Annotated in this window: 39 protein-coding genes, 1 tRNA gene and 1 pseudogene (1 of these 41 running past the window's edge); 20 read left to right on the top strand and 21 right to left on the bottom strand. The window is 54.7% G+C overall.

All coding sequences use genetic code 11. The features are described 5' to 3' along the window. Positions 1-954 precede the first annotated feature (954 nt). Both HW561_RS24375 and HW561_RS11480 read right to left on the bottom strand, forming a co-directional pair. Positions 955-1,952: pseudogene (locus HW561_RS24375) on the bottom strand (IS30 family transposase); the annotation flags it as partial. 444 nt (positions 1,953-2,396) lie between these two features. Beyond that, positions 2,397-3,236, bottom strand: a complete 840-nt coding sequence (locus tag HW561_RS11480) for an EamA family transporter (protein ID WP_176864836.1) — start codon at positions 3,234-3,236, stop codon at positions 2,397-2,399. Between the two features lie 269 nt (positions 3,237-3,505). On the opposite strand from HW561_RS11480, the gene HW561_RS11475 reads away from it, so the two are divergent. After that, positions 3,506-4,384, top strand: a complete 879-nt coding sequence (locus HW561_RS11475; RefSeq protein WP_176864834.1) for a LysR substrate-binding domain-containing protein — start codon at positions 3,506-3,508, stop codon at positions 4,382-4,384. Positions 4,385-4,574: 190 nt separating this feature from the next. Here HW561_RS11475 and HW561_RS11470 read toward each other — a convergent pair. Continuing rightward, positions 4,575-4,659, bottom strand: a tRNA-Leu gene (locus tag HW561_RS11470). A 794-nt stretch (positions 4,660-5,453) separates the two neighbouring features. Between HW561_RS11470 and HW561_RS11465 the strand changes: the two genes are divergently transcribed. The 12 genes from HW561_RS11465 to HW561_RS11410 all read left to right on the top strand — a co-directional run bounded on the left by HW561_RS11465 (position 5,454) and on the right by HW561_RS11410 (position 21,267). Then, the gene (locus HW561_RS11465) at positions 5,454-5,876 is read left to right on the top strand and encodes a hypothetical protein (protein WP_176864831.1); all 423 of its coding nucleotides are present in this window, start codon (positions 5,454-5,456) and stop codon (positions 5,874-5,876) included. A gap of 3 nt (positions 5,877-5,879) precedes the next feature. Continuing rightward, positions 5,880-7,892, top strand: coding sequence for a dynamin family protein (locus HW561_RS11460; protein ID WP_176864829.1), 2,013 nt, complete (start codon positions 5,880-5,882; stop codon positions 7,890-7,892). An 8-nt stretch (positions 7,893-7,900) separates the two neighbouring features. Next, entirely contained in the window at positions 7,901-9,658 is a 1,758-nt protein-coding gene (locus HW561_RS11455; protein ID WP_176864827.1) for a dynamin family protein, read from the top strand. A gap of 52 nt (positions 9,659-9,710) precedes the next feature. Then, entirely contained in the window at positions 9,711-10,112 is a 402-nt protein-coding gene (locus HW561_RS11450; protein ID WP_176864825.1) for a hypothetical protein, read from the top strand. A 23-nt stretch (positions 10,113-10,135) separates the two neighbouring features. Beyond that, on the top strand, positions 10,136-11,008 hold the full coding sequence (locus tag HW561_RS11445) for a hypothetical protein (protein ID WP_176864823.1): 873 nt from the start codon (positions 10,136-10,138) through the stop codon (positions 11,006-11,008). A 67-nt stretch (positions 11,009-11,075) separates the two neighbouring features. After that, entirely contained in the window at positions 11,076-13,118 is a 2,043-nt protein-coding gene (locus HW561_RS11440) for a dynamin family protein (RefSeq protein WP_176864820.1), read from the top strand. Next, on the top strand, positions 13,115-14,401 hold the full coding sequence (locus HW561_RS11435) for a dynamin family protein (RefSeq protein ID WP_176864818.1): 1,287 nt from the start codon (positions 13,115-13,117) through the stop codon (positions 14,399-14,401). The genes HW561_RS11440 and HW561_RS11435 overlap by 4 nt, the downstream gene beginning before the upstream one ends. Before the next feature lie 340 nt (positions 14,402-14,741). Then, positions 14,742-16,850: a serine/threonine-protein kinase gene (locus HW561_RS11430; protein ID WP_176864816.1), complete on the top strand. Its 2,109-nt coding sequence runs from the start codon at positions 14,742-14,744 to the stop codon at positions 16,848-16,850. 151 nt (positions 16,851-17,001) lie between these two features. Beyond that, positions 17,002-18,042, top strand: coding sequence for an FHA domain-containing protein (locus HW561_RS11425; protein WP_235962868.1), 1,041 nt, complete (start codon positions 17,002-17,004; stop codon positions 18,040-18,042). Positions 18,043-18,045: 3 nt separating this feature from the next. Beyond that, on the top strand, positions 18,046-18,831 hold the full coding sequence (locus HW561_RS11420; RefSeq protein WP_176864814.1) for a PP2C family protein-serine/threonine phosphatase: 786 nt from the start codon (positions 18,046-18,048) through the stop codon (positions 18,829-18,831). Between the two features lie 22 nt (positions 18,832-18,853). Continuing rightward, positions 18,854-20,116 (top strand): transporter substrate-binding domain-containing protein, encoded by a 1,263-nt coding sequence (locus HW561_RS11415; protein WP_176864812.1) that lies wholly within the window; start codon positions 18,854-18,856, stop codon positions 20,114-20,116. Positions 20,117-20,160: 44 nt separating this feature from the next. Next, positions 20,161-21,267, top strand: coding sequence for a transporter substrate-binding domain-containing protein (locus HW561_RS11410; protein ID WP_176864810.1), 1,107 nt, complete (start codon positions 20,161-20,163; stop codon positions 21,265-21,267). A gap of 50 nt (positions 21,268-21,317) precedes the next feature. Here the strand turns inward: HW561_RS11410 and HW561_RS11405 are convergent, their stop codons facing one another. After that, on the bottom strand, positions 21,318-22,175 hold the full coding sequence (locus HW561_RS11405; protein WP_176864808.1) for a polysaccharide deacetylase family protein: 858 nt from the start codon (positions 22,173-22,175) through the stop codon (positions 21,318-21,320). 4 nt (positions 22,176-22,179) lie between these two features. Next, complete coding sequence (locus HW561_RS11400; protein ID WP_176864806.1) at positions 22,180-23,952, bottom strand: carbamoyltransferase family protein; 1,773 nt, start codon at positions 23,950-23,952, stop codon at positions 22,180-22,182. A gap of 545 nt (positions 23,953-24,497) precedes the next feature. Here HW561_RS11400 and HW561_RS11395 point away from each other — a divergent pair. The 3 genes from HW561_RS11395 to HW561_RS11385 all read left to right on the top strand — a co-directional run bounded on the left by HW561_RS11395 (position 24,498) and on the right by HW561_RS11385 (position 28,768). Beyond that, a complete protein-coding gene (locus HW561_RS11395; protein ID WP_176864804.1) occupies positions 24,498-26,069 on the top strand; it encodes a carbamoyltransferase C-terminal domain-containing protein in 1,572 nt (523 codons plus the stop codon). A 98-nt stretch (positions 26,070-26,167) separates the two neighbouring features. Continuing rightward, on the top strand, positions 26,168-27,700 hold the full coding sequence (locus tag HW561_RS11390) for a glycosyltransferase family 39 protein (protein WP_176864802.1): 1,533 nt from the start codon (positions 26,168-26,170) through the stop codon (positions 27,698-27,700). A 66-nt stretch (positions 27,701-27,766) separates the two neighbouring features. Further along, positions 27,767-28,768, top strand: a complete 1,002-nt coding sequence (locus HW561_RS11385; RefSeq protein WP_235962867.1) for a glycosyltransferase family 2 protein — start codon at positions 27,767-27,769, stop codon at positions 28,766-28,768. A gap of 19 nt (positions 28,769-28,787) precedes the next feature. Here HW561_RS11385 and HW561_RS11380 read toward each other — a convergent pair whose 3' ends face one another. Together HW561_RS11380 and HW561_RS11375 are read right to left on the bottom strand one after the other, a co-directional pair. Then, positions 28,788-29,948 (bottom strand): glycosyltransferase family 4 protein, encoded by a 1,161-nt coding sequence (locus tag HW561_RS11380; RefSeq protein WP_176864798.1) that lies wholly within the window; start codon positions 29,946-29,948, stop codon positions 28,788-28,790. Positions 29,949-30,024: 76 nt separating this feature from the next. Then, a complete protein-coding gene (locus HW561_RS11375) occupies positions 30,025-31,284 on the bottom strand; it encodes a lipopolysaccharide biosynthesis protein (RefSeq protein ID WP_268952741.1) in 1,260 nt (419 codons plus the stop codon). 395 nt (positions 31,285-31,679) lie between these two features. Between HW561_RS11375 and HW561_RS11370 the strand changes: the two genes are divergently transcribed. After that, on the top strand, positions 31,680-32,627 hold the full coding sequence (locus HW561_RS11370; RefSeq protein ID WP_176864794.1) for a sulfotransferase: 948 nt from the start codon (positions 31,680-31,682) through the stop codon (positions 32,625-32,627). A gap of 283 nt (positions 32,628-32,910) precedes the next feature. On the opposite strand, the gene HW561_RS11365 is transcribed toward HW561_RS11370, so the two are convergent. From HW561_RS11365 to HW561_RS11300, 14 genes are all read right to left on the bottom strand, one after another. Next, complete coding sequence (locus HW561_RS11365; protein WP_211198608.1) at positions 32,911-34,116, bottom strand: glycosyltransferase family 4 protein; 1,206 nt, start codon at positions 34,114-34,116, stop codon at positions 32,911-32,913. A gap of 19 nt (positions 34,117-34,135) precedes the next feature. Further along, positions 34,136-34,318, bottom strand: a complete 183-nt coding sequence (locus HW561_RS11360) for a hypothetical protein (protein ID WP_176864792.1) — start codon at positions 34,316-34,318, stop codon at positions 34,136-34,138. Between the two features lie 50 nt (positions 34,319-34,368). Further along, the gene (locus tag HW561_RS11355) at positions 34,369-35,427 is read right to left on the bottom strand and encodes a glycosyltransferase family 4 protein (protein ID WP_176864790.1); all 1,059 of its coding nucleotides are present in this window, start codon (positions 35,425-35,427) and stop codon (positions 34,369-34,371) included. A gap of 6 nt (positions 35,428-35,433) precedes the next feature. Further along, entirely contained in the window at positions 35,434-36,435 is a 1,002-nt protein-coding gene (locus HW561_RS11350) for a glycosyltransferase family 2 protein (protein ID WP_176864788.1), read from the bottom strand. Beyond that, positions 36,432-37,394, bottom strand: coding sequence for an NAD-dependent epimerase/dehydratase family protein (locus tag HW561_RS11345; RefSeq protein ID WP_176864786.1), 963 nt, complete (start codon positions 37,392-37,394; stop codon positions 36,432-36,434). The genes HW561_RS11350 and HW561_RS11345 overlap by 4 nt, the downstream gene beginning before the upstream one ends. A 117-nt stretch (positions 37,395-37,511) precedes the next feature. After that, complete coding sequence (locus HW561_RS11340; protein WP_176864783.1) at positions 37,512-38,408, bottom strand: class I SAM-dependent methyltransferase; 897 nt, start codon at positions 38,406-38,408, stop codon at positions 37,512-37,514. After that, positions 38,408-39,622: a DegT/DnrJ/EryC1/StrS family aminotransferase gene (locus HW561_RS11335; protein ID WP_176864781.1), complete on the bottom strand. Its 1,215-nt coding sequence runs from the start codon at positions 39,620-39,622 to the stop codon at positions 38,408-38,410. The genes HW561_RS11340 and HW561_RS11335 overlap by 1 nt, the downstream gene beginning before the upstream one ends. Positions 39,623-39,647: 25 nt before the next feature. Then, positions 39,648-40,775, bottom strand: a complete 1,128-nt coding sequence (gene rfbG / locus HW561_RS11330) for a CDP-glucose 4,6-dehydratase (RefSeq protein WP_211198607.1) — start codon at positions 40,773-40,775, stop codon at positions 39,648-39,650. A gap of 7 nt (positions 40,776-40,782) precedes the next feature. After that, a complete protein-coding gene (rfbF, locus tag HW561_RS11325) occupies positions 40,783-41,589 on the bottom strand; it encodes a glucose-1-phosphate cytidylyltransferase (protein ID WP_176864779.1) in 807 nt (268 codons plus the stop codon). 104 nt (positions 41,590-41,693) lie between these two features. Beyond that, on the bottom strand, positions 41,694-43,337 hold the full coding sequence (locus HW561_RS11320) for a hypothetical protein (RefSeq protein ID WP_176864777.1): 1,644 nt from the start codon (positions 43,335-43,337) through the stop codon (positions 41,694-41,696). Beyond that, positions 43,334-43,756 (bottom strand): GtrA family protein, encoded by a 423-nt coding sequence (locus HW561_RS11315; protein ID WP_176864775.1) that lies wholly within the window; start codon positions 43,754-43,756, stop codon positions 43,334-43,336. Before HW561_RS11315 ends, HW561_RS11320 begins: the two co-directional genes overlap by 4 nt. Positions 43,757-43,848: 92 nt before the next feature. Beyond that, positions 43,849-45,960 (bottom strand): polysaccharide biosynthesis protein, encoded by a 2,112-nt coding sequence (locus HW561_RS11310; protein WP_211198606.1) that lies wholly within the window; start codon positions 45,958-45,960, stop codon positions 43,849-43,851. A gap of 479 nt (positions 45,961-46,439) precedes the next feature. Next, positions 46,440-47,297 carry a sulfotransferase family protein gene (locus HW561_RS11305; protein WP_176864771.1) on the bottom strand — a complete coding sequence of 286 codons (858 nt, stop codon included), beginning with the start codon at positions 47,295-47,297 and terminating at the stop codon, positions 46,440-46,442. Between the two features lie 55 nt (positions 47,298-47,352). Further along, positions 47,353-48,519 (bottom strand): polysaccharide biosynthesis/export family protein, encoded by a 1,167-nt coding sequence (locus HW561_RS11300; RefSeq protein ID WP_176864769.1) that lies wholly within the window; start codon positions 48,517-48,519, stop codon positions 47,353-47,355. On the opposite strand from HW561_RS11300, the gene HW561_RS11295 reads away from it, so the two are divergent. From HW561_RS11295 to HW561_RS11285, 3 genes are all read left to right on the top strand, one after another. After that, on the top strand, positions 48,518-48,742 hold the full coding sequence (locus HW561_RS11295) for a hypothetical protein (RefSeq protein ID WP_176864767.1): 225 nt from the start codon (positions 48,518-48,520) through the stop codon (positions 48,740-48,742). The genes HW561_RS11300 and HW561_RS11295 overlap by 2 nt on opposite strands. A gap of 437 nt (positions 48,743-49,179) precedes the next feature. Next, positions 49,180-49,806: a sugar transferase gene (locus HW561_RS11290; protein ID WP_211198605.1), complete on the top strand. Its 627-nt coding sequence runs from the start codon at positions 49,180-49,182 to the stop codon at positions 49,804-49,806. After that, a protein-coding gene (locus HW561_RS11285) for a methionyl-tRNA formyltransferase (protein WP_176864765.1) crosses the window boundary here: on the top strand, positions 49,803-50,154 show its 5' end (the start). The gene runs 563 nt beyond the window's last position; 352 of the gene's 915 nt are visible here — the first part of the coding sequence; it begins with the start codon at positions 49,803-49,805; its stop codon lies beyond the right edge, outside the window. Before HW561_RS11290 ends, HW561_RS11285 begins: the two co-directional genes overlap by 4 nt.

Raw genomic sequence — 50,154 nt, 5'->3', positions numbered from 1 at the left:
AGGCATTCGCGCTCTGTTCAGACGAACCCTTTCTGCGTCAGCAACACGTTGCTTCTCAACAGAATCGGCGGAATGCGAACCTTAGAATGACTTAAGAGCATTGCGCGACAATTCAGGCTGACCCAGGCCCCTGTCCCTCGCCTAAATGAGCTCAGATTTGGGGCCGTACCTTTGTGTTGGAAGAGGACAGTAATATCATTGGTTTCATTGCCTTGATCGGAAACCAGATTGGCGACCTATTTCCGGGACCGCAAAGCCCGGAAAGAGTTAGGGCAGGGTTATGGTGGAATATGCAGTCGCTTTCAAAGGCCCTCTGAAATTTGAAGTATTCTGCGACAACGTCTTAGAGCGCCCATTCTGCAAATGATACGGTTTCGAGCTTGTCGAAGACGAAGTGTACGAACCGTCAACTCAGGTGAACCGCAAGATGGCCATGCCGGGTGCATAAGGCAGAATAGCGAAACCGCTCCTCGAAAGAGGGGCGGTCACAGGCAGGCAACAAAGCCTTCGCTCTGCGAACTTCCGTTTCATTAGCAGTGCGAGTTCCGTTAGTGCTTTGGGATTTTTTCAACGGGTGCGAGATCAGCCTCAGCATCAATAAGCGTGGCGGATACAATCTGAGTATCCGAGTCGAGGACATACGCTGGATGGAGACGCAAATGCCTCTGGACCTGCCTTTTCTAAAACTACTGGCGCTCGACTATAGGCTGAGATCAGCTTGTTAAGCCTAGATCAATATATTCTGTCAAGAAACGCAGAATCCTCAAGCCCTTGATTTCAAAGGGAGACGAGTCTCATTGATTACGTACTCCGACACTGTGTGTCGGATCACCCAATTAGTGAGACTGTGGTTGCAGAAAATTTAGTTACTTAGGGCTTTGAATTTCTGAGACTCAAGAATTTACGATTTTCTTGTCAAATTATCGGGACGCTGCCGTTCGTGTAACGCGCAGCGCGGCCGCAGATCACTTTCAATTCATGATCTGAGACCGCCGTGATGTCTCGCTTGCGTGGTAGCCAACGCCGAGCCCGGCGATAGGTGTTCTCGATCGTGCCATTTTGCCAAGGTGAAGAGGGATCACAGAACCAGGCTTGCGTTCCAATCTCGGCTTGTAGATGCGGCCAGCTCACGAATTCTGTGCCACGATCGAATGTGATGGACCTCCGCGCCAGGTGGGGCAGGTCGTGCACCGCTTTCATGATTTTGCCCATGACCGGTTTCGTGCGCTTGTTCGGATTCTTCGGCAACAGGGTGAACAGGCTAACACGCTCGACCAGCGATGTGACATTCGACTGCCCATGGCTCTGTTTGAACAGCATCAGATCACCTTCCCACTCTCGGCAGATTACTTCGCAATCGCCTGCCGTGCAGCGAGTGCCCGAACTGACGACGGTGCGCCACGTCGTCGGGCCGGAACAGAATGCTGACATCACGGTCGAACTTCGGGGCCTAGCGTTTTCTGGTACGGCGTGGCCGACGGTACTTTCTGTGCTCAGGCAGGTACCACCAAAGCTCGTCGGCCATGCCTTCTCTGGAATAGATGTAGTGATAGATCGTTTCCTGACAGACCCGTAGCCTGGCGCCTTCATAGATCATTCGATTGCCAATCTGTTCGGGCGTCCAGCCATTCTTCAGACGCTCGACCATACGCTTGCACAGATCCGGGTGGCGGATCAGATTCCGTTGCCGGGCACGCCGATCGACCGTCATCAGTTGCGCGGCCACACCGTAGTAGCCATCGCATTTTGGCAGGCAGGAATCCGAGAAAAATTTTCGTTTGATCTTTCGATGAATGGTGACTCTTGAGCGCTTCAGCATACGCGCCATTTCACGAACAGGGACCTTCGCGTGTCTCCAGCGTTCCGTCGACCGGCAGTTGTTTGCAAAGCAAACCATGAGAGGGAGTTTTGCGTCGTTCTGTGACACTCAGCTGGCTGTAAACGGCGCCCATATGATACCTCTTGTTAGATAAGTTACTGCTTTCTAACATGAGTCGCAGTTGAAGGTAGCGCGCGTGTGAAGTTCCTCAAATTTTGAGACTGGGACGCCAAAGAAATCAACGGGCCAGCGTTTGAATTGTTGAGACTGGGGCAGGGGATGCTGGCGCTTGTCCCGTGTGTCCGGTAGGGGATCGATCAGCGGACGATTTTTCGCTGATGTGCCCTTCCAATAGAACTGGCTCAATGAACGTCTCATATAGATGGCACGATAAAATTGCAATGAAGCGGCCTATTTGTACAGTGCGGCCACGAATACCACTCTTGTTGGATATGCCCGCTGCTCCACCGACGGCCAGGACCTCACCGCGCAAAAACACGCGTTGCAAAACTGGCAAAACGCGGGACAAGGCTGCCGTTCAGCCAATGGCCGCTTTCATGCAATTTGCGGCACTCAGTCAGAGCTTCATCAGCGCGACACCGATTGCGATAGCGATGGCCGATGCCCACCGCCAGCCGCTCACCGGTTCACGCAAAATCAATGCCGCGATGATGACTGCGAACAGGATGCTCGACTCTCGCAGGGCTGCAACCAGTGCAATGGGGGCCTGCGTGAATGCCCAGATTGCGATCCAGTAGGACCCCAGCGACATTGCCCCAGCTGCAATACCTGTTTTCCATGCGAGCAAAAGAGCTGGAAATGCAGACCGGCCCCGAGTCCAAGCCGCATATGCGACCATCCCAACAGCGTCGCCGAGGACCATCCACAGGATGAAACCAGAGGGTGTCTCCGCGATCCGCGCGCCGATCCCGTCAACAAGCGTGTAGCTCGCAGTAAAGCCCGCAGTTCCAAGCGCATAGAACAGTGCCTTCCCCTTCATGCGCCCATCGGCTGATCCCTTAACGGCCATCAGCAGAATACCTGCCGAGATGGATAAAATGGCCAACAGCGAAACGGGTTCAAAAGCAACACCGAGAGACGCGACCGAAACAGCCGTTATGATCAGCGGGGCCGTTCCACGCGCCAAGGGATAGGCTTGGCTCAGGTCGGCGTGCGCGTAGGCTTGAACGAGAAAGACCTTGTATCCCGTGTGAAGGATCGCAGCAGCCACGATCCACGACCATGAGGCCGGGACGGGCTGGGCCACAAATGGCAGGATTGGCAAGACAATCAGTGCTTGGACTAAAGCCAGCAACAGCACAGTGGACACACGATTTAGCCCGATTTTGACAACCAAATTCCAGCCTGCGTGAAGCAATGCTGCCGCAAGGACTGCCAGAAAGACGTGATTTTCCATGCGCTATCGCCAGAACGGTTTCATAATTTCCGTCGTCCGCTGGTCTTCGGTTAACGCCAAATCGTCCAGCACTTCAGGGGCAACGTGTAGTAAGGCTCGCCGTGTCGTCCAGTTGCGATACCAAAGGGACAGGTGATCGCGCGTAATGCTGTTCGGAACTGTCGTATCGACAAAGGGGTGTAGTGCTTCATGTGCCATAATGCTTTATTGCAGAGCAAGTAACCTCGGAAAAACGACTATATCTCGCAAAGCATGACAGTATTTCTCACATGAAACGTGGCACGCTCCCCTTGAATGCCCTGCGCGCCTTTGAGGCCACGGTGCGGCATGGCCAAATGAAGCTGGCGGCCGACGAACTGGGCGTGACCTATGGTGCGATCAGCCGACAGGTGCGCGGCCTGGAAGACGTTCTTGGAGTGCAACTGTTCGACGGCCCCCGAAACAAACTGGTGCCGACACAGGCTGCGCTCGATCTGCAACCGGCGCTTCAAACTGCATTTGACGGCATCGAGCAGGCGTTGGATCAGGTCGTCAATCCGGCTCGCCGGGTTCTCGATGTTTCGTGCCTCAGCACTTTTTCGATGCGCTGGCTGATCCCCCGCCTGTTCGATTTTCAGGAGCGACACCAAGACATCGAAGTTCGTTTGACTGCGGATGACGGACCTGTCGATTTCACCCGCCAGCGGCATGATCTTGCCATTCGCGTCGGGGCTGGCCCGTGGGACAACGCGCAGGCGATGACCCTGTTCGAAGACCGCGTGGGGCCAGTGCTTTCCCCGGACCTTATAAAAAGCGGCGCGATCAAATCATGGGAGGAATTATCGGACCTGCCGGTATTACACACCAAGACACGCCAAGCTGCCTGGCTCGACTGGTGCGCAGCTAATGATCATATGCTGCCAAGCAGAGGTCGGGAGTTCGAGCACTTCTATTTTCTGCTTGAAGCGGCAACAGCGGGCCTTGGGGTTGCCATCGCCCCAGAAGTGCTTGTCAGCGACGACCTAAGAGCAGGTAGGCTGATCGCTCCTTTCGGATTTCAACCTTCTGGTCAAGTCTACGTTTGCCTGCATCCGGACCAGCCTTCAAAGGACGTTATCATTTTCTTAGAGTGGCTATCTGATAGCGCAAAAGATCGGCTTAAAGTTTGAGCAAAGCCGCCGTTCGCTGCGATCTGACGAATGAGCACGATGGGCTCTCACGGCGCCTTCGCCGCGCACCGCATGAACGAAGCTTTGCCGAAACAGAGTCCCAGAATAGGAGTCTCATTTTTAACGGGTTTGTACAGCGCGCCCCTAGGATCAAAAACGCTCATAATAGCGATTATGTTAAATATATCCTTGGTGCGGGTGGAGGGACTTGAACCCCCACGCCTTGCGGCGCCAGAACCTAAATCTGGTGCGTCTACCAATTTCGCCACACCCGCGATCTGGCGCTGTTGCGCCGGATTGAGGCGCTCAATACCAAAGCTTGCAGCCGAGTGCGAGAGCTAAAATCGGACTGCAGGCAAGTTTGTTGAAATGCGATGCACAACATATCGGCAGCTCAGAAAACGCTAACCTTAGGCTGTGTGATATGTAAGTGCGGTGCGGTCGAAAACCGTCGACGTTGAGAAGCAACCGCGTTCTGCCGCGCATTTTGAACTGGATTCTCAAGATCAACCCGATCACAATTTTGTTCTACACAAAATCGCCTTGCCACAGTTGTTTTGAACTCTAACGAGTTCCAACAAAGATATCCTGCACGAGAAACGCGCTTACGTTGAGTGACGGCTATGAGATTTCATATGAGACTCGTTGTTCTGCGCTGCCGATGCCTTGCGTGTCATTGAGACTCCAGAACAATGTGCCGCAACAAACCTCTATCCAACACCTGGCAATTGAATTGCATAACTGTCGGTAATTGCTTCATAAAAAGTATCTTAATCAGTACTTCTTCTAAAGCAAAATTAGGCCACGGCGCTCTCTCCCTCTCAAAGACCATTGGATCGTTATGAGCCAACGAGATTCAGTTCAATTTGGAAGTCTCCCGCATGGGTTGAGGCATTCCTATGCGCACGACAACACATTCTCGCCACACTTCAAACGCCAAAAAATCTTATTCGCGTCAAAATAACACCGCCTTAAGGGTTCTTCTTGGGCACCAGGAGTTAATGAGTCTTTTTGCCACTTTGGCACCCGTACGAGTTTTCCGCTCAACTCCAGTACAAGGTTCTCTGCTGTGACCAATCTGAACAACTTCGCTGCTCCTGAGCAAGACGCCGTCTTCTTTGCTCGGGAAAGTTTTCTTGGTGAACTCAAAACCTTGAACCGAGACTATCCGCATACAGGTTTTGGCATCTCGCTTCGCACCCATTCGGGTGAGCACTATCTGCTGGCTAACGCGCGGATGCCCCTGCCTTCGACGAAATCCGACGGATTTCCAACTGGCCGCCGTGTCGCAAGCCTTGAGAATGGAGATCGTTTTAGCTCGATCGAGGTTCTGGCCGATTCCCGGGCTTACGAAACCATCTCACCTCGGGCCGAGGCCGAGATATTGGGGAATGCATTGGATTTGATTGCTCGTATCGACACATTGACCAGCATTCCTGCCGGGCGCGTCACCAATGAACCCCAGATTGCAGCAACAGGTACCGGAGGCTAAATAATGGCGCGCAACGACCACCTATTGTCAGTCGGCAACGAAGCGCTGGCGTCTATGACGTCGGCCATGACGTCGCTGACAACACAGATCGACCATTTGACAGAGGTGGCCGATGCGCGGTCCTCGGCGCGACTGGCGACGCTCAAGACGCGGATGGAAAACTTTACCGCCAGCGTCACGATGGTGGGTCAGGTCAAAGCCGGAAAATCCTCGATCGTGAACATACTTGCGGGCCGCCCTGCCCTGCTGCCGTCCGATGTGAACCCGTGGACATCAGTGGTGACAACCCTGAACATCAACACCCGTACACCCGGTGATACGAAATCTAAATTCACTTTCTTCGAGCAGGAAGAATGGGACAACCTGATGGTTGGCGGCGGTCGCTTGGGCGAATTGGCCAATCGGGCCGGTGCCGATGACGAGATGGACGATATTCGTCGCCAGATCGGAGAGATGAAGTCAAAATCCGAAGAGCGGTTGGGTAAGCACTTCGATCTGATTCTGGGCCAAAGCCATCAATACGACTATTTCGACGAAGAACTGATCCAGCGCTATGTCTGCCTGGGTGACGAAGACGATCCGGATATTGATCCCAAGACCGGACGATTTGCCGATGTGACCAAATCCGCGGAATTGTACATGGACATTCCGCAATATCCAATTTCGCTGAAGCTCTGCGATACGCCCGGCGTGAACGACACCTTCATGGTGCGAGAGCAGATCACCCTGCGCAGCCTGCGGGGCTCCGAGGTTTGTATCGTTGTGTTGGCGGCCAGCCAGGCCCTGACGACGATGGACATGGCGCTGATGCGGATCATCGCGCAATTCGAGAACCGGCAGATCATCCTGTTTGTAAATCGCATCGACGAATTGTCCGACCCCGTCAATCAGGTGCCGGAAATCCGTGACCGGATTCAAGGCACCCTTAAACAGAACAGCATTGACGCCAATACAAGCGTCGTGTTCGGCAGTGCCCTCTGGGCCGAGGCCGCGTTGACCGGCAATCCCGACATTCTGAACGAAGAGTCGCGCCAAGCCTTGAACACCTTTTATCTGGCCGCTGGTTTCGGCGATCAAGCGCCCTCGCTCGACAAAATCTGGGCACTATCCGGTCTACCCGATCTGTTGCTGGCGATGAACGAACGTATCGCTGAGGGTGCGGGCACTCGGCTACTTGACCGTGTCCGTCATCGTGCCCGCAACATTGCCAGCCAGATCCGGGCAACGGCTGTTGCCAAGAACCTGTCAAGCGGCGAAGGCGTGGTCCGTGATCTGGATGGTGTCTCACCGGAAGACGCGATTGCGACCGTGTCCGCCGAGTACGACAAGAAAGTTGCAGACCTGACCGTCGCTCTGCGTGACAAGGTATTGGAGCGGTTGAATTCGGCCGAGGCCAACTTCGTCAAACGCGCGACAGATTCGTTGATCTCGCATCTTGAGATGAACGGCGAGCAGGGCACTTGGCAATATGACCCTGCGGGGCTGCGTACGTTGCAAAAAGCCGCATACTTCAGCTTTGCCCGGTCCATGCGCAAAGACGCCGGAGCGCTGTATTCCGCTGCCGCTGCTGATGTTGAGGCACTGTACCACAAACTTCTTGGCAACCATTTGGGTGAATTCAGTATCGAAGCGCCGATCGTACCGCGCGTTCCGCCCCCCTTGGGGATCGGGCGCACCATCGCGCTGGATCTCCAGAGTACATGGTGGCGGCGTTGGTGGCAGCGGCGAAAAGGGTTCGAGGCATATGCCGCCGACTATACCCGCCTGATCACATCCGAAGCGAACTCAATCACCAAAGACATCGAGGAAAACCAGGTCGCAGCAGTGTTGGAAAACGTCCGCGCCGTCTTGACGGATTTCATGCGCGAGCAAAAGGAAACTCTGCTGAACATCTCGGCTTCGGCTGAAAAAGATGTCGGCCAGAACGCGGCATTGATGGCTGGTCTGCAACCTCAGAAATCGCGTGATGAGATCCTGGGCGATATCCTCAAAGACCTAAGCAACGAGGCAGCGTGAGTAGAGTAATGGCAAAAGATTCCCAAACCCGCTTCGTTTCACCAAAGGCATGGGAACGCATTGAGCAGTGGTCTCGTCGCAAACCCGTTTTCGCGCTTATGGGAGAGTTCAGTGCCGGAAAATCGACGCTGATCAATTTCCTGCTGCGTACACAAACGTTGCCCACACAAGTGACTGCAACGCAGCTGCCACCGGTTTGGTTCAGCTGGGGTAATCAGTCAGCTTATGTCAAACGGCATGACGGCAGCACCGAAGATATCGAGCTGGATCAGCTTGAAACGGTCGGCGTGAACGATGCCCAGTTCATCCGTATTTTCCTTGAGGCCGATATTCTTGAGGCGGTTGATTTGATCGACACGCCCGGAATCTCTGATCCCAAGATTTCCACGGATGTTTGGCAGCGTGCGGTTGGTCAGGCGAATGGCGTTCTGTGGTGTACCCACGCCACCCAGGCCTGGCGTGAAACCGAGCGCGCGACCTGGGTCTCGTTGCCGGAGCGGTTGCAACATAACTCGCTGTTGTTGGTCACGCGCGCAGATGCTTTAGGGGTAAAAGATCGCCAGAAAGTGCTGCGCCGGGTCAATCGCGAGGCTGGCCACCTGTTCAACCGTTCGATCCTGTTCTCGGCACGTGACGCGATTACAGCGCGTGACAAAACCGGTGATGCCGAGATGTGGTCGCGCAGTGGCGGCGCCAAGATGATTGACAGTTTTCTCGAGATCACCGAGCAGATCATGGACAACCGTGCCGATCAGCTGGCGCGGTACCAGATCGACAAGAGCTTGTCGGATGCGCCCAAGGTGGAACCGCTGCGCCCCTCGAAGAATGCTGATGTTCCAGTATCGGGACAAGATGCAGTGGGTGCGGAGCCCCTGAAACTGGTAAATCCGCTGGTTGAAGGTACTGTCGCCGATCCAAAAGAAACGGCCGTCGTAACCAGTTTTCCTGTGCGGCCGGCACGGGTCGAACGGCGTGCAGACGAAACTGAACGGGCGCGGATCGACGCGGAAGAGGCCGAACGCTTGCGGGCAGAAATGGTGCCTGCCGACGACATCGCACCAGAAGTATCGAACACCGATGACGACGATCTGCGCGCCTTTTTCCGGGATACATCAAGCGATCCGCTGGAGCTGACAAATATCGAAGGGTCGAAATCCGAATTTGAAGATATTGATCTGCTTGATGACGCGGATTTGGATGATGATCTGGAAGACACTCCCCTCCTCCTTGATGAGGACGAAGAGGGCGAGCCACAGGTTGAAGAAGTCGAAGGTGCCGAGAATCTTTTGGCATCTATCAGCACCACGCTGATGGAAGCTCCTGAACTCGAGGCAGACGAAGCTGATCCGGTCGTACAGCCAGACGAGCGTAGCATCGAAGTATCTGTGTCTTCGATCACGGCGCTGATGGCCGAGCAACCTGGCAACGCCGTTGAAGATTACGAACCCGAACCGGAAACCAATGGGCTTGTCGAAACCCGGGGCGCGAAACAATCTGAGGATACAAGCGAAACTCAGGGCGACGCGCTGGACGACCTGATGAAAGTGCCCGTCGGATCTCCGCTAAGCGCCTCAGCTATGTGGTTGGAAATCGCAAATGACGCAGATTTGCCCCAGGATCCCGAAGGCCTCAAGAACGTGTTCAAAGCCTTTCTGGCCGAATTTGACCAAATCGCCGTCGAACATAACGAACGCCAGACCAAGGACTCTTTGCGTTCGATCCCGAAAGCCAGTGAAAACAGTGGAGCGGAATGGCATGTATTGTAACAGGGGTCGAATCGGACTACAGGGCTATAATAAAGATAAAACAAGGGCTTAGATGTTTATTCAAGCTGCATTGACCACCGCGATGGATACCATACCCGACTGTATTGCAGCCGGGTATGTTGATATGGAAACGGGGATGTTGCTAGGGACAAGCATCGCCGATCCAGACAGCGCGGATGCCCTTGATGCGTTGGCAATTGCGGTCGCAAATTTGTTTCAGGGGCGCGGCGTTGGCGCCTTTGAGGCACTGCTGCGTCAGGCTGGTGCTGAAGAAACGGAGAACCCGGGATTTGGGGAAATCGCGGTGTTCTCCAAGGATCGATTGAACATCTTTTTGCGGACCCGGGACTATCCCGATCATGTGGTCTGCTACATCTGTCGCAACAGCGCGAATGTCGGGCTGGCGTTGACAAAAACACATCTCAGCCTGGGGCCGGTCGCGGCCGCAGTCTAAACGGGACCAGAGGGGGTCACGGCATGATGGATACAGACATAGTCGACATGCTCGAAGATATCGCGCGGTCGTCAGTCGCCCGGTTGTCTCCGGCTGTGTTGATCGCAGGCGATACCGCTCTGGCGCGTCGGGTTGATATATTGCGCGTCATCCGTGGCACCATTCTTCCGCGCCGATTGGAATTTATTGCCGTTAACGGAGAATGTCTGGCGATTGAGGTCAACAGCTCGCGGGTAACGGATGTCTTTCGTGTCCGGACCGGATCCGTGCCCGATTTCGAAACCGAACCACGTGATGCGCTGATCGAGAAATTGGCCCAGGTGATCTCGGATATCTCGATTGCCTCAGCCCCGTTGGAGTTGATCTCCCTGAAGCCGGACGCCTCTCTGGAAGCAGACGACGTGGGTATTACGCTCAGCGAAATTGAAGATGCCTGCGAGAAAATTGATCTACCTGGCGAGCCTATCGTGTCTGTGGTGTCTGGCACTGATGAAGTGACCCCGGAAGAGACCGCGACTGCGGAAGCCCCTGTACAGACCGAGACCTTGGCTCAATCATTCTTTGATGGGGCGGGTCGTTTCGCCACCGGACGCGTTCTGGCCCAAAGCTCAAATGGAACAGGGTTGCGGTTTGAAGGGGATTGCGCACCAGCGGGCAATATGAACCCCGATCAGGCCGTCTTGGCCCGGTTCGCCGCAGATCTTGCTGGCTGGGATAGTGATGCTGATGCTGTACTGGATCATCCACAGCTTATCGTTTTGCGGCCTTCGGGTGGAAAAGGCGCCGGTTTGGCCGTTGTGCACGACGGGGAACAATTCGCCATTACCGTGCACGAAACGCGCAAGCTGGGCGCTGTCGTCAATCTGTGGACTTCTCTTCTGGGAACGGTCGAATGATTGCGCCCATAACATTCAAGTTTTTGACTAATTCGATCCGTTGTTATGAGTTATCAGGGTATAGGTTATGAGTGAAACAAGTCGCCGCGAGTTAATTCGCATCGCCGAGAACATGAATGAAACGAGCAACGACGAAACCCGTCAGTTCATTTCACGTATCATCGGTGACCTGTCGGGTCTGAAACCTTCGATTGCCTTTGTGGGGCAAATCAAGGCAGGGAAATCCCGTTTGATCAATGGGTTCACCGGGCAGGCTGAGTATTTGCCTTCGGATGTGAACCCCTGGACCACTGTCATCACAGATATGCATTTCGGGCATCCTTCCGGCCGGACGGACGGGGCCGAGTTTCACTTCTTCGACAACCACCAATGGCAATCCCTGATCGCCGAAGGTGAAGAGCTGCGCAACATGTTCCCCGATGACGAGGACAGCTATAAGCGCGAGATGATCGAGGAGCAGGTCGACGCGATGAAGACACGGGCGCGTCGGCGTCTGGGTGACAGCTATGAACAGCTGTTGGGTCAGCATCACGATCTGGAACACCTCAATTCGGATGATCTGGCGCGCTACGTATGCGCCGGCGACGACCCGGCCGAGGACGAAAGCCACGATCCCGGCTCGGATCGCGGACTTTACAGCGACATCACCCGCAAGGCCGAGGTCTATTTTGATATCGGTCATTTCCCGTTTCCTCTGACCGTAACGGATACGCCGGGCGTGAATGACCCGCTGCTGATCCGCGAAGAGATCTCACGCCAGTATCTCAAGGAATCCGATTTCTTTGTTGTCGTCTTGTCGGCGCATCAGGCCTTGTCGCGTGCCGATCTGAAACTGTTCCGTCTGATGCAGGCTCTGGAACTTGGTCAGATCGTGGTGTTCATCAATCGGGTGGATGAGCTGGGTGGCGGCGCCGAAGATGCCACCAAAGTGCGCGTTGACGTATTGGATGGGTTGGAAAAGGCGCTTGGCAACTCGGATATTGATGTGTTGATGGGCAGCGCCCAGTGGGCTCATTACGCCCTGACGGGCGATGAAACCGGTGTGAACCATGACCACGTGCTGGCCTGGTTGCGCGCGCATCCCGAACAGATGAAGCAATATCTGGACGGCGTTGAGGAGATCAAGCAAGGTCCCGGCCCGATCAGCCGAGAGGCGGTTCTGCGTTTTGCTGCCATGATCGCCTCGGGCTTGCCGGATCTCCGCCGTCATGTGACCCAGGCCCTGACCGACGGCCCGCGCAGTGAACAGCTGCAGATGGCGTGGCAACATCTCAACAGTTTTGCATTGGGCGAACTTGAACGTTCTCAGGTATATCTGCGCGCATTGGAAGACGATGACAGTGCGATCTCGACGAACGCAGACGAAAACGACAAAACGCTGACTGAGTTGCGCACATTGGTTGCGGACAAGACGCAAGAGATCACCGGAGACATGGACGACGTTCTGGCCAATCTGCGGGGTGTCATGGATGATACCGTGGCCGAGGTGGTATCCGGTGTTGTGCGTGGACCCGATGGTCATTCACCCTTGCTGGCCAAGGGTGACGCGACAGAATTGAACTTTACTCCTCTACGCGAGCGTATGAGGGAACTGGTTCAGGGCGCGTCTCAAGTGGTCCGCCAGCGCATGTTGAGTGAGCTGTACGCCATCGACATGCAAAGCAACGCTGCCCTGCGGGCCCTGCCCGGCTGGCAAGAGCCGATCGACAACCGGATGAACACAAGTGCAGTCCGTTGGTTCCGCCCCGACACAACAGCCCTGACCCGTGGCATAACGGTGGAGCTGCGGGTGAATTGGTTGTCGCGTCTGATATCGCGCAATAGTGTGGTGTTGCGTGCAGAGAAGATGATCGTGCAGGAATTCGAATTGATCGGTGACGATCTGATCGATACTGCACGTGAAGACCTGTTGGAACGGTTGAATACGGTTCTGGATCATTATCTGGCGCTTTTGGCCGGACATCTCGAGCATCGATCCGGGGCTGGAGAAACCAATGCACAGGCCGAAGCGCAAAACGCGTTCGACCGGGCGCGCCGCATAACCGACGAGTTAGAAACCGTCTTCGGGACGGGCAATGCGGATGACAGACAAGCAGAGGCTGCGGAATGATTGAATTTCCCGGAACCGAACAGGAAGTGCTTCAACTAGAGCGCTTTTTGACCGCAACGGAAACCTTGCCATCTGATGAGGGGCTGGAAGATATGCGGACGCGCGCGCTGGCCCATGCCGAGCGTTTGTCCAATGCGGTCAACATCGGTTTTGCCGGGGAATTCGGGGCCGGCAAATCAAGTCTCGCCAATATGTTGGCCGGGGCCGATATCCTGCCGACTGGGCCACAACACCTGAAACTGCCATTGGTGATCGTCGCTTATGCCGACGTGCCCGAAACAACGGTGGGTTGGTGGGACAAAGAACCCAAGATCTATTCCGGTATTGCGCTGGAGAAGGCAGCGGCTGACAACCCTGATTTTATCTCGGTGGGGTTGAACACCCCTGCCCTGCGAGAAATTTCGTTATTTGACCTGCCGGGTTCGGGGGCGCTCGACGAGACATACAAGCCGACGCTTGATCTGCTGAAATTTGTCGATTGTGCGATCTGGTGCACCAACGGCACCAACGCCTGGCGTGAAACTGAACGCCATCTATGGGCTCAGGTCCCATCGGAACTACGGGCCAACAGCCTTTTGGCGGTAACCCATGCCGATCTACCGCCAGTGCGCGACTCGCTGGACCGTGTACTGACCCGCATGAACAAGGAAAAGGATGGAATGTTCCGTGCTGTTGTCCCGATCGGAACTCCGGTTGCGGTGAAGGCAATGGCGCAAGAACCTGAACCCGATTTTGCCCTTTGGGAGAAGTGCGGCGGTCAACATCTGGCCGAACATGTATTGGAAGCGGCTTCGAATCGGCGCCAGAACGATCTGAAGGCCGCGCGAAAGGATCTGCAGCAAGATTTCCTGCCCTACCTGGAAACTTTGCGCGGACCGGAAACGGAACAGGCTGCTGATGATGGCCCATCTATGCATTCGACACTGGGATCGGCCCTGCCACCGCTGAACAATCCCATCCTTGAGGATTGGCTCGCCGCAATTACCAGCATCTACGAAGACCTGCGTGAGTCGGCGGATATCGAGCCGGCTGCGTTCCTGCAAAGCTGTCAGGAAATTGTCGAAGATTTTGCCGAGCGTTTGGAACAGGGTGGCGAAATCGACCCGGACGCAGATTGGATTCCAGCTGAATTCGAAAAGGCGACGGACTTACTACTGCTGTTGCAATTTGAATGCGGTGATGCCCCGCTGAGAGACGCGATCAGCATTCTGGCACAGCTGGGTGACAACCTGGCCTGGGCTGGCAGCACAGTCGCGGCAGCGCAGTCCAAGACCGGAACCTGACGTCTTCCCGCCAGAATTGAGCTGCAGTGCAGCGATTCGAGCTCGGCTGGAATCGATTCTTAATTGTTTCGAATTCAGAGACCAATGCGTGAAACTAGTGCATCAGTTTTCGATTTTAGCACTTCGATAATCAACATGTAGTATAAGTAACGCATTTAGGCACCAAATACGGTCTTTGCAGGAAAGCGGTCCTTAGTGAAGCCATCAGGCGGCCCCAATAAAGTCAAATTTGAACCGTCTAACCGTTCTCAAGTGTCCTGCGGTTGTGTTTGGTTGTGAGTTCGCGGGTTGTTTGCCCTGTTAATTAAACCGCAAAAACGAGTAGAACGGGCGGAATGAAATGAGCCACAACCAGGCTGTCGGTGCATCGCACGACGAATCAAAAATTGAGGGACTGCAACCGGGCGCAAAGCTTTTGCGCGGGCAGTACGAGATCCTCCGCTACCTTAGCAATGGTGGATTTGGGATCACTTATCTTGCACGCGACAGCCTTGAGCGCGATGTCGTAATCAAAGAATGTTTCCCAAGTGCGTTGTGTCGCCGAAACGGCGATCTGGTTGAACCGGCTGATTCTGCGCACAAGGACGATCTGCGCGCGATCATCGACCTGTTCATTCAGGAGGCTCGCAACCACGCACGGTTGGTGCATCCAAATATCGTGGATGTGCACCAAGTGTTCGAAGACAACGACACCGCCTACATCGCGATGGATCTGATCCGCGGTTGCGATCTGTTGGACTATGTTGAAAATGCCGACAATGACAGTGGCCCGGATTTCATCGTTCAGGTCACCGAAAAGATGCTGTCTGCGGTGTCTTTCATCCATCAAAGCGGCATGTTGCATCGCGATATCTCTCCCGACAACATTTTGATTGATGAGAATGGCGACCCGGTTCTGATCGACTTTGGTGCAGCGCGTGAACAGGCCGCAAACAAGTCAGCGGCGCTTTTGACCCTGCGGGTGATCAAGGATGGGTATTCGCCTCACGAATTCTACGTTCGCGGAGCTGAGCAAGGCCCCAGCAGCGATCTCTATGTTCTGGCCGCCACATTGTATCATGCGATCAGTGGCGAACGCCCAATTGACGGCCAGACCCGCCTGAATGCGTTCAACAACAGTCAGGACGATCCCTATACCCCGTTGGCCGGGCGTTTTGAAGGTTATCCCGAAGGGTTCCTGGAAGCGGTCGATAAGGCGATGGAAGTTCACGCCACTGACCGTCTGCAAACGGCCTTGGACTGGCTGCGCATGTTCCGTGGTCCGGGCGTGATGTTCGATACTTTCGCTTATCGCCCAGTGTCCGTCATCGTCGGAATGGACCGCAAGGACAAAGACGCCGAAAAGGCCCGGATCAAAGCCGAGAGTGAAAATGCCGAGGCCGTTGTGACCGCTCTTCTGGCCGGTAACCCCGACATCGCATTGGGGAATGAAGACAAAAAAGAAGAAGAACTGGCAAAATTCTCCGCCAAAGAAGAGCCTCCGGTTGCTGTTGATACCGTTGTCCACAGCGGATCGGGTGGCAGCGGCAAACTGATTGCCGGAGCTGCGGTCGTAGCCGTGGCCCTTGCCGCAGGTGGCTTTTTCGTGTTGTCGGGCGACAAAGCCGAGCCTGAAACGGAAACTGCAGCAGTTGCTGTGGAACCCGCACCACAGCCCGCCGAAGCGGAAGTTGAACCAGAAGCTATTTCAGAGCCGCCTGTCGAGCAGGCACAAGCCGAAGCTGCGGGACCAGCTGCCACAGAAGCAGCCCCCGCGGAACCGGAAGTCACAGAAGCTGAACCCAAAGTTGCTGAGGTTGCAGCAGAGCCAGAGACTCCATCCGCACCGGTCGACCCGGTTAACCTGGCGGAAACACAGGTCGCCTTTGCTCATTGGGATGTTGAAATTCCGTTCGCAACGTCTCGTCGTCGCGGTTCGACTGGCACTGTGATTGCAATTACCGGCGTTAATCCCGAAAGCGACATGGCGATCATTGGAGAGTGGGTCCAGCGTGGGGCCACAATCTTCACATTGAACAGTAAACCGGTGCGTCCCGACGTGTCCTTTGCGTCACAGGTGCTGGACACTCTCAAGGTCGACCCCGACGGTTATACCCGTGTCGCTGCACGATACCGCCCGCTGGGCAAAACACGCGCGCAGAACGGGCTTCTGGCTCTGCCGGCCATCCGTTCGGTGGGTCTCGAAAATGGCTATGCCTTCACGGTTCGGAGTTCGGATGGTGCCGGGTGGCAAACCGTTGTTTCGGAGGTGCCATCTGAAAATGCTGGCACGCTTCGGCAGGGGGATGTGCTGTTGAGCGAAGCACAAACCGGCACAGTTCTTGACGGGTCAGAAAGCCTGGACGCGATACTGGCCGATCTTGTTTCCAACGATCAACCTCAGGCGCGCTTGACTGTGTTGCGGAACGGGGCCGAGACAACTGCGGATATGCAGCTAGTGCAGGAGTGATTTGCCAGTGTGTGTTTGCTGAGGGTGGCAACTTGTATTCTGCCACTCTGACGGGCTCGGACCGTCGCGAAACGTAAAAGTTTTCTAGGTTTTTCAATATTATAAGTGCCGCTGCGTTGTTTTGCGCAGAGGTGAGTAGCAGCCCTACGGCATGAGTTATCCGTGCCAGAAATTCAAAGGTGTCGACACCATGTTCAAATACAAAAGCCCTCTCAGCCGGCTTCTCGAAGGTGCCGGCAAAGCAAAAGAAGCGGACGCTGCGGATAGCACCGAACCTGCGGAAGACAAACCCGAACCGATTGCGGATTTCAACGCTCTGCGCGAAGCTTTGGCTGGCGGCAACATGACGTCTGAACCTTACGAGGAAACAGACGAACTGATCCCCGAGGACAAAATGCCCGACTTCGCCGAAGGTGAAGCTGCCGAAACCGAAGAGCCAATAGAAGAGTCCATCTTTGCTGACGACTCCGCCGTGGAAGAAGAAACCGCGACCGAAATTCCGACCGTGGCACCCGAGCAGGAAACGGACAACGACGAACAGGTCGTAACCCTGCATCTGACCGGCGAAAACGCGGTCGAGGGTGAGACATCCACCGAGCCCCAAGAGAGTGCAGTAACTGAGCCTGAAGTGATTGCAGAAGACATTGTCGAAACGCCGGTGCGAACACCGGAGTCTCAGCCAGAACCTGTAATTCAGCCCGAGGCGGAACAGGCTGCACCCGCGCCGGTCGAAGACCGCCGGTCTCGTGTCAAAACCACATTCCTGGGTTTTGAACGCGCAGACACTCATGCTCAGGACCTGATTGAAACCGCGGAACCCGTGGCCAAAACCGAAGCCGCGCAAGAGACCTTTCCGGTGGGCTGGTTAGTCATCACCGGCGGCCCTGGCCGCGGTGCCAGCATCACCTTGACCGAAGGCTTGATGCAGATCGGTCGAAATGATGATCAAGCAATTCAACTGGATTTTGGTGATACCGGAATATCGCGGGCCAGCCACGCCGTGATTGCCTACGACCCTGAGGACCGCAAGTGTTACTTGGGTCATGGTGGCAAGGCCAATCTGGTGCGCCTGAATGGCAAACCGGTTCTCAGTACGGTTGCATTGTCCAATGGTGATCTGGTCCGCATCAGCGAAACCTCGATCCGCTTCACCGCCTTCTGTGATGATGGTTTTGACTGGCGGGATTCCTGATAGATGCTGGCTACTCCGACATATGACCTTGCGCTGATTCTGAATCAGGGTCAGCGAGAAACGCAGGAGGATGCGATCGCCGCGCGTATGTTTGACGCGGTGAATGCGGGCTATGTCGTAATTGCTGACGGTATGGGCGGTCATGAGGCCGGCGAGGTCGCCTCAGAACTGGTGATCTCGGGCTGGCGCGACGCGCTGGATGCCGAGCTGGATGGCGATAGCCTGACTGAGAGTGCCGTCGTTGATGCGCTGCCACTGGCTGCGATGCAGGCCAATGCCGCGATCGCCGATCACTCCGAACAACAAGGCGATGGGTTCAATATGGGCTCGACGCTGTTGGGTGTCTTGTTTCTGGGGCAGCGCGTATTCTGGATCTCGATCGGTGACAGTCCGCTGTATCTTTTCCGCGATGGGGAATTGGCGCAAATTAACGAAGATCACTCGATGGCACCGGTGATTGACGCGCAGGTTGCCCAGGGGATTCTGTCAGAGGCCGATGCAAAAACGCATCCTGATCGTAATCAGCTGACCTCGGTCATCATGGGGGCCGCGATCCCCAAGGTTGATTGCCCCGAAGACCCCCTGACGTTGGCTCCGACAGATATTCTGATCCTGGGCAGCGACGGATTGCAGTACCTCAGCGATGCCGAAATCCAAGCCGTCCTGCGCGAACAGAAACAGGCATTGGCACAAGAGATCGCCGATGCCCTGTCGCAGGCTGTTCAGGTCAAGGGCGATCCGGATCAGGACAACCTATCAATCGCAGTCGTGAAACTGACAAGACCCTAAACAAGGCAAAGCAACAGGACCCATGAAAAAACACCTGATCATATCAAGTCTTGCCCTTGCCGCCGCAACAGGCGCGGCTTCGGCACAAGAGGCATGTTCGACTTATGAAATTCAAGCGGGCGACAGCCTGCGAGAATTGACGATCGAAGTCTATTCGACCGAAGATTTCCGCATCATATTCGAGGCCAACCGCGATGTTATCGGGTCCAACCCGAACATCATTCGCGTCGGTGATGTTCTGACCCTGCCTTGTCTTGAAGATATTGGGCGCGCACCAACTCTGGCGGATACAGAAGCCGAGCGCCTCGCCGCTGAAATGGCAGCGCAATTGGTCCAGGCTGCGGAAGAGCGTGCTGAAAAGGCTATCGCAGACGCTGAAGCCCGCGTAGCAGCCGCCGAAGCCGAGGCAAAGAAAGCCAGTGAAGAGGCAGTGATTTCTGCCAAAGCAACCGCAAAGGAAGAAATCGAAGCAGCCCGTGCCGAAGGGGCCGCATTGATCCGAAATGCAGACGATGGCGAGCGCCCCAACATTCGCGACCGCCAGGTGCTGCTGATCACGGGTGGCAACTATGCCCCCTTCACGGACGAAGCACTGCCCAACCGCGGCCTTTACACATATCTCGTTGAAACGGCGATGCTGCGTGCCGCACCAGAGCAATCTTACAAAATCCAGTTCGTCAATGACTGGTCATCGCATCTGGATCTTCTGATGCCGACGCTGGCCTTTGATGGAACCTTCCCTTGGTCACGTCCCAATTGCGAAGAGGCCGAGGCGCTGTCGGAAAAAGACCGCACGCGCTGCGAGACCTACAATTTCTCGAACCCGTTCTACGAAGTTGTGGACACGTTTTTTGCCCGCGAAGGTTCGGGTTATGAGGAAACGCTGACGTACGTCGACTTTGCGGGCACCACGATTTGTCGCCCCGAGGGTTGGTCCGTATCGCACATGGACGCGGTTGGCCTTTATGAACCGGCAATCACCATGATGCGCCCTGTCTCACCGGATGACTGCTTTCATGCGGTTATGAATGGCACTGCCGACATCGTTGCCATCGAGGCACATCTGGCTGTCGAAGCAATCAGCCGGTTGGGTTACGAACATCGCATCGTCGAGAACCCCAACCTGGCGGCGATTAAGTCGCTTAACGTCATGACCCACAAAGATAATCCTGATGGGGAAGCTATCCTTGAGACGCTCAATCAGGGTCTGGCAATCATGCAGCAATCGGGCGAATGGCGCGACATCGTGTCGGATGCCCTGCGTCATCAAATGGAAAATGGCTAAGGCCCCTGAAAGCCTGACACAACAGAAATCTGGAGGAAGTAAAAATGTTTGAATTCAATCTGAAAAAAGTCGTGATGTCGGCAACAGCCGTCACCGCTCTGAGCGCCGGTGCAGTTGCAGCGCAAGAAGCATGCACCAACTACACCGTTCAAGACGGTGACACGATGGCAACCATTGCTATCGCCGCTTATGGCACCTCGAACTATCAGCCGATCTTCAACGCGAACCGCAACGTAATTGCCAACCCGAACTCGCTGGCTCCAGGTTTGGTTCTAGCCCTGCCCTGTGAAGATGGCAGCTTGGCAAACGGTCAGTCCGCGCAGGAACTGATCGCAGCGGAAGAAAAACGTGCGGCAAGCGTGAAACGCTCAAATGTCTATGCGCCGCCAATTAAGTTGGTGGCAGGCAACGGCTGGGAACCATTTACGAGTGAAGGATTGAGCGGCGGTGGCATTATGACCCGCCTGGCAACGACCAGCCTCCAGCGTGCTGGCAACAGCCGCGATTTCTCTGTCAGCTTTGTGGACGACTGGAGCTCGCACCTGGAGACTCTGTTGCCGCTTGGTGCGTTTGATGTTTCAATCGCTTGGACCCTGCCGGATTGTACCAACCGCACTTATGAGTGGTCCGCGGAAACTGAAGCCCGGTGCACTCAGTTTGTCGGCACGGTTCCGGTCTATGATGTCGTAGGTGGCTTCTTCACTTTGCCAGAAAGTGACTATGCAAAGGCGACAAGCTTTGCAGATCTGGAAGGCTCCACCATTTGCCGCATGCAAGGCTGGAGCATGGTGGTGCTGGAGGAAGTCGGGCTGAATCGCAAAAACATGAACGTAGTCCAGCCTAGTTCCGCCCGCGAATGCCTTGATGCCGTTTTGACTGGAACAGCGGATGTTGCAGCGTTTGAAGTTGATCTGTTCGCATCGACCATGAAGGAAATGGGTTTGACATCTGCTGACATCGTTGAAAACCCATATGTATCCACTTTGTCATCGATGAGTTTCCTCGCGCATCGCACCAACCCGTTCGCGCGTGAGTATGTTGCGATGATGAACAAAGGTCTGATCGAGATGCGTGAATCCGGAGAGTGGTACGCGATCATTTCAGATACCCTGCGCGAGCAAAACGAAAAACTGAACGCAGCGTCGAACTGATCCCTCGGTTCAGCTGAAAGACTGGGGCCGGTCCTGCGACCGGCCTTTTTTTATTGAGCCGTCACTAACTGGTCCAGCCGGCCAGACAGCCCATCAGGCGGAATCAATCGGGCCAACTTCCCGAGCAACCGCGTGCTGCCAAACCGTAGCCATTGGTTTTGCCGCATCGCCCAATAAGTGGCTTTACCAGTCCCCAATCTCGCCAGATCCCGGTGCCGAACCCAAAACTCCTTAGGCTCCACGATCTCGTAAGGGTGCAGGTATATTTGGGGTGTCATTCCCGAGCTATTGGCTTGCGCAATCAAATCGCGCGCGACCGTGTCAGGGGCGAATTTCAGGTAGGTGCCACCCAGCCGAATCTGCGGCCCCCTGCCCTTGTATTGGGATGAGAGCAACGGGATCAGTTGCAACTTGGATAGAGACATTGATCTGGAAAACTGCAGGCACTGGTCTGCGGTCTCAAAGAACGAAGAACTATCGTAATCAAAGTGCCGTTCGATTAGTTTGTATTGCTCGGGCGTGTCTCGGTTCAGGCGGAATTTTGGTGCTCGAAAGCCACGAACAGGCGTGTTTGCGGCCTCTTGCAGTTTATCCTTTGCCCGCATGAGCATCTCATTGATTGTCTGGGTCGATTGCCGGTCCATACTGTCGTGAAAATGGTAGTGACAGGCAATTTCATGCCCTTGCCCGGCAATATGTGCCACAAGATCGGGTGCGTATTCGGCGACCACTCCGGTGCAGAAAAACGTGACATTTTGCCCGTTTGGACCGCCATGAGATCCCAGAAACGACGCAATGGCTTCATAGCTTCGCCACAACGCATCAACCCGAAGCGGCCCGGTGTCCCAGACACCGAGGTCCCGTTTCAGGTCGTGCGAGAAATCCTCGAAATCAATACTCAGGAACACGCGACTATGCCACTGCTTTGCTTGGGCTTTCCTCTTTCAGTGCCTCGCGCAATACGACAAAATCCCCGATCACCAAAGCGTCCACACCTGAGGCAGCAAAAGTTGCACAGGCGTTCAGCGGCGAATAGACGATGGGTTCCTGAATGTTGAACGAGGTGTTCAACAGGACCGGCACACCCGTTTTCTCGCCGAATTTGGTCAGCAGCGCGTGATACAGTGGATTGGCTGATTGCGAGACCGTATGCACGCGTGCAGTCTGGTCCGTGTGGGTGATCGCCGGAATGTCGGCGGCTCGTTCATCTCGCACACGAGCGACTATGTTCATGTAGGGGCTGGACTGATCGATCTCAAAAAAATCTGACGCTGCCTCTTCGGCGACACTGGGGGCGAAGGGGCGGAAATGCTCGCGCTTTTTAATCTTGGCGTTGATGTCGTCGCGAATGCTGTCCTGGCGCGGATCTGCCAGAAAAGACCGCGTGCCCAGGGCGCGGGGCCCGAATTCGGCCCTGCCTTGGAACCAGGCGATGATCTTTCCGGCGGCTAGCAGGTCGGAAACCTGGTCGATCAGTTGCGTTTCGGCCAACGCCATTTGTGGCTGCGCGCAACAGTCGTTCAACGCCATGGAGATCGACGCTGTATCCCATTCGGCCCCTTGATAAGGGCTGCGGACTGAGGCCAGATCAACACGATCATGGGGGATGCAGGCCAGCGCCGCACCCACCGCGCAACCCGCGTCATGCGGTGCCGGTGGGATGATGATTTCGTCAAACAGATCGTCAGAAATCAACGTTCCGTTGGCCGTCACGTTCAGTGCACACCCGCCCGAGATGACCAGTTTGCGTAAGTCCGGGTTTGCTTTTCGAACTGGGCCCAGAATGTGATGCAGCGCATCTTCGAAGGCCGCCTGTACCGATGCGGCCAGATCGATGTGGCGTTCATTCGGGGCGCTTCCGGGGGTGCGCGCTTCGCCAAACAGTTCCTCAAGACGCGGATGAAATACGCCGCGCAGAGCTGAATGGTAATCGCACAATGTTGTGTTCACACGATAGCCGCCATTATCCTCAAGCAACAATACTTCCTTGAGGATTGCGTCGCGGTAGATGGGTTTGCCATATGGGGCCAAACCCATCATCTTGTATTCGCCTTCCAGCATCTTGAAGCCAAGAAAGCCCGTGAAAGCGGAATAGAAATGTCCAAGTGAATTGGGCCAGCGATGGTCCGCAATCGATTCACGCTTACCGTTGCGGACAGTTGTCACGATGGTTGAGCTTTCCTCGCCCCCGCCATCATAAGAAAGCGAAACGAAGCTGTCCCAATCGCGCATCGCTTCGGCATAAAGCTGATGGGTCAGATGGTGGTTGATGTAATGCAACTTGAAATCGCAAGGGCCATGCTCGGCCGTCAGGATTTTACGGACGCGAAACAGGTCCATCCATCCGCTGTCTTGTGGAGTTTCACCACCAGTATCTGACGAAAACAAAGTGCCGATCCGAGTTGTCACGCTTTTTGCGGCGGATGGGCTTTGCAAGATTTTGCGTACAGTACCAACACCGCGTCCAACCATACGCCACGGCTGCCAATAGACCGCCACTTCGTTCACATCCGAGAATTTCAATCCGCCGATTCGAAGAACCTCGGCAATCGCGTGATGCGGAAATGCGCCGTCATTCTTGACCCGCGTCAATCGCTCTTCTTCAACCGCGGCAACCAATTTACCGTCTACAAACAACGCCGCCGCGCTGTTGTTCATCGTTGCCAAACCCAAAATCACTGACATAACCTAATACACCCTTGGCCAAAAACATTGCCGATAACGGACACAGAGTAACGGTCAGACGCTTGGCGGCGCAAGGTCGTAGGTCACACAAGCATGCTAAAAAATGCGTGTGCCCCTCTGTAACCGCGCCAGAGTCAGCAAAATCAACGCAAATGCCCGCGCTTTATCCTCATCGAATGGCAAACCTGTCGAAGTGAACTGGTCATGTTCTGAAAACAATAGCGGAAAATTTTGCAATCCGTTCACGAAAGTCATCATAGTTTTGTGGTCGCAGAGGGCGCAACAAAAGAGTGTTTACAAGACCCCCGCCTCTTCTGTTAGGTTGAACCTGATCAATTTGGCATTTGGTTCGGTTTTTGATTTTTCAGGTTTGCATGTGTGTCCTTATCGCCAATGTCCGATCTCGTATAATCCTGCGGGAATCCGACATGCGTTTTGCTAAGACAGTTCGTGACAGATGGGCAGCGCCTTGACCTCGCCGCTTATTTTATGTGGCGTTGTGGTCCGATGAATTCGAAACTGGCCAGTCTGGTGAGGTGCAAGGAATGAAGATTCTGTCTTTCAAGTCTGGCCATGATGGTACAGTAGCCGGAGTCGATTGCTTGGATGAAAGCCTGTTGTTCTCTTACGAGGCGGAAAAGAACAGCTTTCCACGGTACACACCAGTCACCCCCGACACGTTCATTGATGCAGGACTTTGGTTCAAAGATCTGCCTGATGTTCTGGCACTCAGCGGCTGGTCCAGCAACAGCACAGATCATGTCACGACATCTGGGGCCGGGTATTTTGGCACCGGGGCTGGATCGGAAACCGTTGGTAAACGCACGTTCTTTGGGAAAACAGTCGAGTACTACTCCTCAACCCATGAACGCGCTCATATCTGGTGCAGTTATGCGCTGTCTCCGTTTGCGCAGGGTGAGCCGTGTTATGTCCTGCTCTGGGAGGGCGCGCTGGGGGATTTCTACGAAATCGACCGTGACCTGAATATCCATCATCAGGGGCAGGTGATGACAGCGCCGGGGACGCGATTTGCCTTTCTCTATGCGCTTGCCGACCCTGAGTTTCCGATCTCGGGCGGAGAGCTGCGCCCGTCCGACCCTGGCCGCCTGATGGCGGCGTGTGCCTTTGGTGAACAGGGCCCGACGGACGAGGATGAACAGGCTCTGATCGATCAGCTTTTGTCGATAGACACGGCCACTGATCCGTTGCGCAAAAGCTCGTTTGTGAATTCGCCGTTTTTCAACATCGGTAAAGATAGCCAGAGGTTGAAGAATCTGGCAACCAAGCTGTCTGACGCCATCTTCAAGCAGTTTCATCAGTTCGCGCAAACTCATTTGCGTGATGGCCATCCGCTGATTATCGCAGGCGGCTGTGGGTTGAATGGAAACTGGAACGCCCAGTGGGAGCAAAGCGGCCTGTTCCGCGAGGTGTTCGTGCCACCGACAACAGGCGATTCCGGTTGTGCCATTGGTACAGCTGTCGATGCGATGCGCCATTTCACCGGACGGGCCAAGCTGCGATGGTCGGTCTATTCCGGGCAATCCTTCTGCGACGACAAGATCGACCTCAAGGGGCTGACGGCTTCGGAATTGAACCTCAAAAGCGTGGCGCAAGCATTGCATGATGGCAAAATCATCGGCTGGACTCGCGGCAATTGTGAAATCGGGCCGCGAGCGTTGGGTAACCGCTCGATCTTGGCTGCGCCGTTCAAGGCGGAGACACGGGCGCGATTGAACCGGATCAAGGGGCGTGCGGAAAACAATCCGGTGGCGCCCTCTTGTTTGGAAGAGGACGCACATCTGCATTTTGATCTGAAAAATCCGTCCCCGTACATGCTGAGATTTCATCAGGTGATCGACCCTGATCTGGGCGCGGTCACCCATGTGGACGGAACCGCCCGCGTGCAAACGGTGCGGCGCGACCAAAACGCGTTTTTCTATGACCTTCTGACCGAATTCAAAGCGATCTCGGGGACTGGAATCCTGTGCAACACGTCACTGAACTTCAAAAATTCCGGCTTTATCAATACGACCAGTGATCTTGGCCATTACGCCCGACAGGTGGGTTTGGATGGGTTTGTCGCTGGAAATACGTTTTATGAGATCAACAACATTTAGGGTCGAACAGCCCTGTTCGATTGAGACACCCAGACGGAACAGAGTAGTATGAATAGTGTAACGAGTTTGTTTTTAGCGAGTATTGAAGGAGGTCGGTCATGAACACCGTCCGCTCAAATCAAATGGATAGAGCTGATTTTATGTGGTGTGCCGGACTCGCTGTTCTGGCCGTTGTCTTGTTTGTCGTCGCGACGCCCTGGGGCATTGGCATTCGACCTGACTCTGCATTTTATTTGGGTTTTCCGTTTTTCCTACAGGGTAATTCCCCCGGATATGTCTGGGCCATTGAACTGGTTTCTGCGACAGGCTTGGACAGTATCTCTGCCGCTACACTATTGAACATGGGATTCTTTTCTCTGAATGCGCTGATCGTTTACGTTTTAGTGCGCGGGTCCGGTGCCTCCAGACTCATCGCCGCCATAGCCGGATTGCTGATTCTGACTTCACCGCTTGTCTTCGAACTGCACGTTACCGTGTTGTCCGAAGGCATGTTCATCTTTCTTTTGCTTGTGACTTTGGTCTTGCTCAGCATGTACGCAGACTCTGGCGCTCTACGCTTCCTGCTGGCCGCCGGGCTTGTATCTATACTTGTCTTCCTGACCCGCTTTAACGGTGCGCCTGTTTGGGTTGTGGGAGTTCTGACGGTTGCCTTCCTCGGACCGCAGAGCGGAAAAACCAAGGTAATGCACGCGCTTGCCTTCGTTGCGGTCGTCATTCTGCCATTGCTCCTGTGGTCTCTGATCGAAGCAAGAACCGGAGGCACGGGTTTGGGTCGTGAATTTGGCTTTCTTGGCAACCCGTCTCTTGAGATACTGATGCAGGGCGCCAATTCAATCTGGGTTTCTTTTTTCCCAAATATCGTTCCGGGGTTTGTGAAGGTTTTGGCGACCTTTGCCGTGATTGCTCTGCTCGTTGCTGTTGTCTGGCATGAGACCAACAAGTGCGTTTTCTCGGGTGGCAAGGAAACCAACACCAAGTTTGCGACCTTCCCTCTGATTGCAACTGTCTACATTTTTGGCCATTTCGCACTGCTGTTGCTGTCGTTGCTGATTGAATCGTATTTGCCACTCAAACCTTCGTATTTTGCGCCGGTCTACGTACTCATCGTGGTTATTGGCGCGCAATACAGTACGATGTTGCGTAAAGCTGGCAACAAAGGCTGGCAGACATTGCTTGGCACCTCTTTATTGGTACTCGGAGCCTTGGTTCTCACATCGAACTTGGCCAGAACGGGCAATTTAGTTGTAAAATATCGCAGCGAAGGGATCTTTTTTGCGGGTCCACAGTGGTATCAATCGCCCTTGGTGTCCGAGATAAACAATCTCGACCCGGAAGTATTCGTCTACACTAACGCGCCGGACGTGGTGCATCTGTTGACGGGCAACGGCACCACGTGGATCCCGATGAGGTTCAACCGCCGCACAGGCAAGGAGCATCCAACGCGTCCCTATCAGAAGACCTTAACAGAGATGCGCGAAGGTCTTGCTCAGGGAAAAGCCGTGGTCGCGTTCTTTGATGAGGTGACCTGGCGTTTCTATCTGCCAACCCAACAGGAATTGACCGAAGAACTGGACCTGACAGAAATGGTGAAAACCACAGACGGCACGCTTTTGCATGTAGTTGCAAATTAACCGGGTGCTCGATGGTGCCGTAATGAGATACAATCGGATCAACTCGAATGACATGGGGAAAACATCATGCTCATGACCCAGAACAAAGAAGATTTCAAAGATGACGTCTCGGTTTCACCCAAACCGCAGGCGTTGGAAATCGCAGTCATTCTACCTTGCTACAATGAAGCCGTCGCAATCGGAGAAACCGTTGCCCAATTCCGCGACGCGCTGCCGAATGCGACGATCTATGTTTTTGACAACAACTCGACCGACGAGTCGATCCGCGTGGCGCAAGAGGCGGGTGCAGTTGTGCGGTCTGAACCATTGCAGGGCAAAGGCAATGTGGTCCGACGGATGTTCGCGGATGTGGATGCGGATGTCTATATCATGGCTGATGGGGATGCGACCTATGACAGCGCCGCTGCCCCCGAGCTGGTGAATTTGCTGGTGTCCCAAAATCTGGATATGGTGAATGGCGCCCGTGTGAACAAGGAAACCGAAGCTTACCGTCCCGGCCACAAATTCGGCAACGCGCTGTTTACCGGCCTGGTAAAGTTCTTCTTCAGCAGCAAAATCAACGACCTGCTATCCGGTTATCGGGTCTTCAGCCGACGTTTTGTCAAAAGCTTCCCTGCCGTGTCTGATGGGTTTGAAATTGAAACCGAGCTGACCGTTCATGCGATGCAGATGCGGATGCCGATAGGCGAAGTTAAGACCAGCTATTTCTCTCGCCTGCCGGATTCGGATTCAAAGCTTTCGACCTTCAGAGATGGTTGGCGTATCCTCAAAATGATCAGCTTGTTGATCAAGGAAGAAAAACCGATGGCGTTCTTCCTGTCACTGGCTTTGATCGTTTTTGTACCGTCGCTGCTGATGTTCTTTTCCGTGCTGGGTGAGTTTCTGGAAACCGGTATCGTGACCCGCATGCCATCACTTGTTGTGGCGGTTTCAGGTTTTGTTGCCGCCATGCTGTCGGTCGTGTGCGCGCTGATCCTGGATTCGCTGGCACGGGGGCGCCGCGAAATTCGACGCCTGTCGTATCTGCAATACCCGGGCTTTGCGCGGGTGATTGACCCCGAAGGCTGACTTCGGGGCCGTTTGCTGGTCAGCTCAGTAGCTGATCATAGATTTTGCACACACCGTCGATATGGATCGCCATGCCAAAGTTGTCGCGGGCATGACGTTGCCCTGCCGCGATAATCTTATCGCGCAACGCCTTATCCTGATGCATCCGCATGACCGGGTCAGCAAAAGCGCCAGCGTCAAACGGATCTACAAGAAACCCGTTTTCCCCATCAACGATCGCCTCGACATTTCCACCATGGCGTGTGGCAACGACCGGAGTGCCCAGATACATTGTCTCGATCAACGTACGTCCAAACGGTTCGTCCAGAGCGGTGACCAGGTTGGCATCCATCGCTGCCATGTAGCCGTCAATCGGTTGACGAAAACCCATCATGTGAATTTGGTTTTCCATCCATGCTTCGGTCGCCAAATCCGCACATGTCTTGTCCAACTGATTTCCCCGATCAACGACGCTGCCAAAAAGGAACCCATGTACCGGAACATCCGGCATCTGTTTTTGAATGGCCGCTACGGCTTTGACAAAGTGATCGGGGCGTTTGCGCGGTACGAAGTTTCCGAAATAGCCCAGCAGTAGAGCATCATCAGGCAGGCCCATTTCGGTCAGCACCTGCTGACGGGCGGTCGCAGGGTCTGGTGGGGTGGGATTGAAATCAAAGGGGCTGCGTATGACGGTGAATTTGTTGTCCACCGACCGCACCGGATTGCTGGGTTTCGAAAAGTGGGAAACGCTGATGATGTGATCTGACAGTACAGGTGCCAATTTGTTGATGCCAAAGGCTGTGGGATCCTGCCGGTGGTGCCAGATATGCTTACGCCCCGACAATTTGGTCGGTAGGGCCCAGTTCGAATGCATGCGACCCTCATTCGTGTGCACGATGTCTGGCTTGATCCGGTTCAAGACCGAGATGAAACCGGGTACGCTGGACAACATGTACCGCGCAGGGCCGCAATCTCCTTCATAGCTGATTTGCCCCGGGGACATCAGGCTGGGTTTCTCCAGAACCTCGTAGTCCAGTCCGAGCGATCGGGCATAGTCCCCGGCCAGACCATCCTTATAGTGAACCAGAATATAAGGTTCGTATTTTGATCGGTCCAAACCGGCCGCCAGCTTCATGGCCGAGACATGGCTGCCACCGATCACGGTGTCGCCTTCAAAAGGGAACAGGATACGTTTCGTCATTACTCATCTCGTTAATCGTAAAATACCGGGAATCCGGAGGAACACATCGGGCTTTGTTTAACTTGGTTGCTGTCCCCTACTGCGGTGCCAGGTAGGATCGGATCGCCAAAATGCAGCCGGTCGTCCAGACGATATTGAAAATTACATGGGATAAGGCGACACCCTCGATCCCTAAAACAAACAGAAGCGGTACAAACGAAACCGCAAAAACACCAGTCGCGACCATGGTGGTCCGAACAAGCGCCCGGTCCAGCCCCATGCTCAGCAGTGTCGGGTTCAGAGACAGCCCGCCCAGATATATGACTGCTGCAAACATCAAAATCGTCATGACTGGCGCTGCGCCTTCAAACTCTGCGCCAAACAACAGAACAGCCAGATCAGGCATCTTCCAAGCCAAGGGCACCGAGATTGCAAGTGAGAACCCAAACATCAGGAACGATGTATACCGCACCAATTTCCAAAAATGCCCATGTTCTCGGGCCGACCAGAGGCGCGTCATTTCAGGATATAGGACTTGCCTGATCGGCCCTCCGATCCGCACGATATTGGTCATAATACGTTTGCCGACCTGATAGAAACCAACCGAAGTGACATCCAGCAACGCTCCGACCACCAGAACATCCAAGCGTTGTGTTGATTGCCTGAGGACCACATTGAAATTCGAGTTCCACAGGAATCTCAAGAATCCGGGATTTTGTTTCAGCGCGGTTCTCAGCTTGAGGGGCATGAACGCCTTCACGCCCCGCCGCCGCAATTCCCGCAATGCTATGAAAAAGGCCACGAGCCCAGTCAGAACCTGATGCATTAGCATCAGCGCCAGAAATGCCCATAGGCCAAGATCCAACAGAAATACAATGATCGTCCCTATCAAGCGCAACCCGGCGACGACCATGTCCGAGATGGCCAGCAGATCGAACCTGTCATGGATTCTTAGTACGGCAATACCGGTCGGCCTCAGAGACAGAAACAGCCCTATCGCAACCAAAACAAGATAAGACGACCCGTTGTCTTCGGGCAAACCGATCAGCGGTGCCAGAAACGGCGCCAGAAGGATCGCGACTGTACCGGCCAATAGACCGCCGACGATATCAATGACGACCGACAGTTTGACAAGGTGACCAAATCTTTGGGCATCATCTTCGGTCAGAGCATCGCTGCCATACTTGATGACGGCCTGCCAGGGTTCCAGACGACATAGCCGGTCCAGCACTTGCACATAGGCATCCACCAAAGCCAAAACCCCCACCGCAGCGGGGCCCACCGCACGTGCGGTGATGATCAGGGTGGCCAAGCCGAAAACGGCTATCAAGATTTGGGACAAGAACAACCACGACATGTTCTTGGCTAGCCGCCCAATCAAAGATCTGGCATCAAACCGAATCATAGCGTTATTTGGCGGTAACTCCGGGTGCTAACCCGGCCACCCAAAAACAACATGGTGCAAAAACCCTTGGTACTCGTCTCAGGTCAAAATACCTTTCATCACTCGTCAAATTTCAATTTTGGCGATTCTAGTCGCCTCTACTTCTATCATTTTGTTTTTTACGCTTGTATCGTTTTACGAAAGCGCAGTTTGATGGGGAAATCCAGTCCTGTTTTTGGAAACCGGTTTTGAACATGCGAAAATTTCTATGGGGTCCACTCGAAGTAGGACGAAAAAATGCGATGACCTACTTTTTCAGAGTGGGGACATTAAGTGGTCGGTCGAGTTTAGGTATTGATTAACGCTATATGGAACAAGCAAAAGTTCTCATCCACATCGGGTATCACAAGACAGCGACATCCGCGTTGCAGAAACAACTGTTCTCAGCGTCAGATGGCCCATTTGCCAGCCCACACGGGGAGCAAAAATACGTCCTGTCTAACAGATTCGTGTTGCCGCAACCGCTGACATTTGATTCATCAGCAATTCGTGAACAATACGCGGATTTTCTAGAGACTTCGCGCAATTCAGGAAAAGTCGCCGTCTTTTCGCACGAGCGTTTTTCGGGTTATCCCGCCTCGGGTGGATTCGACAGCCCTATGATCGCGCAGCGCTTGAAGCAAACCTTCCCCGAGGCGCACGTGCTGATCGTCTTCCGCGAGCAGTTGTCGAGTATCCTGTCGATGTACAGCCAGTACATAACTGATGGCGGCCACAAATCTCTGAAGGGGTATTTGGCTCAGATCGAGCCCATGATGCGTCGGGTTCCGATGTTCAGCCCGGACTTCTACCGGTATGATAGGCTATTCAAATACTATCAGACCCTGTTTGGCCCCGAGCGGGTACATGGGCTTACATATGAACAGTTTGTTCAGGATTCGGACGCGTTTGTGTCGCGACTGTGTAAGTCATTAGATATCTCGTCGCCACAATGCGCATTCGTGAAAACCAACACAAAGCGTTCGCAGAGCTTCCAGGTCTTGCAACGTGGTGTAAATCGTATTTTCAGCAACAATCAGCTCAGCACGGGCGCGTTGATACCGTTTCCTTATGCGACGCGTCGATTCGGCAAGCTGAGCGGTCCGATCAGTCGAATCTTTCCCAAAGGGCTGGATCAGATGTTGGAACAACGTATGGCCAAACTTGTCGCGGCTCAGTTCGAAGGCACCTTTGCCGAGTCCAACGCCAACCTGCAAGAATTGACCGGTCTGCAGCTTGATAACTATGGGTATCAGTTGCCGCCTGACGCGCACTGACCCTACTTTCTACGCAAATCAAAAGAGCCAGAAAAGCAAATGACCAGCACCCCAAATGCTGGTCATTTTTTCCGAGTGAGTGATAGTGCCGTGAGGCTTCACCGGTGGTAATCTCTGGTTGAACCTAAGTTACCAAAGCAAGACCATGCCGGGTATTAGGGGAATCCCGTAGGCCGGGATTTTTTCACTCAGATTGGCAAAGAAAATGCTGTTTGCGCCGTGATCAGTCGAAAATTAAGGGGCGAGTCTGCTCCGCGAATTTCCAATAAGATTACTGAGTTCCTTACTTCAGCACGGTCTGCACCAGTTGCTCGTGTTGACCCAACAAGCCCATTTTCCTCAGAAGGATTGTGTTTACACGCCGTACATCGAATACGGCTTCGGCCTGAAGCCTTGAAGCCTGCCCCATTCCCCGGATTAATTCAGGATCGTCGAGGAACCTTGCCATTGCCTGACTTAGCTCTTGCGGACTGCGCATCGGTACAACAAAACCCGTTTTGCCCTCGATCACCGGGTCCGCGCAACCAGGGGCGTTTGTCGTGACGACGGCCCGACCTGTCGACATCGCCTCGAGGATCGTGCGCGGAATCCCCTCGCGATACGCGGAAGGCAGCACAAATACCGAGCACTCTTTCAAGTAAGGGCGAACATCTGTGGTTTCCCCAAGATACTCAACCACGCCTTCGCGGGTCCAGCCATCGATCTCGCGTTGTCCGACAGAATCCGGGTTTGCGTCCATGGGGCCCAAAAGCTGAAACCGGGCTTGAGGGTGATCGCGCTTCAAAGCCCTGGCCGCATCGACAAAGTCAAAAACCCCCTTTTCGCGCAAAAGCCTGGATATCATCAGAAACACAGGTGGTCCGCCGGGTGGGCTGGAAGGCGCGTATTTAGTCAAGTTCACACCCGAACCCGGCACAATGCTCAACTGCGTACCGGCGCCGATCATCCGACGCGCCCGAAACTCTTCCTCATCCGCCTTGTTATAGACCAGCAACTCATCAACGCCTTTTAAGGATGCTCGGTACAGATTGGACGAGATCATTCGAACCAGACGGCGCTTGAGGCCGGTATTCTGCGCGTTGAAGACATAGCCCAATCCAGTACACATCGCATACTTACGCGATACGCGGGCCAAGCGAGCGGCCAAACACCCATAAATGATCGGCTTCATCGTATAGGCGAATACTGTATCTGGCTGAACCTCTTCAAATATCCGCCTGAGGGCACGCAAGGTTTTGATGTCTTCAAGCGGATTCATACCTGTTCGGGACATGGGAAACGGAACAAACTTGACCCCAATGTCGCGCAATGCGGCCTCGCTCGCCTCATGACGTTCTGGCCCACAGGCTATCACCTCGGCCCGCTGCGACATTTCACGCAGCAGATCAAACCGGAAATTCACCAGCGAGGACGTCAGATTGGCGACAACCACGATCTTGCGAACAGACGCATCTTGTCCAGTTTGCAGGCTTTCAAGTGATTGCAACACAGCACACTCCAGTCACTCATCATTCAAACCGCACCCGCGCGGAACAATCAACATATTCAACAAATTCCGGCCAAATCTGTTCCAGATTGACGCTGGAAATCAGCAAACCAGCCCTGCGGTTTTCACCGAGCCTGACGTGCCCAGCGAGACCCAGCCGTTCGACCAGATGCGGCTCGCTGGCTCTGTTGGAAATCGCGTTCAAGGAATTCACAACTGTCTAACCCTTCCGTTTGCCCGTGCGCTGCCACCGCCCTAAACTGCATCGTCGATTGCTTCATCCCACTCAGCAAGAATGTTGTCAGGCGCCAGCCAGACCCGGCTTTCCAGATCCGCGTCCCGCATACGCTGCAACAAGTCGGGGGATTGAGACAACCGCAGAACCGCCTGGGCCAAAGCTTCTACATCCTCGGGCGGGACCAGCAGGCCATTTTCTTCGGGTCTGATCAACTCACGCGGGCCATAAGGGCAGTCGAATGAAACAACTGGAAGGCCGGTAACAGTCGCTTCGGCGAGCACATTAGGAAACCCCTCGTAACGTGATGGAAACACAAGAATATCCGCTCCGTCCATCCACGCACCTGGAACCGGGCTAGAACCTGGCAAGGAAACAACATCCGTCAGCTTTAACTGCTTGCGCATTGCCTCAAGCGCTTCGCGTTCCGGTCCTTCTCCAAATATGGTCAGCTTTGCATCTGGATTGCCTTTCAAAATACGCGGCATCGCTGCCAGCAACAGGTCAAAGCCCTTTTGCCGGTCCAGGCGACCGACCGCGACAAGATTTGTCGCCCCGACGCCCAGGTGCTCGCGAGCGCCCGGTGGCAATGCGCAGGGGTTTGAGATCACCCGTGCTTTGCGTTGCACTGCGCCGGGCAGATCCTCGCATGCTCTGTGTGTTTGCATCACAACTGCATGTGCTCGCCGCGCCAACAAGTTCTGGGCATGGCGCCATAGCGGGTGGGCGGATTGTGCGCGTGGATTGTTGCGTTCCGAAATAATGACGGGCACCTGGCGATCGAGCGTTGCCAACAAGGTCAGAACGTTGATCTTGGTCAGGAAGGTCACAACAACGTCGGGAGAAACATCCTGAATCACTTTCCGAATGTGGCGAAGGCGATCCAATTGCCCGCGATCAGATTGAGCAATATGCAGGGTCACCGTGTCGGGAAACTCAAAATATGAACCGCCGGGGGGAATGGTCAGACCTGCGACATGCACTTCGTCCCCCCTCTCGACCCGATGGGCGGCCAAAATCGAGACGATTTTTTCCGCGCCCCCTACCCCGAACCCGCCCTGAACGATCAACAGTTTCACGCGGGCCTATCCTGATATTTTTGTGCGCGGCTCTTCAGCCTCGCGCAGAGGCGGCGACAATGGCTGGTCGCTCGGGCCAGGCCGGTTCAGTTCTCGTTCTACGATGGGTCGGTTCAAATCTTTCGATTGCAGGAAAATGCGACCAATGTATTCGCCCAGAATACCAAGAAACATCGCGTTCAGAGTCATCGACAGCAACAGCAAAATGGTGGTTGTGGCAAAGCCCGGGGGCCAGTCATGGCCAAAGACAAGCCTGGCGATCAGATAACCGATCATCAGCAGGAACATCGCCAAACCTACCGTTAAACTGATCATCGAAGCCAACCGAAGCGGTAACAGCGAATGGTTAATCAATCCGTCCACGGCGAGTGAAAGCATGGCGCGGAACGGAAATTTAGACTCTCCCGCAGTCCGGGCGACCCTATCATACTCGATGCCAACTTGATTGAACCCCATGCCGCTGATCAGGCCTCGAACGTAAGGCGAGCGGTCATCGACCCGCCGCAGTTCGTCCAGAATACGACGGTCGGTCAGGCGAAATTCACCTGCATTGCGGGGCAGATCGTCGTCGCTGATCATGTCGATCAGGGCATAGAATCCGCGTCGTGCGGCGGCAACGAACGGGCCATCCGGCAGGCTGCGGCGGATTCCGTACACGACATGATTGCCCTGCCGCCACAGATCCAGCATTTGCGGGATCAATTCGGGCGGATCTTGCATGTCACAATCCATTTGTACTGCGCAAGCTCCAGTAGCCGAACGGTAGGCCGTCAGGACCGATGCCTGATACCCCATATTACGGGCAAACCGAATAACACGTACACGCGGATCAGCATTTGCAATCTCGGTCAGGAGTTCAAATGTTCGGTCCTCGGAATGATTGTCGGTGAAAATGATCTCTAGCTCATACTCGTCCAGCCCATCGAACACAGCGAGAACCCGGTCATAGGCCGTACGTACGTTGTCTTCTTCATTGTAGGCGGGGATAAGGATGGAAACGAGTGTCATGATGCCTGTCCTGTCACTTTGGCGCCGTGGTGGTTATGTTTGGCCCATTCGACCGTGTTTCGAAGACCTTCAATCAGTGGCAGCTGTGACTTCCAGTTGTGGCTGGACTTCATCAGCGTGGGATCGTTGACCAAATCCATCGGCGGCGTCTCGGGGCATCCGAATTGCAGCAGATCCTCCGGGGCCATGATCATGTCACGCAAGAGCATGGCCACGTCCCGAACTTTGGTGGGCACACCGGTGCTGATATTGACCACTGGCCCAGCGGTAGATGGATCAGAACCCAAAAGCAACAATCCCCGAACCACGTCATCTACATGGATCAGATCTCGGGCATCATCCGGCCTGCCAATATGCGCGGCGCGATGACTCAGCAGGCACTCAATCAGATAAGGCACAAGCTGATGACCTGTCTGACCCGGCCCATAGGTCAGTGACAACCGGGCTGTGACAGCAGGAAACGGTAAACGAGATTGCAGCATCTCAAGGTATTTTGTGCCGGTTAGCATTGAGGCCCCATAGCTATCGCGCGGGCGCTCACACTGCGTTTCGACATAAGGAACCGGAATGTCACCGTACTCCGCAATGGTCCCCAACCGCACAAAGGCGCCCGGAGGGGCTTTGCTGCTGGCCGCCGCACGCAGCACAGACAGAAAGCTCTGAACATTTTCTTCAAGGCTGTCGACCGAATCCGACAGGTTGGCGGCGGGTGGAATACGGGTTTTGGCAGCGGCGTGATAAACCTGATCCGGGCGAAACTCTGCAAAAACGTTTTGAATCTCCGCCTCGCACATCAGATCTACGCGACAAAGCTCGACACCCGGTCCGACACTTATAAGTCGATCTGCAGACGACCCTGACCGCACGACTGCGGTCACCTGATCGCCACGTGCAAGGCAGGCCTGAACCAGATGAGAGCCGATGAACCCGTTGGATCCGGTGATCAGAACGCGCATCATGGCGCGCCGCCCGGACGGAGAAAATGTCGAAATACCTTAAACATACCTGTCTCTGCTTGCTCTAACGAAGCATACACCAACAAAGCGATCCGGTGAAATAAACCGGCCACCGCAGGGCTATTGTGCGCCTTGATAGTGCGCGACCGCCTCTTTTGGTTGCAATTTGGTATCAGATTTGCGGCCCAGAAAGAAAACACCGCTGGCCCCGTCCACGCGGTATGGCTCCGGGATCAAACGGTCCAGATATTGTGCCCAGAAAACACAAAGCTTGGCCACTTTTCCCGCTGTTCGGGATCGGAACAGTCCCCGGAACAGATAATCCACAGACCACATGAACTGCACACCCGGCCCCGCGCTGGCTCCGGAATCGATCCGATCGAACGCCCGGAACAGATATCTGTGTCCACTTTCGGTGAAACGGGTGAAATCATACGGGCCTTCATGAACCTGCTGTAGAAAAGGCGTTTCCGCATAGATCAGACCACCCGGTTTCAGAACCCGATGGATCTCGGACGCGACCTGTCGCGGGTCCAGGACGTGTTCCAGCACCGCCTGAATAACCACACCATCAAAGACGTCATCCTGCATCGGGATGTCATGCGCATCGGCCACAAACTGGATGTTTGGAGACTGGTAAATGTCAAATGCAAAGATCTGAACATTGGGATCTTCGTACAGTTCCCCCATCCCCTGCCCGACACTACCGCCGCCAACGATCAGAACCCGAGGATTTGGATTCAGGGCCTTCATCTCGGACAAGAACCGATCGACGTTGCGCAGCGTAACCTTCTTGACGGGCGAGGCCAGTCGTTTGAGAAACTTGATCGGCCCACGATAGGCCGGGCGGTGGATCTGTGACTCGACCTCGATATCCGTCGGTTTCGGTGGCTCAATGACCGAGTCCTCATAGTGCACATAAACCGGCACCCCGCCGTTGACGACGCTGGGGCCGGTCCCCTGCTTGAAATCGTCCCGGATCAGATCCCGGATCGCCTCGGTCGGGGCCAGTGGCATCAGGATGCCTCCCGCGAGAGACCCGCAACATGCGGCTGCAGGAATTCGGTGACCTTTTCGTGCATAAAATCGATCTGCGGCTGAACCAGACCGTGGTGGCAAGCCAAGAGAATACCGCCCCGCATCACAGCATCCGAGATCGGATAACCAGCTGGGTCGCTGCGATACTCGACATCTTTCATTGCCGGTTGGCGCAGAATGTTACCGGTAAACACCGGGCGGGTCTGAATGTCGGCTTTCTCAAGGAAAATCTGCAACTCGCGGCGGGTAAAGGGTGCATCCTCGCGGATGGTCAGCGGAAAGGCCAGCCAACCGGTGCGCGACCCGGGCAGCTGCTCGGGCAAGACGAACCATTCCTCATATTGCGCAAAGAAGGCACGATGGTCATCAAATGCCTCTTCACGCACTTTGATATTGTTGTCGAGTTTCCCCAGTTGAACCAGACCAAAGGCGGCGCTGACCTCGGAAGGTTCCAGATTGTAACCCAGAGCCTCAAACAGGAACTTCGCATCATATTCAATGCCATCCAATTCGACATTAAACCTATTCTCAATGGCCTCGGACTCTACAAACAAGGATGAGCTGCGCCCCCACGACCGCATCAACAACGCCTTACGGGCCAGTTCATCATCGCTGACACACAACATACCGCCATTGCCCGCGCCATTGATAACGTGGCTGCCATAAAAGCTGGTGGTTGAGACGTCTGAGTATTTGCCAGTGCTGACGCCATCCATCGTTGCGCCTAGCGTGTCTGCACTGTCTTCAATCACTTTCAGACCATGTGCATCAGCCAATTCCCGGATCTTGCGCCAATCCGGCAAATTACCGATCAGAGATGGGATCATCATGGCAGACGTGTTTGGCGTGATCATCCGTTCGATTTGATCAACGTCGATATTATAAGTCCCGACTGCGGCGTCCACGAAAGAGGGGATCAAACCCTGGCGCACCAGCGGCGCGACCGTTGTGGCAAAGGTCAAGGCGGGCGTGATGACCTCGCTACCTTTTGGTAGGTCCAGAATCTCGACCGCCAGATAGTTCGCTGAAGAGCCGGAGTTGGTCATGATGCCATGCGATTTGGCGAATAAAGTCGAAACTTTCTCCTGCATTTCACGCACTTTGGGGCCCATTTGAGTCGATGTCTTCAGAACCTCGACAACGGCATCGATCTCTTCTTGGCCGTGTACTGTCTGCCCGTAATTCACTCTCATAAAACTCACTCCTTAAATATGCAGCTTACTGCGCTGCGACCGTCGGGCGGTCAGGTTCAACTGATGATATCAGGGTTTCGAAATGTTCGATCTGTGCGGCGGTTGTTTGTGCCATGTTGCCGCCGCTGGCATGTGCCTTGTACCAATCGGCGGTCAGGTCGATTGCCTCTTGCAGAGACAGGCGCGGACGCCAACCCAGACGGGATTGAGCCTTGGTGCTGTCGAGCCGCAGAATGCCTGCCTCGTGCGGGGCATCAGGCACCTGATCAGGGAAGCTGAACGCGGGCGCACCCGTTCCCCAGGCACGCTGGATCATTTCAGCCAGTTGCCGCACGTCCACCGTGCTTGAGACGTCCGGGCCGAAGTTCCATGCTCCCGCATAGGCTGCACCGCCCGTCAGCATCTTTTCCGCGACCTGCAAATAACCGGACACCGGCTCCAACACGTGCTGCCATGGCCGGACGCTTGCTGGATTGCGAATTTCCACCGCTTCGCCTTTTGCCCACGCACGAATGACGTCAGGGACCAGTCGATCTTCACCCCAATCGCCACCTCCGAACACGTTACCGGCCCGGACTGTCGCCAATTGCGGTCCTTGCGGATCGGCAAAAAAGGAATGCGCGTAAGATTGGGCTACAAGTTCGGTTGCTGCCTTCGAGGCGCTATACGGATCCTTTCCGCCCAGTGGATCGTTTTCACGATACCCCCAAAGCCATTCCCGGTTGTCGTAGCACTTGTCGCTGGTGATCACGACCACCGCCTTCAGCGATGGCATCTTGCGCGCTGCTTCAAGCACATTGACCGTGCCCTGAACATTCGTCGCAAAGGTTTCGGCCGGTTCACGGTAGGATTTCCGGACCAACGGCTGCGCCGCCATGTGGAACAACACTTCGGCATCGACACCCGCCAATGTCTGAGACAGGGCGGCCGGGTCACGGATATCGGCAAACCGGCTGTCCGTTGCGGCCGCCAGACCAGAAGCCTCGTAAAGCGAAGGCCCTGGTTCGGGCGGCAGTGACACGCCGGTCACGCTGGCCCCCAGCCGACTTAGCCAAAGCGACATCCAACCGCCCTTAAAGCCGCTGTGCCCCGTCACAAGGACGCGGCGGCCATGAAATTGGCCGCCGAACATCTGATCTTGATGAGCGTTCATTTTGCCCTCAAATTGCAACCGGGTATTCAGTCGAGGCTTTCTCGCCGAATTGCATCCAGGGTGGCGTTTCCTCTTCGCTTAGCGCGTTCAACGCGTTGCGGTCGCGGATCGTATCCATCGGATGCCAGAAACCATCGTGACGATAGGCCATCAGCTCGCCATCGCGGGCCATCTGGGACAGTGGGGACTGCTCCAATGGTTCCATATCATCGACCATGTAATCCATGACGCCGGGTTCGAACACGAAATACCCACCGTTGATCCAGGTCTCGCGACGCCGCACCTTTTCGGTGAATGCATCCACACGGTCGCCCTTGATCTCAATATTGCCGAACCGCGCGGGCGGCTGCACGGCGGTTACTGTCGCCAGTTTACCGTGGGACTTGTGGAAATCGAGCAGCGCGTTGATATCAATGTTTCCCAGACCGTCGGAATACGTACACATAAAGGTCTCGCCGGGATTCAACCACTCTTTGAGACGACGAATGCGCCCGCTGGTCATAGTATGAGCACCGGTATCCACCACGGAAACATTCCAGCCACCCGGCGCCGACGGCACAAGTTTCAGCTCTCCGGTGTCGAGAGCCACTGAAATATTGTTGGCAATCAAATGATAATTGGCGAAGAACTGCTTAAGCAGCAGCGCCTTGTAACCTGCGGCCACGACAAAATCACGGTGCCCAAAATGGCTGTAGATATCCATGACACGGGCGATGATGGGGCGGCCCCCAACTTCGACCATCGGCTTTGGTATCGAAACTGTTTCCTCGGCCAGTCTCGATCCCAGCCCTCCTGCCAGAAGTACTGTCTTCATCTGTGCTACTCCTCAAAAACCTTTTACTAAAATCTGCACATTCGCACCGGTGTCCCAAGTGTTCCGTCCAACGTGTCGTGGGTGGGTTTGGAGATTCTCTATGATCACTCTACCGCACCTGCGCGTTTCGAGTATATCACACCTTGGCCATAGCGGTTATCTAACCCTTCTTTTTGCACCGCAGCGTAACCATTTGTTTCCGCATAGCGCAACAATGGGGCCTCAAGCGCGGAATCATATCCCAATAGGAATGCGGACGGCGGGTTGGAATCAAACAGGGCCAGCAACTGATCCTCGTTGGCCATCACGTAGTGCTGCGCCAAATCCGGGTCCGTATAGGGTGCGATGCGATAGGCAAACGGGCCCGTCGAAAGTTCGGCATAAACCGGCAGATGTGCTTCCAAAGGATAGAGCGGCATCAGAGTCGCAACCGGCCCATCGGGGCGTTCGCTTTCTGCCACAACCTCGCGCAGGGACGCGCCGCCTTTGGCCAAGCGGGCCGACGTAAAGTTGTCTGGTTTCGCCAAATTCAAAAGACCAGGTGCCAGACGTGGGGCACCCAATAGAAATAAAAGAGCAAATCCGGCAACGCACAGCGGCGCAACCTGAGCACGCTTTTCCTGCGGTACCAATCGATAGATCAGGGCTGCCAGTAACGGTACGGCGACCAAAGGCTGGATATAGTACTGCGAAAAGCCCGGTGTGGGTACAAAACTGAACAGCGCGGTCGCGCCCAATACCACCAGAACCAGCAGAATTTGACCCAGTCCGGATCGATCTTGCCTTGATCGTGTGCCACCCAGAACAGCAAGGTAGAACAAAACCATCAATCCGATCAACGCTGCGCCACCAAACCACGTGGCATAGGCCAGTTGAATCTTTCCACCCAACCCCATCGCCAGGCTCGGTTCAGATGCTGCATTGGCCTGCCAAAAGGCGATATGCGGACCGGTGTGGAATTTAAGCACATGGGCCAAAAATCCGGACGGGTCAGCTCCGAGATACCAGAACAAAGGAATTGCGCCGATCAAGCCGCCAATCAACAATGGCACAACAACTGATCGAAGCCGTTCTGAAAACGGCATATGCCAGGGCAAAAGAAAGGTTGCGATTGCGATCGGCGGGATGACCACCGCTGCGCTGACTTTCAGACCTGCTGCAATTGATAAACACAGGCCCGAAACCAACAGCCACAAGACACGAGGCCGGTCGCGCAGGGTTTCAACGATAAATAGACCCAACCCCCACGCAACAAATGGCATTGGCAGCAGGTTGTTGCTTGCAGCCATGCCGGCCTGTGTCTGAAGTGTTTCATTGACGACCAATGCCACGACGAAAAACATCGCCAGCAGGCCCGATCCTGAAATCCGCCAAGTCGCCCATCCAATACCTGACGCCAGCAACAGCCACGCGCAGAATTGTCCGAACCGAGCAGAAGCCAACAGGCCCTCTCCGCCAAAAATCAGGTAGACCCCCCTGTAAAACCAGGCGGAATTGGGGACGTGGTTGTAGAAGAAATCGCTGTAAAGACTCCAATACCCCAACAATTCCGCTGGCGGCACGAACATCAATTCATCGCGACGCAGACCATATCCCATGATACGCCCGTAGAGCGCCGCAAACAGAACGACAATAAAGCCTGCGACCAGCACGCGTGACAATATGCTGCTGGCATACCATCTGGAAGATTGTGGCGAGGCGTCAATGCTGCGGTCAACGTTCAACACCGGGTCTGCGGATTGGGTCACTGGACAACCTCCGGCTGATTCGGGCGCAATGCGCGGGCGATCAAAGCATACGACAATATGACAGTTGGTCCCAATGCAACGGCTTGCGCCAGATAAGCGTCCAGACCCAATTGCAAAAGACCCCACAAAAGGCCCGCATTAAAGGCGTAAATCACAACGTAAGACACCGCATATTGCGGTAGTCGACCATAGCCCTGAACATAAAACACATAGCGACCATGGACCTGAAAGTTCCACAGCACGCCCACAGTGAATTGGATAGCCAGGGCCAATTGGGGATGCATACCCGACCACACCAGACCCGAAAAAACTGCATATCCAAACAGCGTGTTTATCACACCCGCACCCACAAACCGCAGGACGCGCTCCACCCGATTATGGGTGGAGGTGTACACGCCGGACTGACTTAATCCTGACATTTCATAATCACGCTCCGAAGAGCCCTTATTCACTCGTACTACACACGGCCGGGGGTCATGGCCGCCACACAAAATTGCATTAAACTATAATTTTAACGACCACCGATGGTTTCCAAGGCATCCTGCTTATGGAACCCACCGACCAAACTCTCTGTTGGGATCGCGTGAAGTCTTGGCTTGGACGGACGATTTACCAGCTCTTTGGCTTCGATTGGGCGCAAGCCATTGGCGCCATAACCAGGCACCAGTTCCTTCAGCAATTTCTTGACTGAAAGTTCGTTCCCGTCTTTGGCCGCCTGCTCCAGTTTGAGGATCATGGCGCGCAGACGTGCAACGGACACACCTTCGGGAATGGCCGAGGATACGCCCGGAATGCCGCTTTCGCGGTGTTCTTCGGTCACATCGAACAACTCTTCATAAAGCTTTTCACCCTTGCGGATACCGATGAATTTGATGTCGACATCTTTGTAGGGAACCAGGCCGGCAAGACGGATCATCCGTTCGGCCAAATCGACGATCTTGACCGGGCGACCCATGTCGAGAACAAAGATCTCACCATGGCTGTTCTCCAAATTCAGCCCTTTCGCAGCGGCAACCAAGGTCAATTGCACAGCTTCGCGAATGGTCATGAAGTACCGTTCCATCTTGGGATCGGTCACGGTCAGCGGACCACCTTCGGAAATCTGGCGCTGGAACAGCGGAATCAGCGAACCGGACGAGCCCAGGACGTTGCCAAACCGGACTGAGAAGAAGCGCGTGGCCTCATCGGTTCCGTTTGTCACGCGGTCCTGCGCCTGAGCATAGAATTCAGCAACGCGCTTGGTTGCGCCCATGACGCTGGTGCTGTTGACGGCCTTGTCGGTCGAGACCTGCACCATCGCAATGGCACCGATGTTGCGCGCAGCATCCGCAACGTTACGGGTTCCGATCACGTTGGTCAGAACGCCCTCGCACGGGTTCAGCTCGACCATCGGCACATGTTTCAGCGCAGCGGCGTTGAACACCAATTCCGGGCGGTGACGCTCGAAGATCGAATTCACGCGATCCGCGCTGCGGATGTCGGCGACATAGATACGGCGAGCCACTTCGGGGAAGTTTTGGCTCAGATCCATGTCGATCGAATAGGCATTGTACTCGCAATTCTCGATCATCACGATTTCCGCAGGTTCGAATGATGCGATCTGACGCGTCAGTTCGCTACCGATCGAGCCTCCAGCGCCAGTGATCAGAACCCGACGGCCCTGGAACATCTCGCGCAGCATTGACCGCTCAACCGCCTTTTGCGGACGGTCCAGAATATCTTCGGGATTTACAGTGCGAATGCCAGAGCTTTCGGTTCCCAGCTCTTCCAAGCCAGTCAGACGCGACACGGTGATGCTATTGGCTTCAGCCCAACGGGTCAGTTTGCGAATGCCATCGCTTTCAAAGTGAGTCACCGGTTCGGTCAGCAGCAGGCGCTGAGGCAGCGTGTCGTCGAACTTCAGGCGCTCAATCACAGCGTCCGCGTCCAGCAGCGAGCCAATAATCTTGACGTCGTGGAAATACAGACCTTGCGTGTTACGGGCGTCGTCAATGATGCCGACGGGCTCGTATTTGGATTCTGTGTTGCGCAGCGAGCGGACAAACAAGTCACAGCTTGCCCCTGTTCCCACAAGGATCACTGGAATCTTACCATCCAGGCGCGCAGCCCGGCCCTGAACCTTACGTTTGAATTCCGTGCTGCGGGCCAGAATACGCAGGCTACCAAAGGCCGGAACGATCAGGAGAAACTGGATGACATACACGGCCAACGGAACTTGGGACGTGATTTGAACCGCCATTCCCAACAGTGCCAGCACTCCGACGCACAAAGCCGAAGCGCGTACGATCAGTGTCACATCACGCAGCGATGTGGATCGGGTGTGGCGCTTGTAGATACCGGACATGGGCAAGATGGCCAGCGCAACGAGGCAGGACATAATGACAAGAGGGATCAGGACAGCCGCAGGCTGTGCTGGCAGCACACCCCCGTTGGCCAGGACTACCGCCATGACCACGGAAATTGCCGATGCTGCGACATCGCCGATAACCAAACGGCGGTTCGCGCTCAACTCATTGAGTTTTTGCTTCAACGTGGACCCAAGATCACCCAGCTTCAGCTCGGGCTCGATCATGTTTTCTTTAACAGATCCATTTTTGAGCTTAACCAACTCATGCTCATACATACTCTGAACTCCGGCGTAAAAATTGCCCACTACCACTCGACTCAAATAGACGGACCGTTAAACAGTCGCCCCGCCTCCAAAGCCGCACTCATCCGCCAGCACATACCAAGTGCCAGCAAGTTTGACCTATTTAACTAAAAGTCCCCCACAGCGGCCCAGGCACAACCAATATTGGCACCCAAAACCAAAACCCCTTTCTCACTCGTACAAACCAAACCACTATTCCAACTGACCAAACAAACGGTCGATACAGTCTTAATGTAGTTTAACGGTACCACACCACAAAGGGGAGCAAAATGCTTTTTTCACCCTGTCGACACCATTAGACCAAAGAATTGCCTTATTTCCACGTGTTCGCCTACTGTTCCCTCGCCTTGAGACTATGCACCGAGGCACGTGCAAGCGAGCGACGCAGACGCATTTTAGCTGTCTTTGTTTCCAAAGTGGAAACTCGCCAACGCTCTGAGTGGGCGCAGTCATCAATTGATTCGCTCCGACGAAGCCGTTTTGGTCCGGGACCAGGCGCGGCAGATATCCGGATTGGATTGCTCAATTCCGGCAATATCAGCGGCATAGTAATCTGCCATTTTACGGGCCAGATCATTGCTCAACGGTGGGTACTTTGTTTGTCGTGCGACCGCGTTCCGCAAAGACCGAACTGGCCAGGTGTGGCGAACCGGATCCAGTACACTCCGCACCGGGGCCAAAACTTTGCGTAACGAGAGCGGAACCATCGGAGCATTCTTGTCCTTGACCCGCTTTCTCACCGGCGGCTCCAATTTGGTCGTGATCTCCAGATGTGTCTGAACCTTGTCTAGATTGCCCACAGGATTGCGCCGGATGTCTTCGTAAGCCAACAACAGGATCTGGTCCTCAGGAAACAAATCATAGAACCGTGTCAGGTGATAGGCATAGCGTCCATCTGACAAGAACCGTTGATCTGCGGCCTTTGCGGGATCCAGGTAATCCTCGATGCGCGCGGATACCTCGCCCCTGCGAAACAGCATGCAATAGTCGGAATAAGCCCGCTGCACCGGATCACGCATCTGCAGGATCAGACGAGCCTCGGGCGCGAAATCGCGGATACGTTGGGCTGCCAATGGCTCAGTCAGGTATGAGTTTGATTTCTCACCAATCAGGTTCGCAGTTTCGCAATCTTCGAACTGATCCCGATACCAGTCCAGACCCCTGTCATATTCGCGGGAAAAGAAGTGCAGTTCGGGACCCGGCATATAAAGTGCCGGGGTTTGGGTCAGCGATTGCTGTAGCCACGTGGTGGCGCATTTGGCAGCGCCGATGATCAGAAAGTCGACCGGACGGTCCAGGGGCAATGGCATGTTAAAACTCGTAAAATAAAACCTCCGAAGCACAGGCTCCGAACAGCTATTAAAGTCAATTTGAAGTCAGAATGGTCTTTCTGACAACTTCAATCGTATCACCGGGCTGGACAAGATCAGTGCCCTTGAACCGTTGCGTCAGGCCGTCCTCGCCGCGGGTCACTATGAATTCGATGGTCGTCTCGCTGGCGACATCGTCTTCACTCAGGTACCCGGCCGCAGCCAGTTCTCCGTGCAAGGTGGTGGCGGTTTCTAGTCTCGTTTTCAGGGACGCCAGTTCGCTTTCGACCCCGTTCAGCTGAATCAGAGAATCCGAGCGCGCGTTATCGTCCAGCTCCAGCCCGTCCCGTTCAGCACGGTTCAATTCCTGGCGCGCGATCAACAGCGCGACTTCCTGATCCAGTCGCTTGGACTCCAGATCATTAAGCATATTGGTCATAGTGGTGACCCGATTCGAAACCGTCAGACCTTTTTCTCTGAGCGAGTTGAGGTTTTCCAGCTCTTTGCTCACGTTTTCGATCTGAGTGTTACGCAGCTCAAGCTGGATCGTCAGGCTGGAAATCTGCTCTTTCAGCAAACCCTGCAAGTCCTCGATACGCTCGCCCAAACCATCTCGTGCGGCCAGCGTCGCCTTGAGGATTTCACCCTCCAGCCCCTTGGGCAGCTCGGGTAACTCCTCGTCAGTCTCGGCGTTTTCAAGAATTGTCAGATCAGCAACCAAACGCTGCCGTTCCTGTTCCAACTCTTCAATCTGGGTGGCCAGCAAACGGATTTCACCGCCCATGCGCAGAATTTGAAAATCGTTGCTGGAAGAGAACTGGATCGGTGGGCGGATGGGACCGCCCGCCAATGCCAGAATCTGTTGCGCCGTCATCCCAAAATGAAAATCATATGCGCCTGGCGCGTTGACATCACCCAACACATAAATTGGCAAATGCCCCACGACTTCGAGAGCGATCCGCGGTGGTTCCGCCATGCCGATCTGGCGCCGGAACTTCTGTTCCAGCAATGCGGCCAATTCTGCTGACGTATGGCCTGCGGCTTCTACCTGACCGACAAGCGGGATCATCAGAGTACCGTCGCCAGTGATAGCGTAGTCACCTGTTACACCGTCCCAACTGACATACGTGGTTGACCCCGTGTCCCATCGCATCGCCTTGAGGGACAACCGGTCCTGAGGCGCCAATCGATAGGCCTCGGCCCAGACTGACGTAGCCACCATGGAAAATATCAAAAAGAAAACTTTGAAACAGCAGTTCAAAATCCTGTCTCCTAAACTCAATAACTCCGCAGGCCATACAACCTTGACCGAATGGTCGGGCAGAAATCTGCGGCATAACATTTACACAACGGTCGAAAACCAGCCGACCAAGAAAAATTCCGAGCTGACGCCCCTGTCAACAAAACTAGTGGTTGCCACTCCGACTGGCAAGCGAAACAGCTGATATTGATGTCACGATTAACCCGCCTTGCCGTGATCACAATAATAAGGAGAGGTACCATAGCCGTAATTACGTCGCTTGTTCAAATCCACATCGTTGATCAGGGTATGGCCGCGGACCAAAAAACGGCTCTGTGTCACCAAACCGTTGACCTATCTCATCTGCCACTCAATTCCGGAAACAATTTTGACATAACCCGCTGAATCGTTGACGAAGGATCGTATTTCTTGCCGCTGTTGGCCCGTACCTATCCAATGAAGGGCTCGATTCGACTGACGCACTGCAGACATCTTGCAAATCAAATCCAATTCGAACAGATTGAGGGCACGCGCCTCTATTCGTCACCTTGCGCGTTTATTCCTCGTCATCGCTGACTGGCGAATTATTTTGTGATTTTGATGTGTCGCGGCGAGCCGCGTGTTACTGAGTTGGATTGAAGTGTGAACAGAGTGCCCGAAATTCTGCTGTGCGTAGTGTTGGGTGTGGTGACCCTGCCATTCTTCCTGATTGCTTGCATGATTGTTCTTTGGTCCGTCGGTGCGCCCTTGATGTTTTCGCAACCAAGATGCGGGCTTAGCGGTCGGATTTTTCAGCTGTTCAAACTGCGCAGCATGTCCGACGCGCGTGGCCCTGACGGCGCATTACTGCCGGACGATCAGCGCCAAACCCGCGCCACAGCGATCATCCGGCGGCTGCGGCTGGATGAAATCCCGCAACTGCTGTTGATCCTGCAGGGCCATATGGCGCTGGTCGGACCGCGCCCCTTGTTACCTGAAACGATCGAGAGTTTTGGCCCGCAGGGTCAGTATCGCTGTTCCGTCCGGCCGGGTTTGACGGGGTGGGCACAGGTCAGCGGGAACACCAACCTCGACAACCAGGAAAAGCTGACGTTGGACCTGTGGTATGTGGCGCATCGCTCAACCATTCTGGACCTGCGTATCATGGCTGAAACCGTCGGCGTCGCAATCCGGGGCGAACACCGCCGGATCGATCGTATCGATGCCGCGTTGCAGTGGCTGAAGGATCAGCCCCCTGCCAAATCCAGTTTGAAAAGGACGCCAGCATGAAGACCGTTTTTGTTGGCGCAGTAGAGACCTCTCACGCAGCACTGGTGTCGATTTGCGCGGCAGGCCATGCGCCTGATCTGGTCATGACATTGCCACCTCATTTATCCCATCGCCATTCTGATTTTGTTGATCTGGAGGTGGTTGCGAAACGCTATGATGTACCGGTTAGCTATATCGAACAGACCAACGCGCCCGAAACCATCGAACAAATCGAAGCATTAAAGCCCGACCTGATCCTGGTGATTGGCTGGTCGCAGATTTGCGGTGCCGCCTTTCGGGCAATACCCCGGATCGGGTGCATCGGCTTTCACCCTTCGGCCCTGCCCCGGCTGCGCGGACGCGGGGTGA

Source organism: Ruegeria haliotis, assembly GCF_013377785.1.
GTDB classification, from domain to species: domain Bacteria; phylum Pseudomonadota; class Alphaproteobacteria; order Rhodobacterales; family Rhodobacteraceae; genus Ruegeria; species Ruegeria haliotis.
The sequence above is the reverse complement of the archived record's forward strand: the minus strand, read 5'-3'. Positions and strand labels throughout refer to the sequence as shown.

Coding starts and splice junctions, on each gene's coding strand:
- HW561_RS11315 (WP_176864775.1), bottom strand. CDS start 43,756: ATGTCAGGATTAAGTCAGTCCGGCGTGTACACCTCCACCCATAATCGG.
- rfbG (WP_211198607.1), bottom strand. CDS start 40,775: ATGAACGCTCATCAAGATCAGATGTTCGGCGGCCAATTTCATGGCCGC.
- HW561_RS11420 (WP_176864814.1), top strand. CDS start 18,046: ATGCTGGCTACTCCGACATATGACCTTGCGCTGATTCTGAATCAGGGT.
- HW561_RS11390 (WP_176864802.1), top strand. CDS start 26,168: ATGAACACCGTCCGCTCAAATCAAATGGATAGAGCTGATTTTATGTGG.
- HW561_RS11300 (WP_176864769.1), bottom strand. CDS start 48,519: ATGGTGGCTACGTCAGTCTGGGCCGAGGCCTATCGATTGGCGCCTCAG.
- HW561_RS11435 (WP_176864818.1), top strand. CDS start 13,115: ATGATTGAATTTCCCGGAACCGAACAGGAAGTGCTTCAACTAGAGCGC.
- HW561_RS11340 (WP_176864783.1), bottom strand. CDS start 38,408: ATGCCACTGGCCCCGACCGAGGCGATCCGGGATCTGATCCGGGACGAT.
- HW561_RS11305 (WP_176864771.1), bottom strand. CDS start 47,297: ATGCCATTGCCCCTGGACCGTCCGGTCGACTTTCTGATCATCGGCGCT.
- HW561_RS11400 (WP_176864806.1), bottom strand. CDS start 23,952: ATGTCAGTGATTTTGGGTTTGGCAACGATGAACAACAGCGCGGCGGCG.
- HW561_RS11395 (WP_176864804.1), top strand. CDS start 24,498: ATGAAGATTCTGTCTTTCAAGTCTGGCCATGATGGTACAGTAGCCGGA.
- HW561_RS11415 (WP_176864812.1), top strand. CDS start 18,854: ATGAAAAAACACCTGATCATATCAAGTCTTGCCCTTGCCGCCGCAACA.
- HW561_RS11450 (WP_176864825.1), top strand. CDS start 9,711: ATGTTTATTCAAGCTGCATTGACCACCGCGATGGATACCATACCCGAC.
- HW561_RS11370 (WP_176864794.1), top strand. CDS start 31,680: ATGGAACAAGCAAAAGTTCTCATCCACATCGGGTATCACAAGACAGCG.
- HW561_RS11335 (WP_176864781.1), bottom strand. CDS start 39,622: ATGAGAGTGAATTACGGGCAGACAGTACACGGCCAAGAAGAGATCGAT.
- HW561_RS11380 (WP_176864798.1), bottom strand. CDS start 29,948: ATGACGAAACGTATCCTGTTCCCTTTTGAAGGCGACACCGTGATCGGT.
- HW561_RS11445 (WP_176864823.1), top strand. CDS start 10,136: ATGATGGATACAGACATAGTCGACATGCTCGAAGATATCGCGCGGTCG.
- HW561_RS11480 (WP_176864836.1), bottom strand. CDS start 3,236: ATGGAAAATCACGTCTTTCTGGCAGTCCTTGCGGCAGCATTGCTTCAC.
- HW561_RS11295 (WP_176864767.1), top strand. CDS start 48,518: ATGGAAAATATCAAAAAGAAAACTTTGAAACAGCAGTTCAAAATCCTG.
- HW561_RS11430 (WP_176864816.1), top strand. CDS start 14,742: ATGAGCCACAACCAGGCTGTCGGTGCATCGCACGACGAATCAAAAATT.
- HW561_RS11310 (WP_211198606.1), bottom strand. CDS start 45,960: ATGTATGAGCATGAGTTGGTTAAGCTCAAAAATGGATCTGTTAAAGAA.
- rfbF (WP_176864779.1), bottom strand. CDS start 41,589: ATGAAGACAGTACTTCTGGCAGGAGGGCTGGGATCGAGACTGGCCGAG.
- HW561_RS11410 (WP_176864810.1), top strand. CDS start 20,161: ATGTTTGAATTCAATCTGAAAAAAGTCGTGATGTCGGCAACAGCCGTC.
- HW561_RS11475 (WP_176864834.1), top strand. CDS start 3,506: ATGAAACGTGGCACGCTCCCCTTGAATGCCCTGCGCGCCTTTGAGGCC.
- HW561_RS11455 (WP_176864827.1), top strand. CDS start 7,901: ATGGCAAAAGATTCCCAAACCCGCTTCGTTTCACCAAAGGCATGGGAA.
- HW561_RS11375 (WP_268952741.1), bottom strand. CDS start 31,284: ATGTCGTGGTTGTTCTTGTCCCAAATCTTGATAGCCGTTTTCGGCTTG.
- HW561_RS11425 (WP_235962868.1), top strand. CDS start 17,002: ATGAGTTATCCGTGCCAGAAATTCAAAGGTGTCGACACCATGTTCAAA.
- HW561_RS11350 (WP_176864788.1), bottom strand. CDS start 36,435: ATGACACTCGTTTCCATCCTTATCCCCGCCTACAATGAAGAAGACAAC.
- HW561_RS11345 (WP_176864786.1), bottom strand. CDS start 37,394: ATGATGCGCGTTCTGATCACCGGATCCAACGGGTTCATCGGCTCTCAT.
- HW561_RS11385 (WP_235962867.1), top strand. CDS start 27,767: ATGCTCATGACCCAGAACAAAGAAGATTTCAAAGATGACGTCTCGGTT.
- HW561_RS11440 (WP_176864820.1), top strand. CDS start 11,076: ATGAGTGAAACAAGTCGCCGCGAGTTAATTCGCATCGCCGAGAACATG.
- HW561_RS11460 (WP_176864829.1), top strand. CDS start 5,880: ATGGCGCGCAACGACCACCTATTGTCAGTCGGCAACGAAGCGCTGGCG.